This window comes from Burkholderiales bacterium (genome assembly GCA_035518095.1).
GTDB lineage: Bacteria > Pseudomonadota > Gammaproteobacteria > Burkholderiales > JAHFRG01 > JAHFRG01.
Window position 1 is genome coordinate 1 of sequence record DATIXX010000006.1, and the last position, 57,671, is coordinate 57,671.

Genomic DNA, 57,671 nt, shown 5'->3' on the forward strand with positions numbered 1-57,671 from the left:
TTGGAGGCGGGGGTCGGAATCGAACCGGCGTCCACGGCTTTGCAGGCCGCTGCATGACCACTCTGCCACCCCGCCGCATTTAAGCACCGCTAAAAATTGAACAGGGAAAACGAAGCGATGACAATTCTTTTCGTTTTCCCTGAATTTGGAGCGGGAAACGAGGCTCGAACTCGCGACCCCAACCTTGGCAAGGTTGTGCTCTACCACTGAGCTATTCCCGCGAAAAAACCGATTGTGCATTATATGAGGCTGATCTTTATTGTCAAGGTTGATCACACGCGTGTCGAGAATTGCGGTACGGCCTTTTTTAAATAATAGACCATCGACCACAATGTCAATATTGCCGCAATGTAAATGCACCAAGTGCCGATCAATTGGGCGTCGATGACGCCCAGCAAAGTGCCATGATAAAGGAGCAGCAGAATTGCCGCCATCTGCGAAATTGTCTTGATTTTGCCAAGAAACGAAACCGCCACGCTCTTAGCGGCGCCGATCTTTGCCATCCATTCGCGCAGCGCGGACACTGCGATTTCGCGGCCGATGATGATAAACGCGATAAGCATATTCACGCGGCTGCTGCCGTCCTGATTGTCTTTCAGCCAAACCAGGATAATCAAGGCGGCCACTACCATCAGCTTGTCGGCGACCGGGTCAAGAAATGCGCCAAAGGCAGAAGTTTGGTTAAGTGTGCGCGCCAGATACCCATCGAGCCAGTCGGTGATTGCCGCCACAGCGAAAATCGATGTCGCCAACAGGTTTTTATGATGCATGCTCAAGGCTGTATCGGAAACATAGAAGATTCCGACAAACAGCGGAATCAGGAGAATCCGCAGCCAGGTAAGAAGGTTAGGTATGTTTAACCGCATATTGATGTACCAAAATACCTGTGTCTAATGTAACTCCCGGTATATTTTTTCCGCCAGCCTGCGGCTAATGCCATCAACGAGCGTCAGATCATCTACACTTGCGGCAAGCACCCCTCTCAGCCCGCCAAAGCGTGCCAACAGTCTCTGCCTGCGCTTAGCCCCCACTTCACTTATTTGCTCGAGAGACGATGTCATGCGCGTTTTTTGGCGTTTGGCACGATGGCCCTGAATCGCGAAGCGGTGCGCTTCATCGCGGATCTGCTGAATCAAATGCAATGCGGAACTGTCGCTCGCTAGTCGTAGCGGTTTTTCTTTCCCGGGGAAAAACAGTTGCTCCATACCCGGCTTGCGATCTTCGCCCTTTGCGACGCCGATCAAATAGATGTCATTCAATCCCAACTCAGCCAGAATATCGTGCGCTGCATTTATTTGCCCTTTGCCGCCGTCAACCAGAATCAGATCCGGAACCTTGCCTTCGCCTGCCGCAATTTTCCGGTAGCGCCGGGTCAACACCTCGCGAATCGCCCCGACATCGTCACCCGGTGTGATTCCCTCGACATTATAGCGGCGGTATTCGCCGCTTTGCATGGATAGATTATCAAATACCACGCATGATCCGATCGTGGCTTCGCCCATGGTATGGCTGATGTCGAAACACTCGATGCGCTGCAGGCCTGCGGGCAATCCCAGAACCTGAAGCAGGCTGTGCAGCCGCGCGTCTTGGGTCGCTTGGCTACCGGCCTTTTGCTGGATGGCCAAAGCCGCATTTTGTATCGCCATGTTGAGCCATACCCGCCGTTCTCCAACGGTACGCGAAACGATTTGCACTTTATGGCCGGCATGCTGGCTCAATGCCGCTTGCAGCGCGTCCGCAGTCACCGGTTGGTTGACTATAACGGTTTGAGGTGCCGCGCGACCTAGATAATGCTGCATCAAAAACGCCTCCAGCGCCGCCGCAGGCTCATAACCTTCCGCGTTTTGCGGAAAGAAACTCTTGTCACCCAGATGCATGCCGCTTCGCACCATCACCACGTTGACACACACCAATCCGGAGTCTGCGATGCATGCTACGATGTCAGCGTCGACCTGATTATGGCTGCTCACAAACTGTCTTTCCTGGATCTTACGCAACGACTGCACTTGGTCACGGTACAGAGCTGCCAGTTCGTAATTTCGCTCATCGGCCGCATGCTGCATCTTTTGCGTGAGTATTTGCAAAACCCGCTGTTGCTTGCCTTGCAAAAACAAAATCGCATTATCCACGTCGGCGCGGTAACTCGCCTCATCAATCAAATTTACGCAAGGGCCGGTGCAACGCTTGATTTGGTACAGCAGGCATGGACGCGAGCGATTATCAAATGCGCTGTCCTCGCACGTGCGGAGCCGAAATACCTTCTGCAGCAGCTGAATGCTCTCTCGCACTGCGCCGGCATTCGGGTAAGGGCCAAAATATCGGTTTTTCTTTTCGAGCGCCCCGCGATGAAATCCGAGACGCGGAAAACGATGCTCGCTGACTTCGATGTAGGGATATGACTTATCGTCTCTGAACAGAATGTTATATTGAGGCGTCAGGCTTTTTATTAAATTGTTTTCGAGCAACAGCGCCTCGGCTTCGGAGCGGGTTACCGTGGTTTGCACCTGTGCCACCTGCGACATCATTAACCGGGTGCGCGGGGATGCCTGGGCTTTCTGAAAGTACGAGGAGACCCGCTTTTTAAGATCCAGCGCCTTGCCGACATAGATTACCTTGCCGGCCGCATTAATCATGCGGTATACACCGGGCAGGTGTGGCAGACCGGAAACCGTTTCCTTGTCGCTGATCATGCGCTCAAAAATTGGAGATCAGCCTCACTTGTCCAGCAGCTTGCACGCAATCGCCCGGGTTTGCTCTTGCAATTCATCAAAAATGACGTGGGTGTAGGATTCCGGTTTATTTGCTATGCGCGCCAAGGACTCCGTGCCGGACGCAAGTTGGCGACAAATGCGGGCAAATACCGTTTCGAACATACGCGAGTTCAGGCGTTTGGTTTGAACATTATACCGGCTGCAGTGATAGCTATCGTACAAGGTCATTCCGTTAGGGAGCGTGTGTGTGGCGCCGTGCGCAAATGCAAACTCCTTAGCTTTGAGATCTAACGCCATGAGTACCGCGCGGTGCGCAATGGTACCTAAGGCCAGGATCACTGAGCCTTTATTCATTGCTTTAAGTTCGTACGCCAAGTACTTATTACAACTACGTATTTCTTTTGTGTTTGGCTCGTTCTTTGGGGGCAAGCACTTGACAGCATTGGTTATCCGACAACCAATCAGCCGAAGTCCGTCTTTTGCATCAGTCGCCGTTGGTTTGTTAGCAAAACCAAAACGGTGCAGGGTCTGGAACAGCAAAATTCCGGCGTAATCACCGGTAAACGGCCGACCTGTGCGGTTTGCGCCGTTCATCCCGGGCGCCAATCCCACAATCAGCAGCATCGCACCGGCGTCACCAAATGGCGGCACAGGCCTAGCGAAGAAACCCGGGTGTTCGCGCTTGACGTGGTCAAGATGGCGCGCAAGCCGCGGGCAGTCTCTGCATTGCGCGCGAAAAGCTGCAGCAGATAGTTTCTTTGTTTTATTCACTCTATAGTAGAATTACGAATTTTCACGAAAAGGCAGCATTGGATTTATGTCCAAAGTTCTTGCAACCGAAATCAGGGCCGGCAATCTTATCGAGTTCGAGAAACGCGTGTGGCGCGTGCTTAAATGCTACCACGTTCATGTGGGCGGCCGCGGTGGGGCCTTCATGCAGGTGGAAATGAAGGACGTGGAAAGCGGCACTAAACTTAATCAGCGTTTTCGGACGGAGGAGAAAGTAGAGCGCGCTTATGTCGACAGCCGGGAAATGGAATATCTGTATAACGATGGCGGCAACCTGGTGTTCATGGACAAGGAAAATTACGAACAACTCAGTTTGTCTGCGGATTTTCTCGAGGGGCAAGTCGGGTACCTGCTGCCCAATACCGACGTCCAGATGAATTTTCACAATGGGCGCGTGATTGGGCTGCAACTACCGCCCAGTGTCGTGCTTACCGTTACTGAAACCGAGCCAAACCTAAAAGGCGCAACCGCGACCAGCTCTTATAAACCCGCCAAAACTGAAACCGGATTGACCGTAATGGTGCCGCCGTTCGTTTTGGAGGGCGAAAAGATCAAGATCAATACCGATTCGGGCCAATATATCGAAAGAGTATAGGCGCTCAGGCACTACCCCCGATTATTTTGGATAGATGCGGATTGAGCCCGCGTATCGGGGTTGTCGCCGGACTTCCGGCTGCAGCGTCACATGGTCAATATCGAATTTCCGGTGCAGCATTATCTGCGTCGCTTCGAGTATTGTCGGCCAAGCATCCAGAGCACGCACCTCCAAATGCGCAGACAGCGCAATCCTGCCTGACGTCAAGGTCCAGATATGCAGGTCGTGTACCGAGCGTACTCCGTCAATATGCGCCATCTCTTGCCCTACCGATTCTATTTGCAAATTTCGCGGCACACCTTCCATCAGTACGTGCAGCGCTTCGCGCAACACACGGAATGTGGAGTATAAGATGAGTGCCGCCACCGCCAAGGAAAGTATCGGGTCTGCCGGTAACCAGCCGGTATAATAAATTACTGCTCCGGAAATCAGGGCGGCCACGGACCCAAACAAATCGCCCACCACATGCAGTTGCGCAGCGCGGGAATTAAGCGTCTGCTCGCCACGGCTCAATAACAGCACGACGAATATATTGATAATGATTCCGGCAGCAGCGATCACCATGACCGCAGCGCCGGCAACGGGCTGCGGTTGGCGCAATCTTGAAACCGCTTCGACCGCAATGAACAAAATCACCAGCAGCATGATCAGGCTGTTTACGAGGGCGCCCATAATTTCGGCACGCAATAAGCCATAGGTATGACGGCGGGTCGGCGGATGTTTCGCTATCCAGCCGGCTAATACAGTCAGGCCAAGCGCTACACTGTCGGAAAACATGTGCCCGGCATCGCTTAGCAACGCCAGCGAACCCGACCACCAGCCTCCCGCCGCCTCTGCAACTGCAAAGCTAATGGTAATCAGCAGCGCCCAACGTATGCTCTGATTCGCGCCTCGCGAATGAAAATCATGGAGATTCATCACTGCCTATATTTCCACTGTTGCTTAATGCCAGATCGCCGCTGCGTAAGCCGACGCTCGCAACCTGGTGCACAGCTTTCGCGTAATAAGCATCTTCGCGCAACTGCAACAGCGACGCAGCGTGCGGCCTGCCGTGCAGCTGCGCCAGCCGGGCCATACTTATTGGCGGCATTTCGAACCGCAACTCGTCAAGCAGCTCATCTACGGCTGCAGAACCGTTGCTGCAGACCAGCACCATATCGCAACCGGCGTTGATCGCGGCATGGGCGCGGTGCACAATCCCACCTGCGCTGCTTGCACCTTCCATACCTAAATCATCGCTGAAAATCACGCCTTCAAACCGAAACCGGTGGCGCAGTATTTCCCTGAGCCAGATGCTGGAGAACGTTGCCGGGACCTTGTCGATTTTGGAATAAATGACATGAGCCGACATAATTGCGCTCAAGCCGTAGCCTATCATCTGAATAAAAGGGAGCAAATCGGCCGATTCCAGTTCTTGCAGACTGCGCTCATCGACCGGAACTTCGAGATGCGAATCCGCAGTCACAAAACCGTGCCCGGGGAAATGCTTGCCTACCGCCGCCATTCCGCTTTGCTTCAGTCCTTGCATCAGGCTGCGCGCCAATTCAGTTATCGCTCGCAGGTCGCTGTGCAAAGCGCGATCGCCGATGATGCTGCTGGCGCCGTGGTCTACGTCAAGAACCGGAGTAAAGCTTAGATCCACGCCGCAAGCGCGTAATTCCGCCGCCAGAACAAATCCTGTCATTTGCGCCAGGTGTTTAGCGCGTTGCGCGTTCACATCCCATATCTTTCCCAGTTCGCGCATCGCCGGAAGCCGGGTAAAGCCGTCGCGAAAGCGTTGCACTCGGCCCCCTTCATGGTCCACCGCGATGAGCAAGTGCGGATTACGTAACGCGCGGATTTCGGTCGTAAGTTCGAGAAGCTGCGACGGTGACTGATAATTGCGACTGAACAAGATTACTCCGCCAACCGCCGGCCGCCGAAGGCGCTCCTTTTCCATCGGCGTAAGGCGCGGGCCGCCGATGTCCAGCATTACCGGCCCTAGGGGCATCACAGCGGCGGACATCATTGCCGTTCCAGTATTACCATGGCGCAGGCCAGATTATTTTCGTCACTCAGACTGACAAAATGGCGCCCGATATTGCGTTCATTCAGGTAGCGCTCGAGTGCCGGGTGGAATCGCAATTCCGGCTTGCCCAAACGGTCGTGCGCTATGGTAATGTAACTTAGAATTACCGGATATCGGAACCCGCTTCCGACGGCTTTGGCAAAAGCCTCTTTTGCAGCAAAATTGATGGCGAGGAACGCAGCACGCCGCTTGCTTGCGCTAAACTCTTGCCGTTCGATTTGGGTAAGCACCCGTTTCGCAAAGCGCTCCCCGTATTTTTCCAGGAGCCGCGCCATACGCCCTATTTCCACCAAGTCTACGCCAATTCCGTAAATCACCGTGCCGCCTTGAGCATGATGCTCTTCATTTCCCTCACCGCGGCCTGCCATCCGGTAAACAGAGCGCGAGCGACTATTGCGTGACCGATATTGAGTTCGACGATATGCGGTATCGCCGCGATTTTTTGCACATTCTGGTAATGCAATCCATGTCCGGCATTTACATTTAACCCAAGTTTATTGGCGTAAGCGACTGCGGAGCGAATGCGCTGGAGTTCTTTCTGTTGCCGGGCTTTGTTCGGGGCGTCGGCATAATGCCCGGTGTGGATTTCAATATCCGGTGCTCCTGCCGCTTTTGCAGCATCCAGTTGCCTGAACTCGGGCAGAATGAACAGCGAGACGCGCACACCCGCGTCGGCCAGCAGCGTACAGGCGCGTTGGATGCGCTTAAAATGCCTGAGCACGTCAAGACCGCCTTCGGTGGTGAGTTCTTGGCGTCGTTCCGGCACGAGACAGGCGTGCTGCGGGCGAATGCGCCGCGCAATTTGCAACATCTGTCGGGTCGCGGCCATTTCCAGGTTCATCGGAACGTGTAGCTTTTTGCGCAGCGCCTCCACGTCTTTGTCCTGAATGTGTCTGCGATCCTCGCGCAAATGCAGGGTAATGGTGTCGGCCCCCGCCTGTTCAGCAAGCAACGCCGCCTTAATCGGATCAGGATAAACGGTACCACGCGCCTGGCGCAAGGTGGCGACGTGATCAATATTAACGCCCAGCCGTATCATTGTTTTCTTGGGCAAAGTGAAATTATATCTATATCGACGTTAGCTCAGAGGCTCGAGCTGCTGCATGTCCGTCAATAGCTGCCTAGTATGCAGGATTTGGTTGCCCAGATAATGGTTAATTAGAAATCGCATTAGCGTCTTGCTCTGCTGCAAGGTCAACGGGTCGCTGTAGTCGTCGGCCGCCATGTCCAAGAATGTTTTTCCCAGGAACCGGGACTCGTCCCGGGCGGTTTCCGCCTCAACAGGCCCGCGCTCGATGACATAGCGATAGTAATGATTTGTTCTCACCGGAGCGCCGGTTTCCGCGTCATGTTTCAATATCAGCGCGTACCCCAATTCTTTAAGCAGGCACACCTCGAAGCGGCGCAAGACCGGCGACAGACTCTTTTGCGCACCGAGTGCAAGCAGTGTTTCCAGGTAATAGGTGAATAAATGCTCGTGCGGGTCCTCGCGCGCCAGCAATTTGAGCAGCAGCTCATTCACGTAAAATCCGCAAAGCAACGCCTTGCCTGCGAGCCGGACCGGTCTTCCCTGCCATTCCGCGCGGCGCAACGTGCGCAATTCGGATCTGCCGGACCAAGACAGCAATAACGGTTGAAATGCCAGCAATACTCCCCTCACCGCAGACTTGGGCCGTCGCGCACCGCGCGCCATTAGCGCAATTCTGCCGAAATTCTGCGTAAAAACTTCCACCACCAGGCTGCTCTCGCGGAAAGGGTAGCTGTGCAGGACAAAAGCAGACTGTGAATCCTGTACTCCCTTTTCATCAATTCTCAGAGGCGTTGCCGGTCGTTTATCATTCATAGCCCAAAGCTTTCAGCATCCGTATATTGTCTGCCCAGCCCTTTCTTACCCTCACCCAAACCTCCAGAAATACTTTGCCTCCGAATAATTTTTCCATGTCTACGCGAGCCTGCGTTGCGATCGTTTTCAGCTTCCCCCCTTTGGCCCCGATGATAATCGCCTTCTGGCTGGACTTGTCTACGATGATTGAAGCCTGAATGCGACGCAGATCAGGTTCTAATACAAAATCATCCACCATTACCGTAACTGCATACGGCACTTCTTCACCTAACGACCGGAAGATCTTCTCTCTTATAAGTTCTGCAGCCATGAAGCGTTCGCTACAGTCGGTGATTTCATCAGCCGAATAGACCGGTGGGTTTTCCGGGAGAAACTCGCGCAGCGTCTGCAGTAACTCGTTCAGTTGCAGGTTTTTCTTCGCACTTACAGGCACAATTGCAGCGAAACGGTGTTCCTTGGACACTTTTTCGATAAACGGCAATAATTTCTTTTTATCGGTAAGCTTGTCGATTTTATTGATTACCAGCAATATCGGGCAGCCGGACATCAAATCCAAAGTCTGGCGCTCCGGACCGTTAAACTGCAAGGCATCAACAACAAGCAGTACAGCATCCACGCCCTGAATGGTCTGCGCTACACAACGGTTCAGCGCCCGATTGAGAGCGTTGTTGTGTTGCAGTTGAAAGCCGGGGGTATCGACAAATATATACTGAGTTTCGTCTTGGGTAAGGATGCCGGTTATTCGGTAACGCGTCGTTTGTGGTCTGCGCGACGTAATGCTGATTCGTTGCCCTACCAGGCGGTTAAGCAACGTTGATTTACCGACATTGGGACGCCCGACAATGGCAATCATGCCGGTTCGAAAGGAAGTGCTTGCCATGCTATGCGGCGGCGGCGAGCCGATATGCCTGCCGGGCGGCATCCTGTTCAGCGCTTCGACGGCTGGTTCCCGATCCGAAAGCCCGGATTTTTAATTCCGGTATGAAGCATTCGACTCGGAAAGACTGCTGATGCGCCTCGCCTTGCGTAGAGATTACACTGTATTGTGGCAGCGCAAGCTTTCTGCCCTGCAGTAATTCCTGCAGCATGGTTTTGGCATCCTTAGTCGGGTCATTCGGGTCGATTTCCTGCAGAAGCGGGCCGTACAATGCGTAGATAACCTCCTGCGCGCGTTCAAACCCGCCATCGAGGAACACTGCGGCAATCAACGCTTCCAAAGCGTCGGCAAGGATCGACGGGCGGCGGAAACCGTTGCTCTTGAGCTCGCCCTCGCCCAACAGCAATTGTTCTCCGAGTTTCAGGCGCTGCGCCAGTTCAAACAAAGTCTGCTGGTTGACCAGATTGGCGCGCAACCTGGAGAGTTCGCCTTCGTTCAGATTGGGGAAACGCTGGAACAACGCGTATGCGATGATGCAGTTGAGAATGCTGTCCCCGAGATATTCCAATCGTTCGTTATGCGGAACGCCATAACTGCGGTGAGTTAAAGCCTGACGCAAGAGCTCCGGCTTGCCGAATGCATAGCCGAGCAGGTAAGAAACGCTTTGGCTATCCATTTACTTTTAGCCAATTATTTCCGTTTTGCGCTGGATGCCTGAAAGTCCATGCACGCGGAGAGGTTGCCAATAATTGGCACTTTTACCGGGTAATTTGCATCAAGCACCACCTCGTCGCCTTGCTTGACGATATCCAGATCCTGGCCGCTAACCGTCGTAATATTATCAATGAGCGCGTGCTTGTCGAATGCACCGCGAATTTCGCTCGGTGTGGCTGTGTCCAAGTCCAGATCTCTAGCTACGCCGTCTATGGCTTTTTGCACATAGAAGTATTCAAGATAAGGAGGCAGCAGCTTGAACACGAGTAATGCTGCGAAAACTAAAACAACCGCCAATACCAGAAAGCCTAGAAAGGTTAAGCCGCGCTCCGGTTTCATATCACCTCCTTATCTGATAGTTTTGCCGACGCGTTTCAGGTTATCAAAATTCCACCAGATCATGAACGCCTTGCCGATAATGTTCTGCTGCGGAACGAACCCCCAATAACGACTGTCGCTGCTGCTATCGCGATTGTCACCCAGCATGAAGTAATGCTCGCTTGGAACGGTACAGCTGAATCCTTCTTCATTGTAGACGCAATTCTGCCGGAACGGGAATTGCCTCACTCCTCCAAGCTGGATCGGCGGCACGCCGGGCTGAATTAGGATTGCGTGCATATGACCGCCGAGATTCTCGGTCAAGCGTTCGGCCTCGACAAAATTTAAACCCGATTCGACGTAATCGTACTCGCCGTCAGGCAGCGTTTTCACTTCCGTTCCGTTAATCCACAATCTTTTATCGCGGTAAACGACCTTGTCGCCGGGCACTCCAACCACGCGCTTGATGTAATCCAAAGAGGGATTTTCCGGGTAACGAAACACCATTACCTCACCACGTTGAGGCTGGTTGATATTCATGATCTTGACGTTGATGATCGGCAGGCGCAACCCGTAGGTATATTTGTTGACCAGGATAAAATCTCCAACCAGCAATGTGGGGATCATTGACCCGGATGGAATCTTGAAAGGCTCCACCACGAATGAACGCAACAGGAACACCACCAATATCACCGGGAAAAAACTTTTGGGATATTCCACCCACCACGGCTCAGGGGCTTTAGGGGCGCGTCTCGCCTTAAGCCAAAAATAGTCGATCAGCCCGATAGCGCCGGTAATCACCAGGAGGACGAACATGAAAAGCGCAAAATTCATTACTTCTCCACTCCCAAAATCGCCAGAAAAGCGGCTTGGGGAATCTCAACGTTGCCAACCCGTTTCATGCGCTTCTTGCCCGCTTTCTGCTTTTCCAGCAATTTTCTCTTGCGCGTGACGTCTCCCCCATAGCATTTCGCCAGCACATTCTTGCGCAATGCCTTGACGGTTTCGCGGGCGATGATGTGCGAGCCGATAGCGGCTTGCACTGCGACATCGAACATCTGTCGCGGGATAAGTTCACGCATCTTTGCCGTCAGTTCGCGGCCCCGATATTGACTGGCCGAGCGGTGCACTATCAGCGACAACGCATCAACCCGGTCACCGTTAATTAAAATGTCCAGCTTGACCAGATCCGCATTGCGGAATTCCTTAAACTCGTAATCAAGCGAAGCGTAGCCGTGGCTTACCGATTTTAGCCTGTCAAAGAAATCCAGAACCACCTCATTGAGCGGCAACTCATAAGTCAGCATCACCTGACGGCCCATGTACTGCATGTTTTTTTGTACCCCGCGCTTTTCGACGCACAAGCTGATTACCGGGCCGACATAATCCTGCGGCACGAAAATGGTGGCGCTAATAATGGGCTCGCGTATTTCATCGATTTTTACCGGGTCGGGCATTTTGGAAGGATTTTCGATTTCCATGACCTCGCCGTTGCCCAACAGCACTTGATATACCACTGTAGGTGCAGTAGTTATCAACTCCATTCCGTACTCTCGCTCCAGTCTTTCCTGCACGATCTCCAGGTGCAGCAAACCTAGAAAGCCGCAGCGGAATCCGAACCCCAAGGCTTGGGAGGTCTCGGGTTCGTAGTGGAGCGAAGCATCGTTGAGCTGCAGCTTTTCCAGCGCGTCGCGCAGCGCATCATACTCGTTTGAATCCACCGGGAACAGACCCGCAAAAACCTGCGGCTTTATTTCTTTAAATCCGGGCAACGCCTGCTGCGCCGGATTGCCGGCAAGCGTAATCGTATCGCCGACCTTTGCAACTTTGAGTTCCTTGATACCGGCGATGACAAATCCAACTTCTCCGGCCGATAGTGAATCCTTAAGCCTCGCTTTCGGGGTAAACACGCCTACCTGCTCACACAAGTGGCACACTTGCGTGGACATCAGCAAGATTCTGTCCTTTGGCTTGAGCACCCCGTCCACGACGCGCACCAAAATCGCTACCCCGACATAATTGTCGAACCAGGAATCTATGATCAGCGCCTTGAGCGGTAAGTTTGCATTGCCTTTGGGGGGCGGTATGCGGCGGATCACCGCTTCCAGGACATCTTCAACGCCTTGACCGGTCTTGGCGCTCACTTGAACCGCGTCCTTCGCAGAAATGCCGATGACGTCCTCAATCTCCTCGATGACGCGGGCCGGTTCGGCGGATGGCAGATCGATCTTGTTCAAAACCGGCACAACTTCCACCCCCTGCTCTATCGCTTTATAGCAATTTGCCACGGTTTGGGCTTCGACCCCTTGCGAGGCATCCACAACCAGCAACGCTCCTTCGCACGCGGCAAGGGAGCGTGAAACCTCGTACGAAAAATCCACATGGCCCGGGGTATCGATTAAGTTTAAGAGATAATTTTGGCCGTCGCGCGCGCGATAATTGAGCGCTGCGGTTTGCGCCTTGATAGTTATTCCACGCTCGCGCTCCAACTCCATTGAGTCCAGCACCTGTGGGCCCATTTCTCGTTCCGTCAAACCTCCACATAAGTGGATGAAGCGGTCGGCAAGAGTGGATTTACCATGATCAATGTGAGCAATAATGGAAAAATTGCGAATGTGATTCATGAATCAAAAAAAGGCACTGAAGTGCCCTTTGCCGTAGGCGGATTGAAATCCAGAATATTTCGAGGATGCTGTGTGAGCATCAAAGCTGAGGCTCACCCTTGGCGACTAACATGTCGTTAGCCGGCAGTATCGTCCGCTCGTCGTGTGCAAATAATATATGGCCGCTTTCAATTCTCATTGGTACGCAGCGGAATGTACAAGGCGTTGTCGCCTCGTCGCACCAGCAATGCAATAGCACGCCCTTTCCCCAGCTTATTGAGCAGTTGGGTGAACTGCTCGACCGACTTAACGTCTTGGTTATTTACAGCCAGAATTATATCGCCGCGTCGTATTCCGGCACGCGCAGCGGCACCCTGTACATCCTCAACCAGTATTCCGCCGCGTATTCCTAACGCGGTACGCTGGTCAGCGGTTAAATCGCTCAAAGCCATTCCCAGATGACTTTCCGGTGCCTTGCCGCGTTTGCCCGGGTGCTGTGCCACATTTTCTTCAGGCGGGAGTTCGCCAACCGTCAATGTTACATCCTTGGTCGCTCCCTTGCGCCATATTTCCACCGTTACTTTGGATCCCGGTTTCGTCGAACCAACGATTCGCGGTAGATCAGCCGAACTTTCGACTGTCTTGTTATCGAATTTGAGTATCACGTCGCTGGGCTCGAGTCCCGCCTTGTCGGCTGGGCCTCCTTTTTCTACGGAGTTTATAAGCGCGCCCACCGGCTTGCTCAATCCGAAGGATTCCGCGAGTTCCTTAGTAACTTCCTGAATCACCACACCGATACGGCCGCGACTGACCTTGCCGGTGGTACGCAATTGCTCGGTAACTTCCATCGCAACATCGATCGGTATGGCAAAAGACAAACCCATAAAGCCGCCGGTGCGGCTATAAATTTGCGAGTTGATGCCTACGACTTCGCCTTTCATATTAAACAACGGCCCGCCGGAGTTTCCGGGGTTGATCGCGACGTCGGTCTGGATGAACGGAACGAAGCGCTCCTGGGGCAGGGAACGGCCTTTGGCGCTTACTATACCTGCGGTGACGCTGTTCTCGAAGCCGAATGGCGAGCCGATAGCGACCACCCATTCCCCAACTTTAAGCGCCGCCGGGTTGCCCATGGTAACTTTCGGCAATCCGGTCGCGTCGATTTTGAGTAACGCGACATCAGTACGGGCGTCACTGCCGATGACTTTGGCTTTGAATTCCCGTTTGTCGGTCAATTTAACTGTCACCTCATCCGCATCGGCCACCACGTGCGCGTTGGTAAGGATATAACCGTCCGAACTGATGATAAAGCCGGAGCCGAGGGATTTTGATTCAAACTCGTGCGGTATCGGAGGACCAAATCGCTTGAAAAACTCATAGAACGGATCATTTTCGGAAAAAGGCGGCATACCCTGCTCGGCCTGCACGGTTTGGGTGGTACTGACATTGACAACGGACGGCCCTTGCTTCTCCGCCAATTCGGTGAAGTCGGGCAATTCCTTGGCTAAAACAGGCGCGACAAGCCAAATAGAAAAGGCAAACGCTAACAGCAGTTTCTGCATTGATTGACGTCCTTCCTCATGAAACGATACCTCGACACAACAAGGGGAGAATTATAGAGTAATTCTAGAAAAGAAAAACAGCTATGTATTTTTTGGACTTTTATTTACCGGTGAAGTATACGGAATTTCCCAATTCCATAACCGTCATCATCGGGACCTCACCCAGCACCGTTACTTGGTAATTTTCATCCACGGGTGTGGTATAGATATTTAGCGCACCGCGTTTGGCCACGCCTTTCATCGGCTTGACTCCTGAAGCAAGCGGCTCAATGAATATCGACACCGCCGCGAGTCCGTCAGAGTAAACGATGTGTGAAATGGGCGCGGGTTTACCGCTTATCACACGCTTGGTTTCCAGGATTTTCTTGAATCCCGCGAGCGGGCTTCTGACAGCCCAGCCGGTTTCAGTGGAGGCCGGCTCAGACTGTCCGGAGAGATCATAATGCCATCCCGCGCTCTTGACCGGATATTGCGGTTTAAGCATTTCCGGATCGATCGGCCCGCCTATTTGCAGCTGGGTAAATTCCATCTGTTCCACAACTTCGTTTTTTTCGTCCAGCATACTGGCTTTAAGCAAAAGCCCTGAATTGCTTTCGGCCCAAAGACGATGTCCGTAACGCAAACCATCCTTAGGTTCGAGCCGCAATGTCTGGCAATCGAAACCAGCGATGCGCTCATGGTCACCCATCTTGATAAGATAACTTTCACTTAGGTTGTTGAGCTCCTCCGGAAGCAACGCAGGAAAGGGTTTCCTTTGAATTCGCTTTTCGACTTTTACGGTCTTGGTGCTGGGAAGAAAACACTGCACTTCGTCATTATTGCGAACAATCTCACGCGGCACACCGTTTAGGATTTCAAGTTTCTCGTGCTCGCCGGTACTGTCCACCGCGTGCACAATCTGAGATGTTTCCACGTGGCTGCCATATTGATAAATGAAAGTGCCGCTGTAATTAAGCTCGTGTGCGGCGGTCGCGATTTTTTGCAACCAGGTGATTCCGTCGCTAGGCGGCGCCGGAGTTTCTGCCAACAGGATCGCTGGCCAGGCGAACAACAAGCCAACCAGCCAGATTTTCATCGATTCGCTTCCTCACCGCCGTCCGAGACTGTGCGTATGTAAGGCGCTACGCCCTGCATAGTTGTACTGGGCGAAAATTCCTGGTGGGCAAGCAAATATTCTCTGGTTGTGCTGTTGAAGGGATATCTGGGAAGGCTGGCGAGCATGGCTGCATTGGATTGCACGGTGGCTGCTATCTTATCTTCTTTGACTTTGTCGGCATTGCCTTGCAGTACAACCCAAGCCACCGCGGCTACTGCGGCCAACGACGCGGCGGCGGACAACGCGGCGATTTTAGTTCTTGTCCGCATCGGCCTTCGAGGAGCGAGGATGGCCGGTTCCAGGGCCAATTTGTCCCTAAAGCCTTCACTGAGATTGAGTGTGATAATGCCGGTCTGTCTCATCACATCACCAATTAGGTGGTAATCAAGCCAGGCGTCGCGCATTTCTTTGTTCCGTTTCAGTTCGGCGAGTACAGCCTTTGCGGCGTCCGGTTCCAGTTCGCCATCCATAAAAGCCGATAAATCGTATTTCATAATCACCACCTCTTGTCTTTACTGGTGCCAAGCATTGGTCGAAGTTTCTCGGCTATCGCTTCGCGCGCCCGGAAAATCCTTGAACGTACTGTGCCGATTGGGCAACCCATTATTGTTGCAATGTCCTCGTAGCTCAATCCTTCAATTTCACGCAGCGTAATCGCCGTTCTCAGCTCGCCAGGTAGATTCTGCAGTGTCTGATTCACTGTTTTGGCTATCTGCTTGCTCATCAATTCATTCTCGGGCGTGTTCACATCCTTCAGTTGCTCCCCATCTTCAAACATCTCAGCCTCCGCCACGTCAAACTCCGTGGTGGTGGGCGCTCGGCGTCCCATTGCCACCAAGTAGTTCTTGGCTGTATTAATGCCGATCCGATACAGCCAGGTATAAAACGCACTCTCGCCCCGGAACGAGGGCAAAGCCCGGTACGCCTTTATAAACGCTTCTTGCGTGACGTCCTCTATTTCTGTTGCATCACGTATGAAGCGGGACAACAGCCTACCGAGTTTGCGCTGGTATTTGATTACCAGCAGCTCGAAGGCGTGCTTGTCCCCGTGTTGTGCGCGTTCAACCAGCTGCTGGTCGATTTCACGATCACCCATGTGCAGCGATTCATTCCCTGGATACTGCTCGTTATAATTGCAGAGCTTCAGCCAGTCAGCAATTCCCGGACAGCGGGCTAGTATACCCTAGTTCAGCTGTCTCTCAAGAATGCGCGCACCAACACATAGCACTCCAGACAGCACCAGTTTTTAATAGTTCATTCGGGATTGACGTTATTTCGGCTCCGGTATGGCTGCGCCTACAATGTACCTCTGTTACTATGATCCCGAGCCCAGAGAAACGAGGAGCGAAATTGCAGCGCTTTGACGTAGTCATTATCGGTAGCGGGCTTGCCGGTCTCACGGCGGCGCTCAATCTTGCGGACCGCAAAAAAATCGGGCTGGTCACCAAAAAAGACCTCATCGCCGGGGCGAGCGATTGGGCGCAGGGCGGAATTGCCGCGGTCTTGGGGAACGATGACTCGGTTGAAGAGCATATACAGGACACCTTGACTGCGGGCGCTGGACTTTGCGATGAGGCAATGACCCGCTACGTCGTTGAGCGGGGCCGTAATAGCGTGCAATGGCTTATCGAACAGGGAGTGCAGTTTACACCCGACAAAAAAAGCAACAGCGGCTATCACCTTACCCGGGAAGGCGGCCACAGTCACCGTAGGGTAATTCATGCTGCTGACGCTACCGGACACGCGGTGCAAACGACTCTCGAAGCAAAAATAAAGGCCCATCCCAACATCAGTGTGTTTGAGCACCATATCGCTGTGGACGTCATTTACGGCAGAAAAATCGGCCTTCCGGACGATCGGTGTTATGGTATCTATGTTCTGGACCGCCGCGCCGATAAGGTTAAAACCATCGCCGCAGATCATACCGTGCTGGCGACCGGGGGAGCGGGCAAAGTTTACCTTTACACGACCAACCCGGATACTTCTAGCGGAGACGGCATCGCCATGGGCTGGCGTGCGGGCTGCCGGATTGCCAACATGGAATTCATTCAGTTCCACCCGACCTGTCTTTACCATCCGCATGCCAAGTCATTTCTTATTTCCGAGGCAGTGCGCGGTGAAGGCGGAGTTTTACGCCTGCCTGACGGCACTCGCTTCATGCCCGCACATGATCGGCGCGCAGAGCTTGCGCCACGGGACATCGTAGCGCGCGCAATAGACTTCGAAATGAAAAAACGCGGGTTAGATTGCGTCTACCTCGATATTTCACACAAGCCTGCAAGTTTTATCCTCGAACATTTCCCGACTATTCACGCGCGTTGCAAGGAGCTAGGCATTGATATGACCCGCGAACCCATTCCGGTCGTGCCCGCTGCCCATTATATGTGCGGCGGAGTCGTTGCTGACCGCCACGGACGCACCGATTTGCCCGGTCTGTATGCGGTTGGAGAGACCGCTTATACCGGGTTGCACGGCGCCAATCGCCTCGCTAGCAATTCACTTCTGGAATGTCTGGTGTTAGGTCAAGCCGTGGCGCAGGATATCCTGAGTCAAGCCGGGAAACCGCGCGTCAGCCTGCCTGAATGGGACGAAAGCCGGGTGACCGACGCCGACGAGGTAATTGTGATTTCCCATAACTGGGAGGAGCTTCGTCGATTTATGTGGGACTATGTGGGCATAGTGCGCACCACTAAACGGCTGGAACGGGCGCAACACCGCATCCGGTTGTTGCATGAAGAAATCAACGAATATTATGCCAATTTCCGGGTGAGCGGCGATTTGCTGGAACTGCGCAACCTGGTGATGACCGCTGACCTCATCGTTCAAAGTGCCTTGTTGCGTCATGAAAGCCGCGGTCTGCATTTCAGCCGCGATTACCCAGATCTCCTCGCTGAAGCGCGCAATACCGTGCTGCAGCAAAAGATCGAGGCCATCAGCCCGGCGTGAAGAGCTATCTAGGTGCAAGCAACTTTGTCTTGAGTTTCCAGCGCAGCAAAACACGGAGTTTGCGGAAGTCTTCGCCATCTACCGCGTCTGGAAGAATCACCACATGCCGCGCCAGGCGCTTTTCTTTAACTTTAACATTCAATACCGTAAGCGAAGCAGACACATAACTTGTAGGCAGCACCATGCAATCCAAGTGCTCTCCCCTGCGCGTTTGCGCGACGCCTCTGCCGTCTTCCTTGATTTCAAGCGCGATGATTGAATTGGCTCCGGCCAGCCACGCGGTGCGTCTGAAATAAAACACAAAACTCATGAAAAACAATGGGATGGTTACGAAGTTCAACGATGTCGGCACAGGCAGGGCGAGAACCGACCCGATTGCAAGCGCATGGACTAATGCAAGCAGCAAAGCCAAACTTAAAGAAGGTTTAAAGCGTATGTATAGCATTTAGTTTTGTCGTAGCCTCTCCTGCATCGGGCACCCGCTACACCATCAATCTTTTCCTCAAATTGTAATAAGCGCGCAAATCGTATATTTTACTTTTTGCATGTTTTCGACCGGAACAACGATGCAAAATAAGCGCACGGCTTTTTTCATTTCCGACCGCACCGGCATTACTGTGGAGATGCTCGGGCACAGTCTGCTCACGCAGTTTGATGGCGTCGAGTTTAAACAAGTCACCATACCTTTCGTGGATACGGTGGAAAAAGCCGCAGAGGTCGCGAACCAGATCAATCAGGTTGCCCTCGCCGAAGGCAGTTGCCCGTTGGTCTTCAGCACACTGGTCAACCCTGAAATCAGCGCCATGGTCGCGGCCGCAAACGCGCTGTTCATGGACTTTTTCCAGGTATTTACCGACCCCTTGGAAAGCGAACTCGGCGTCAAATCCTCGCACGTGATTGGCCGTTCGCATAGTTTCAGCAACAGCTACGGGTACCAGGCACGGATCGAAGCCGTTAACTATGCCCTGCGACACGACGACGGTGTGTCGACGCGCGATTTAAACCAGGCGGACGTGATTTTGATAGGTGTTTCGCGCTGTGGAAAGACTCCCACGTGCCTGTACCTGGCCTTGTTGTTCGGCGTTCGTGCTGCCAATTATCCGTTATTGCCGGAGGATTTCAGTTCGATGACACTGCCGCCTCAACTTAAGCCGTTGCGCAATAAACTATACGGACTGTCCATTAATCCGGACCGTCTTCAGCACATTCGCAATGAACGTAAACCGGGCAGCCGCTATGCAACACTCGCCAACTGTCAGTTTGAAGTCAGGGAAGCAGAAGCGCTAATGCATCAGGAAGGAATTAACTATATCGATACCACCACCAAATCCATCGAAGAAATTGCCACAACAATTTTGCACAAGGCAAATCTGGAACGGCACATCTACTAGTTTCGGTCAGCGTTAGTTTTTTCCTGCCTGATTTTTTCAAACAGGCAAATCGCCGCGGCCGCTGCGGTGTTTAACGATTCCATTTTTCCCGGCATCGGTATCATGACGCGCTCGTCGGCAGATTTCAGCAATGACGGCGACACCCCCGCTCCCTCATTACCGAAGATAAAAGCAACTGGCCCGCAGCAGTCCGTTTCATACAATGTTTTTTTTGCATCCGGATCGGTGGCAATGATTTTTCCGTTGAAATGCCTTACCACCGCCGAAAGATCGCTGTTTTCGAAAATCGGCAACTTAAAGTGAGCGCCCATTGCCGCGCGCAGCGTTTTTGGCGACCAGGCAAACGCACAGTCTTTCGAAAGAAAGGCGCAATCTGCGCCGGCCGCCGCCGCCGAGCGCAGTATCGAGCCCAAGTTCCCGGTGTCCTGGATGTCTTCCAGTAGCACGCCGAACTGGGATTTTTCCGGCTGCATTTTTGATGCCGGAATATTGGCGATGGCGAGTATTCCGGCTGGGGAGGAAACTGGGGAAAGTTCATTGAACAGGGAATCGGGCAGCTGAAGCGAATTGAGAACGGGCAAGCGTTGCAGCAAACCCTGTATTTCATTGCGCTGCATGCCGCTTGCGCTAACGGCTACCATTTCAGGCGCGCCAAACATGGAACAATAAGCCGAAACCAGATGGACACCATCGAGAACAGCTTTACCGGTCTTTTTTCTCGCCCTTGACGAATGCGCGAGCCTCAGAAGCGACCTGAAAAGCGCATTTTTGCGCGACGAAATATGTTTCACGGGCCGGTTATTATCTAGGCCTCGATAGCGCAGGTACGAAAGCCGCTAAACACGTCGCGCCGATCGGGAGTGTAGAAATTGCGCCAGCTGTTGCGCAGCAGCCTCGCCCGTGTCGCGAAACACCCTCCGCGCAACACTTTATGATTGCCAAACCATGGCAACGAATACTCCGCGTATGGGTCCGCTACGAACCCCGGATAGGGAAGGAACCAGTCCGCGGTCCATTCCCAGACATTACCCAACATCTGCCTAACGCCCCATGCGCTGTCGCCTTCAGGCATCGCGCCGACGGGGACGCTGCCCGCGATAACGCCATCCAAATTGGCGTGCTTCGTCGTAGGTGGTTCGGATCCCCAGGGATAGCGCCGCTTGACCTCTATCTTGCCTGGCACCGTTGCAGCCGCCATTTCCCATTCCGCCTCGCTGGGTAGGCGCCGCCCGGCCCAGCGGCAATACGCCTCCGCCTCAAACCAGTTGACGTGAATCACAGCGCTACTACCTGGCAACGGCACCCGTTCGTTGAACTGCCGCAACAACCAGTTACCTTCTTCCTTTACCCAGTACGGGGGCGCCTCGGCACGTGCGCTTTGCCTCCACTGCCAGCCTAGTTCGGACCAGAGTTCGCGGCGCCTGTAGCCTTTGTCCTCAATAAACTCGAGGAATTCGCCGTTGCTGACTGCAGTACGCGATATGCGGAACGGTTCAATCTCAATTTCATGCGCCCATTTTTCGTTATCGAATACAAATCCATCCTGCCGCGTAGCGCCCAGCATCATGGGTCCTCCGCAAACAGCTACATCTTTAGCATCAGCGTCTAATAAATTGACTGAACTCCCGAGACCGGCGAACCCGGGCCTGGCATATCCTAGAGTTTGCCGGGTGTAGAAGAGCGCTTCGCCGTGCATGTCCTCATGGTATAGCGCGAGCCGCGCGAAATAGTCGAGCTCGTCTTCTCCGCACTCGGATTTTTCCAGAACGCGCTGCAATACTTCTTCCAAATATGCCAGCGTGTGATCCGGGTTGGGCAGCGGAAGATCCCATCGGATGTCGTGCGCGACCGCGCCCGAATCGTAAAGCCGATCCGCATCCGGCATGATGGACGGTGCCAATGCGGCCGAGCCCCTGTAACGCAGGCACCAGCGTTCCTGGAACCAGCCGATGTGTCCCAGCTCCCACAATGGAGGGTTGACAATGGCCAGCCTGGGCCCGAACCACTGCACGCCTTGGAGATCACTGATCAAAGCCAAGGTACGCGTTCTAGCGTCTAGCAGTTGCTTGCCGAGACCCGTCTCACGAAGACATAATGGCGCGTTCATTTAATCCGGGCATTGTGAAAACAATCCCGGTTATTATCGCAAGTTCACTCGCTGATGAACATCGTCATCGTTACGCCTGCGGCGGCGCCCACTCTGAGCGGGAACCTTAATACGGCGCAGAGATGGGCTCGTTTGCTGAAGCATATCGGCCATCAGGTCGAGATTGAATCCGAATGGGATGGCGCTCCTGCAGACTTGATGATCGCTCTGCACGCAGGCAAGAGCTACGGCTCAATCCAGCGCTTTGCCACCCTGGTACCGCGGCGGCCTTTGATTGTCTGTCTCACCGGCACTGATTTGTACCGCGATTTAAGGACCGATTCATCGGCGCAGAATTCGCTGGAGTTGGCAACACGTCTGGTCGTGCTGCAGGAAATGGCGTTAAAGGAACTGCCGGCCGACATGCGGCACAAAACGCATGTCATTTATCAGTCGGCAAAACCAATTCCACCCGTGGCGCCGTTAAAAAGCCAATTTGAAATTTCCGTAATTGGCCATTTGCGCGAGGAGAAGGATCCCTTCCGTTGCGCAATGGCATTGCGCTATTTGCCCCCTACCTCCCGCATTCGGGTTTGCCATATGGGCCGGGCAATGAGTGCTGAAATGAATGATCAGGCTCGCCAGTGGATGGCGCGCGAACCACGTTACCGCTGGACAGGCGAAATCCAGCATCGCGAGGTGCGCAGGCGGCTTGCGCGCAGTCGCGCCATGGTCATAAGTTCGCTTATGGAGGGCGGCGCCAATGTCATTTCAGAAGCGCTGGTAACAAACGTGCCGGTGATCGCATCGCGAGTTCCGGGCAACATCGGCATGCTGGGTGAAAAATATAACGGATACTTTACGGCCGGGGATGAGCGTGAGCTTGCTGCGCTTTTGCTATGGCTGGAAAGCAATCACGACTTTCGGACTGCGCTCAAAAACCAGTGCCGGAAGCGCGTGCCGCTCGTTCTAGAAAAATGCGAGTCGAAAGGTCTCGAAGCGTTGCTTGCAGATATCAAGCGGCAACGGCCGGGCCAAGCGTAGCGACCGCGATATTAATCAGGCCCAAGATCAAATTGGCGGCAACCAGTAGGCGAATCTGGTTCAGCGCCGCGCCTGCCGTGGCCCAATCCTGGTCTGCTATTGAACGCCGCAGCCGTCGGAACGGCGCGAAATACACGTGTACGAAAATTAGTATCATGAGAAATCCAGTGAGCATCATCGCGTAGGCGTAGCCTGGCACGCTTACGTTGCCCAGTTGCCGCATCATGTATAAACCGCTGCCGAGTATAGACGCAACTGCCAGCCACACCCAGGAAAAGAAGCGCCTCAGTACCGCCAACCAAAGTTTGAGCCTTTGGGGCGGCTCGAGCTCCTGCGCAGCGGCGGGCCGCAGCGCTAAGTAGGCGAAAAACATTCCGCCCACCCAAATCACAATCCCGAAAACATGTAAAAGTTTGGCAACGCCCATGTGTTACCTGCACGCTTTGAGAAATAGCTTTACCGGCGCAAAACTGCGGCGGTGTATTTGACATGCACCGTATATTTGCAACGCGGCAAGATGCTGCAGAGTCGGGTAACCTTTGTGCCGGTCGAAACCATATTGCGGAAAATGCCAGTGTAGCGCAAGCATTTCCGCATCGCGCGCTGTTTTGGCCAGAATCGAAGCCGCCATGATCTCCGGAATTTTACAGTCTCCCTTGACGACGGCACGTGTCGGGTAACCGAGCGTTGGACAGTGCAGCCCGTCCACCAACACGACTGCGGGTTGCAGCGCAAGACTCTCCACGGCGCGCTTCATTGCGAGTAGGCTCGCCTGGAGAATGTTTATCCGGTCGATCTCGTCCACGCTCGCCGAGGCGACTGCCCAGGCCAGCGCGCAGGATTTGATTTCCGAGGCGAGTTGTTCGCGTCGCACCGCGCTCAATTGCTTGGAATCGGCCAGGCCGAATATTTTGTTACCGGGGTTGAGCATAACGCAGGCGGCGTATACGGGACCAGCAAGCGGTCCCCGTCCGGCCTCATCCACCCCGCAAATCGGCCGTCGAATCACAAATTACCCCTTGCTTTTCCAGATACGGCATTATGGCTTGCGCTAAACGCAGCGCAGTGTCCTGTTTAAGCTTGGCATGAATTGCTGTGAATTTCCGGCGCAACCGATCGATTATCGTCTGGTCCGCGATCAGATTGAGGAGCGCTTGTGCCAGATTAGCAGGGGTTGCGTCGTCTTGCAGAATTTCAGGAACGATAAATTCGCCGGCCAGGATATTTGGCAGACCGACATAGGGCAAGTAATATCTGTTCTTGACTATGCGAAAGCTAAGGTCATTGGCCTTGTAGGTGATGACCATTGGACACTTGAGAAGTAACGCTTCAAGGGTCGCTGTTCCCGAAGCAATTAGCGCAACGTCGGCTACTTTTAGCGCGCTGTGCGTGTGCCCAAATAATACGGTAAGCGGTAAATCCTGCGCATTGTTCCGGTATAAGGCGATCTGAAACTGGTCGCGCGTTTCACGGCTATCCAGGGGCACCAGAAAATGCGCGCCGGCCTGCTCTTGCAATACACGCTTCGCGGTTTCAATAAAAGTATCCGCCATGTAATGTAACTCGTTTACCCGGCTGCCCGGTAATAGGGCGAAGACTTTCGCGTTCGCCGGCACTCGCATTTGCTCGCGAGCCGCAACACGATCGGGCACGTCAGGCAGCATTTCAGCAAGCGGATGACCGACATAAGTCACAGGTATTCCCGCTTTTTCGTAAATCGGAGCCTCAAACGGAAATAGCGTGAGCATATGCGATACTGCGCGCTTGATCTTATGAATGCGTTCGCCGCGCCATGCCCAGACAGAAGGGCTCACATAATGAATTGTGGGCACCCCGCGCTGTTTCAGTCTCTTCTCAAGGCCGAGGTTGAAATCTGGCGAGTCTATCCCGATCAAAATCTGCGGCCGGTGCAGCAGTAGGTAATTGCGCAATTTACGGCGGATCCAAATGATTTGCGGCAAGCGCGTTAAAATTTCGACATAACCATGGACGGCTAGTTTATCTATTGGAACCAGCGAATTTATTCCTGCCGCCAGCATCTTGGGTCCGCCGATGCCGATGAACTGCGCTTGAGGAAGAAAAGTTCTTAAGGCGCGGATAAGATGCCCGCCAAGCTGATCGCCGGATGCTTCAGTCGCAACTATGCCGATAACAATGCGCGGTTGATGCGCGGGATTCATGAAATATTAGCGAATTAGCCCGCGTTGGCTGTTCTCAAGAAATTCGACCAATACACGAAGTTCCGGGCATTGCTCTACTTCCGCTGCTATTGCCTGTCTGGCTTCGTCCAACGCAAGCCCGGATTTGTACAGTGTCTTGTAAGCGCGCTTGATGCCAGATATTGCTTCTGCTCCGAACCCGCGCCGTTTCAGTCCCTCAGAATTGATTCCATGGGGCCGGGCTGTGTTTCCCGACGCCGTAACGTACGGGGGAACGTCTTGTCTCACAATGCTGCCGGCTCCCAACATGCTGTGAGCTCCGATATGGCAGTATTGATGAATGCCCACAAACCCGCCGAGTACCGCGTAGTCGCCTACGTGAATGTGTCCCGCAAGATGCACGTTATTGGCGAAGATAGTATGGCTGCCGATCTGACAATCGTGCGCCAAGTGCACGTAAGCCATAACCCAATTACCGTCGCCGACCCGCGTGATACCGACGTCCTGCACCGTGCCACGGTTAAACGTGCAGAACTCGCGAATGGTGTTGCCATTGCCGATTTCCAGCCAGGTTGCTTCCCCGCCATATTTCTTGTCTTGAGGCGCATCTCCAAGTGAGACAAACTGGTAGATCCGGTTATTGGATCCGATGCGTGACGGACCTAAAATCACCGCGTGCGGGCCAACCCAAGTGCCGGCGCCGATTTCAACTTTATCGCCGATGATGCTATACGCTCCCACCTCGACATCCGGCGCGAGTTTGGCTCCCGGGTGTATGATCGCAGTCGGGTGAATCATTTCGCCCGCACGGCACAAATCAACTCCGCTTCCGCGACGACGTCGTCATCGACCTTGGCCAGGGCGGTAAATTTCCAGAAACCCTTGATATGCCGGGTTAGTGTAGCGTGAAGCAGCAGTTGATCACCCACTAGCACCGGCTTCTTGAACCTCGCGTTGTCAATGCCAACAAAATAGTAAACCGAATCCTCATTGACCTTGAAATTGTCCGTTTTGAAGGAGAGGATGGCGGAGACCTGCGCCAGAGCCTCGAGAATCATGACGCCCGGCATGATCGGCTGCTGGGGGAAGTGACCGACAAAATAGGGTTCATTAATGGTGACGTTTTTGATGGCTACGATGCTCTTCCCGGGCTCAATGGAAAGAACCCGATCCACCAGCAGAAATGGGTAGCGGTGTGGCAGGTACTGCATGATTTCGCCGACATCCATGCCGCTCACTTTGTTTTCCTTTTCGACTTTTTGCTCTGTTGTTCGAGATTGCGGACTTTTTGCGCTAATTCGTGCAGGTGGCGCAGCTGTACAGCGTTTTTTAGCCATACATTGTGCGGCTCGAACGGATAAGCCGAGGTATAGGTGCCGGCTTTGGTTATGGTTTTTCCGACCCCGGTAGCCCCCGAAATCGTCACATTATCGGCGATCTGCAAATGCCCGCTTATCATCGCTGCGCCGCCAATTCTACAGTAGCGCCCGATTTTTGTACTGCCCGCAATGCCAACGCAGCCTGCGATGGCGGTATGCGCGCCGATGCGCACGTTGTGACCGACCTGTATGAGGTTATCGAGTTTTACTCCGTCTTCAATCACCGTGTCCCCCATCGCACCCCGGTCCACGGTCGTATTTGCGCCAATTTCCACGTCATTGCCGATGATCACTCTGCCAATCTGGGGAATCTTAAGCCAATGTCCCCCATCCATGGCTATGCCAAAGCCGTCGGAGCCGATAACGACGCCGGATTGAAGCGTGACCTTGTCTCCGATCACGCAGCGGGGGTAAATCACCACGCGGGGGTGAAGAAAACACGCCTCTCCGATCGCCACACCTTCCCCCAAACAACAACCAGAGCCTACGACCGTGCGCTCCCCGATCACTACTTGTTCTCCGATAAACACATGGGCGCCTATGGTTGCCGAGGCGGGAATCTGCGCGCTGGTCGCAATCACCGCGCTGGGATGGGCGCCGGGCGGCGGTAATGCTACCGGATTAAGGAAAGCCGAAACTCTTGCGAAATAAACATAAGGATCGTTGCAGACGATACGCGGCAGTGCGGTCAAATCGCGGGATTCCCGCCCGAGAATCACCGCACCCGCCTTGGTTGTTTCTAATTGACTGCGATATTTAGGTTGCGAGAGGAACGAAAGATGCCAAGGCTGCGCGAGATCCAGCGGGGCAACTTGCGTGATCGATATATTTCTATCGCCGATGAGTTCACCGCCGAAGCGCTCGACAATGCTGCCTAAGCTGTGGCTGGTTTCCGTGTGAGACATCAATCAACGTTGCAGCTTATTTAGCGGGCGGTTCGGACAGCGCCTTGATTACCTTGTCGGTTATGTCGATTCGCGGGCTGATGTACACCGCATCCTGTAAAATTAGGTCGAATTTTTCTGTTGTGGCAATATCCTGAACGACCTTGTTGGCGCGTTCGAATACGGAAGCCAACTCTTCGTTTCTGCGCAAGTTCGCGTCTTCCCTATACTCACGCTGCATGCGCTGATAATCGAGGTTCATCCGCGCGAGATCTTGCTCCTTGGCGCGCCGCTCGGAATCGCTCATGCTCGGGTTTTCCTTATCCAGGGTCGCTTGCAGGTCCTTGATCTGCTGACCGGCCTTTTGCAGCGCCTGTTCCCGCACCGCAAACTCCTTTTCAAGTTTCTTTTGGGCCTTGATTGCCGGGACGGCTTCGCGCAATACCCGCTCAAGATTCACTACGCCGATCTTGATCTGATCGCCCGCTTCAACATTGAAGGCAAGTAAGGCCAACGCGCCAGCCAAAACGAATTTTAAAGTTTTCAACTTCAATCTCCTTACAATCGGGCCTAGAACGAGGTTCCAAATGTGAACTGGAAGCGCTGTATTTTATCACTATTGAACTTCCGTAGCGGCTGCGCGACGCTGACTTTGAGCGGTCCAAATGGCGAGGTCCAAGAAACGTCCAGCCCAGCTGAGACGCGCAGGGTGCTGAAATTCCACGTATCGGCCACGGTGCCGGTGTCCACAAAGGTACCCAGTCTCAGGGCTTTTATGTCGCTGAAACCCGGCATGGGGAACAAAACTTCACTGGTTCCCACTATCTGCCGAGTACCGCCTACGGCATTGCCGTAAATGTCTACCGGACCAATAGAGTTGGTACTAAATCCCCGCACCGAAGTGCTGCCCCCAGCAAAGAAATTCTTGTAAAAAGGCAACGACTGTCCGCCGTAACCATCGCCCATACCGAGTTGTCCGTTAAGAAACAGCGTAAAGGTCTTGCTGAGCGGATAATAATATTGCTGCTGATAGGAAATCTTGTAATACTTTAGCTGCTCCGCCGGCAAGCCTATTTCTGCGCCAAACCTGAGCAATAAACCACTGGTGGTGTAAATCAAGCTATCGCGACCGTCATGCGAAAAACCAACACTCAATGGCATTGTTGTTGTAACGCTACCAAATTCATCGACAAATTGAATATATTCCGGCGGACTGGTTGCGAAGACCTCGGTACTGGTTTCCTCGATCCCGAGTCCGTAATTGATGGTGTCATATTCGGTCACGGGTACGCCAAAACGAACCGCTCCGCCAATTGTTGATGTGTCATATGGCGCGGAGCTAGTTGACTCCGTGTTAGTGGTGCGCTTGTACATATCGACTCCAAAGCTCACCCCGTTTATGGTGAAATAAGGGTCGGTCCAGGACAGCGAGTACACTCTGTTCACGCTGCCGCTGTTGACCGCCAGATTAACCATGTTGCCGGAGCCAAATATGTTGTTTTGCGATACCGATGCGGAGAGGATGATACCTTCAGAGTCGGAATATCCCACACCGAGTAATACGTTGCCTGTGGCCTTTTCGGTGACGCTGAAATTCACGTCAACCTGGTCGGTGGTGCCGGGCACAGCCGGTGTTTCGACATTCACGTCGGAAAAGTAACCCAGCTTGTCGATGCGCTGCTTGGAACGAGTGATCAGATCGGCGTTATACCAAGCGCCTTCCAGTTGCCTGATCTCGCGGCGTATCACTTCATCACGGGTGCGCGTGTTGCCGATAATATTGACCCGGCGCACGTAAACCCTGCGTCCCGGGTCGATAAAGAAGGTAAAGGCAACTTGTCGTTTTGCCTTATTGACTTCGGGCACCGCATTTACGTTGGCAAACGCGTAGCCGTAATTGCCCAGTTTGTCGGCAATGGCTTTGCTGGATTCGGTTAGTTTTTCCCGCGAAAACACGTCGCCGGGTTCAAGTTTAATGAGTTTACGCATCTCGGCTTCCGGCAGCAGCAGCTCGCCGGCAAGCTTGATACTCGATACTGTGTATCTGGGACCTTCCGTGATGGTGATTGTGATGTAAATATCCGCCTTGTTCGGCGTGATCGACACCTGCGTGGAATCTATGTTGAACTCAATGTATCCACGATTGAGATAGTAGGAACGCAAGGTTTCGAGGTCACCGGCAAGCTTCTGCTTGGAGTACTGATCGTTTTTAGTGAAAAAAGTAAGCAATCCCGGGGTCGTCAACGTGAATAGATCCAGGAGTTCCTTCTGCGGAAATGCATGGTTACCCACGATATTGATTTGCCGGATCTTGGCGACCTCGCCTTCGGATATGTCGAACGTAATTGCGACCCGGTTGCGTTCCAAAGGAGTAACGGTGGTGGTGACGGTTGCGGCATACCTGCCGCGGGCGATGTACTGTCGCTTAAGCTCCTGCTCGGCTCTATCTAGAAGCGCCTTGTCAAAAATCCTCGATTCCGCCAGGCCGACCTGCCTCAGGCTTTTTTTCAAGTCATCGCTGCTTATATCCTTGGCGCCATTTATATTTATTTGTGCAATGGCCGGACGCTCTTGCACAATGACAATCAGCACATCGTTTTGCACTTCCAACCTTACGTCCTTGAAGAATCCGGTCGCGAATAGCGCCTTAATGGCTGCCGCGGCCTTGTCATCATTCATGAAGTCACCCACCTTTACGGGCAGGTAGCTAAAAACCGTTCCGGCTTCAGTGCGTTGTATTCCTTCTACCCTGATATCTTTGATTACGAAAGGCTCGAACGCCTGCGCAGTTGCGGTACATAAGCACAGCAACAAGATTACCAGACAAAATTTTTTCATTGTCTTTTATTAGCCGGTAATCAGGCGACTTATATCATTGTAAAGCGCGAAAGCCATCAATACGGACAATAACGCGATACCGACATGCTGGCCAATTTGTTGGGCTTTTTCCGAAACCGGCCTTCCCTTGACGATTTCCACAACGTAATACATCAAGTGTCCTCCATCGAGCAGCGGCACCGGCAGCAAATTGAGCACTCCCAGGCTGATACTGATTAACGCAAGGAAACTCAAATATGCCTCCCAACCGAGTTGAGCTGATTGCCCCGCATAATCAGCGATCGTGATGGGCCCACTTACATTTCTCCATGAAATCTCTCCCACCAGCATTTTGCCCAGCATTTTCAGGCTAAACACGGACGTTTCCCAGGTTTTTTCCACTGATTTCGACAATGCCCGCCCGAAGGAATAGCGCTCCTCGGCAAGAAGTCTTTGTAGAGCCGCCGGGTCGATTTTTGGTGCTGCGCCAATTCTTCCAATTTTTTCGCCGTTATCCGCGACCGAATCGGTTGTAAGCGAAATGGCCAGTCGCGCGTCGCCGCGCTTGATCTCAAACTCGAGGTCTTGCGAAGGATGACTTCGCACGATCCGCACTACGTCGTCCCAAAGGGTTACTCTCTGGCCGTTAATTGCAAGGATCTGGTCCCCGGGCTTAAGACCGCCGCGCGCGCCCGGCCCGCCTGCGACCAGCTGCCCAATAGTCGGTTCCACCCGAGGTTGGTATCGTGTCAAGCCCAGTATTTTCATAAAATCGGCATCGAGGTCCGAACCCGTCAATCCGCTTAAATCCAGTTTGTGCCACGTAATCTCGCCTCGCGGATTACTCACCTCGACGTTCACCAAAGATCTCTGCACCGCCTGCTGCAACAGTGCCCAGCGTACATCCTGCCAGGTAACCATGGCCTCGCCGTTGATCCTGAGAATGGTTTCTTCCTCCTTGAAGCCCGCAAGCGCCGCAGGAGTCGCTGCCGGCGCCGGTCCGATGATCGGTTTCAGACCGGGCACGCCATGGATGAATAGAGCCCAATACAACAGTATCGCCAGCAGAAAATTTGCCATCGGGCCTGCCAACACGACCGCGAAGCGTCTGTAAACCGGCTGCCGGTTGAACGCGCGAGCTAAATCACTTGGCGCCACCTCGCCCTCATTCTCGTCAACCATTTTGACGTAGCCGCCGAACGGAAATGCCGCCAGCACCCATTCAGTGCCTTCTTTCACAAAACGCCGCTTCCATAACGGGGTGCCGAATCCTATTGAGAAGCGCAATACCTTCACACCGCACAAGCGCGCCAGCCAGTAATGCCCCAATTCGTGAAACACGATGAGCAAACCAAGGGCAAGGGCAAATGCGGCTAGTGTATAAAGCAGGTTCATAACAAGGCTGAGTTTAGTGCATACAAAAACATAAATGGGGTTAGCGCGCCGTCCCGGCTGCAAACTGGGGCAGCGATGCTGCGAGCCACTCCTCGGCGCAAGCGCGCGCCGTACGGTCTGCGTCCAGGACATCTTCAAGGCAGCCGACGGATTTCACGCTCATCTTGTCCAGAACCGCCTCAATTAACAGGGGTATGTATTTGTACGGCATGCGTTCGGCGAGAAAATTCGCTACTGCAACTTCGTTTGCCGCGTTTAATATGGCAGGCGCCGCCTCTCCGCGCTGCAAAGCCTGGTAAGCAAGTCGCAGGCATGGGAAACGGTTTAAGTCCGGTGCATGGAAATTGAGCGTGCCTACTTTAAACAAATCCAGTGGCTGCACTCCGGCCTCAATACGCGCCGGATACGCCAGAGCGCATGCAATCGGTGTGCGCATGTCCGGATTTCCGAGTTGCGCGATTACCGAACCGTCCACGTACTCGACCAAAGAGTGAATCACGCTCTGCGGGTGTATCACGACTTGAATTTGCTTCTCTTGCGCATTGAACAGCCAGTGCGCCTCGATGACTTCCAGGCCCTTATTCATCATCGTAGCTGAATCGACGGAAATTTTACGCCCCATAACCCAGTTGGGATGTGCGCAGGCTTGATCTGGGGTAATGTGCTCCAGTTCGCTAATAGGAGTGGAGGAAAAAGGTCCGCCCGATGCGGTGAGCAGAATGCGCTTGACTCCAACTGCCCCAAGATCGCCGGTGAAACTAGGTGGCAACGCCTGGAAAATGGCATTGTGTTCACTGTCCACCGGCAACAAGGTTGCGTGGTTCCGTCGCACTGTTTCCATGAAAAGGCTTCCAGACATCACCAATGCCTCCTTGTTGGCAAGCATTACGCGTTTACCCGCTTTGGCGGCGGCAAGCGTAGGGCGCAAGCCGGCCGCACCCACGATGGCCGCCATTACCGCGTCGACTTCCGGTAACCCCGCGACTCGTTCGAGTGCTGCTGCACCCTGTAGCACCTGGGTGGTAAGACCCGCTTTTTTTACCAAGATCTGCAGCTTCTCGGCGCCGCTCTCATCGCGCAGCACCGCATAATCCGGAGCAAAGCGGCGGCATTGTTCGAAGAGGCTTTCGACTTTATTCCCAGCAGTGAGCGCCACGACCTTGAAACGGTCAAGGTGGCGCGCGATTACATCGAGCGTGTTTACACCGATACTGCCGGTGGAACCGAGTACCGTTATGTTTTGCATGTCGCGTTTTCAAGCTCGGTAAAATATAAAAAACGCCAACACGGGCAAACTTGAAATCAAGCCATCTATCCGGTCCAGGATGCCGCCGTGGCCCGGCAAGATCGATCCACTGTCTTTGACTCCGGCGTGTCGCTTGAGCAAAGATTCAAACAGATCCCCTATGATACTCAAACCAGTGATGATCCAGTGCGCTATCAGCAGCAAATAAGCCGGCACCACCCTGCCGAACGCATTGACGCCGTGATTGCCGCTGAGCGCGACAACGGCGATAGCGTACGCGCTGACTGCAATAAATGCCCCGTATATGCCTTCCAAAGTCTTGCCCGGGCTAATAGTGGGGGCAAGTTTGTGCTTGCCGAACTTTTTGCCGCAGAAGTATGCCGCAGTATCCGCCACCCAGACTACCGACAGCATCCACAAGATCAACGATGCTGCGATTTCTCGAAGTTGCACCAGTGCGAGCCACGCCGTAACCAGCACCAATAAGCCGATCAATGCGAGCCACGCTTTGCTCGGATGCCATCGGTAAACCAGCCATAGCGGCGCCGCCAACACCCAAAATGCCAATGACAAAGCATAAATAGCAATGCTCAAATCGCTGACAGGGGCATTCTGCAGAAGCCTCAGTGCCGGGATCAGCACCGAGCAAGCAGCAACGACCGCAATGACAAATAACAGCTGGGCAGACTTTGACATCTGCGCCAGCCGCGCCCATTCCCGTGCAGCAAATACTGTGATCAATAAAGCCAGCAGCGCCCAGCCTTGAAGCGGCAGATAAAACAGCGCGGCGAGGAATGGCGGCAGCAGAAGAATTACTGTGATGACCCGGGTCTTAAGCATTCTGCTTGGCGCGCCGCAGCAGGTTAGCGTGGTCCACCGCATCAGCTTTTGCTGCAGGTGACCGTGCTTTTTCAAGCTGCTCGCTAGTGCGGCCAAAGCGTCTTTCACGTTGCTGATAGGAGACTATGGCAAGATCCAAAGATTGCGAATCGAAGTCAGGCCATAGCGTCTCGGTAAAATACATTTCGGTATAAGCCATCTGCCACAGCAGGAAATTGCTGATGCGCTGCTCTCCGCCGGTACGAATGAAAAGGTCTGGCTCAGGGGCGTAATGCATCGCCAGATATGGCGCAATATGGTTTTCATCGAACCCTTTGGCTCGCTCCGGATGTTCCGCAAGCATGCGCTGTACCGCCTGCATAATATCCCAGCGCCCGCCGTAGTTTGCGGCGACGGTCAACGTCAGCATGGTATTGTTGGCGGTCAGACGTTCCGCTTCGCGGATCAGATTGCTCAGCCGCGCCTCGAAACGGCTAATGTCACCCACCACCTTAAAGCGCATATTGTTTTCGTGCAGCTTGATGACTTCCTGCTCCAACGCAAGTATGAACAATTGCATCAACAGCGAGACTTCTTCCTTTGGGCGGCGCCAGTTTTCGCTGCTGAATGCGAACAACGTGAGAAACTCCACTCCCTTATTAGCGCAGGCCTTGACCACTTCTCTCACCGCCTCGACTCCGCGCTGGTGGCCCGCCATACGGGGCAGAAAGCGCCGCTTGGCCCACCTACCATTTCCATCCATAATTATGGCGATATGGCGTGGAATTTTTCCTACCTTCGGGATCTCTTTGGTTGAGTTGGAAAATACGTTCACCGGGCTACACCGCGATCAAATCGGCTTCCTTGCCTTGCAAGGCCTTATCTATTTCAGAAATAAAACGGTCGGTAAGTTTTTGTATTTCGTCCTGCGACCGGCGCTCCTGATCTTCCGAAATGATTTTTTGCTTGAGAAGATCCTTCATTGCAGTGTTGGCGTCACGCCGGATATTGCGCACTGCTACGCGCGCATTCTCCGCCTCGTGCCTTACTACTTTTATCAGATCCCTGCGGCGTTCTTCTGTCAGCGGCGGCATCGGCACGCGTATTACATCACCCGCAGTCGCCGGATTAAGTCCGAGATCGGATTCACGAATCGCTTTTTCAATGATGCTCACCATTTTCTTTTCCCAGGGGTGAACGCTGACGGTGCGCGCGTCGAGCAGAGTCACGTTGGCCACCTGGTTCACCGGCATCTGCGTCCCGTAATAATCGACCATTACGTGGTCCAGGATTCCGGCATGCGCCCGCCCGGTCCGCACCTTACTGAGATCGCTCCTAAGCGTTTCCAGCGTCTTCTGCATTTTCTGCTCCGCGGATTTTTTTACATCTGCCGTCATGCTCGATCCTTTTGTTGCTGGGATTATAGCCCACCTTGATGATCAAGAGTGAACTAGCGTCCCTTCGTCTTCACCCAGCACTACGCGTTTTAGAGCATAGGGTTTTAATATGCTGAATACGTTGACCGGGAGTTTTTGATCGCGGCACAAGGTCAACGCCGTAGCATCCATTACTTTTAGGTTTTTAACGATGGCTTCGTCAAACGAGAGTTTCTGGTAACGCATGGCATCAGAGTGAGTTTTCGGGTCTTCAGTGTAAACGCCGTCCACTTTAGTCGCTTTCAACACGATGTCTACATTCATTTCCATACCTCTTAATGCCGCCGCAGTGTCCGTGGTAAAAAATGGATTACCGGTTCCTGCGGCGAATATCACCACTTTTCCCTCTTCCAAATAACGCATGGCTTTTCCGCGAATATAAGGTTCGACCACCTGCTCAATGTTGAGTGCCGATTGCACACGGCTGTTGACTCCCGCTTGGCGCATCACATCCTGCAATGCCAGGGCGTTTATGACAGTGGCAAGCATGCCCATGTAATCCGCCGTAGCGCGGTCCATGCCGGATGCGCCGGGAGCCACACCGCGAAAGATATTACCGCCACCAATCACTACCGCGACCTGCACCCGGAGGTTAAGTACTTCGTTAATTTCCGAGACGATGCGCTCCAGCGTGGCGCGATTGATTCCGTACCGATCCTCCCCCATTAGCGCCTCGCCGCTGAGTTTCAGCAGGATGCGCCGGTATGCCGGGGCGGCTGCGATCATGCACGTCCAACTTGCGCCATAACTTCGGCTACAAAATCAGTGGCTTTCTTTTTCATTCCTTCGCCTACTACGTAAAGATAAAATGCGTTTACTCTGGCGCCCCTTGCGGCGAGCAGTTTTTGCACGCTCTGCTCGGGATCTTTGACAAAAGGCTGGCCAAGCAACGTGACTTCAGCCAAGTATTTGGCAATTTTCCCTTCCACCATTTTCTCGATTATGTTTGCGGGTTTCCCCGATTCGCCAGCCTGTGCCATATAGATTTCGCGCTCTCTGGCCACCATCTCGGCCGGTACCTGCTGTTTGGACACGCAAAGCGGCTTGTTCGCCGCAATATGCATCGCTAAGTCCTTGCCCAGAACCGCGTCCCCTCCCTCGTAGTCCACAAGCACACCGATCTTGTTCCCATGCAAGTAGGACGCCAGGTGACCGGCGGTCTGCATCCGAGCATAGCGTCGCACATTGATGTTTTCACCCAGTTTCATAACCAGTGCCTTGCGTGCGCCTTCCACAGTTTCATTCGAGCTAAATTTAGTTTCAGCAAGCACCTCATTGTTCGCCGGGTTGGTTTGTGCAATGCATTGCGCCAGGGCCGTGACAAAATCCTTAAAATGCGCGTCTTTCGCCACGAAATCCGTCTCGCAGTTTACTTCAACCAGCGCGCCGATTTTGCCCGCCGGATCTACGAAGGCGCCGACTGCACCTTCTGCCGCAAGGCGCCCGGCCACCTTGCTTGCTTTTGCCCCGCTCCGTATGCGCAGCAAATCCTCCGCAGCCCGGATATCGCCGTTGGCGTCGGTAAGCGCCTTTTTACACTCCATCATTCCGAGCCCTGTCATTTCGCGTAACTCTTTCACCATGTTTGCGGTGATTTGTGCCATGCTTTGCTCCGTGGTTAGGTTTTAAAAAAAAAGGGCTTGCGCCCTTTTTTTGGTCTACTCAATAGGGCGCTCTTCCCCGGGTTCGAGTTCCACGAATTCATCGCTGACAATTTCACGGATGATTTGACTGCGTCCCTCTAGAATGGCATCGGCCGCCCCGCGAGCGTAAAGGCGTATAGCGCGACTCGAATCATCATTACCGGGTATCACGTAAGCAATATTCTCCGGGTTGTGGTTGGTATCTACAACGCCAACCACCGGAATTCCGAGCTTGTTTGCTTCGGCCACCGCGCCTTTCTGGTAACCGATGTCTATCACGAACAACGCATCAGGAAGGCTATTCATGTCCTTGATGCCGCCAAGGCTGCGTTCGAGCTTTGCCATTTCACGCTGGTAGCCGAGGGCTTCCTTTTTAGGCATTTTCTCAAAGGCGCCCTCCTGCAGCATGTTTTGCATATCCTTAAGGCGCTTGATGGACTGCTTTACGGTTTTGAAATTCGTCAACATGCCGCCCAGCCAACGGTAATCTACAAAAGGCGCACCACAGCGCAACGCTTCTTCCTTGATGATTTCCCGTGCTTGGCGCTTGGTGCCAACAAACAGTGTCGTTCCCTTATTGGCTGCGAGATCCCGCAAAAACTTTAGCGCTTCGTGATACAGGGCCAGCGATTTTTCCAGATTGATGATATGAATTTTATTACGATGACCGAAGATATAAGGGGCCATCTTGGGATTCCAATACCGGGTTTGATGCCCGAAATGAACACCCGCTTCCAGCATTTGTCGCATTGTGACCGACATGAAAACGTTCTCCTGTAAGGGTTAGGGAGCCGGCGATTTCAATCTCATGGGCGGCTCCGGGCCTCCACCCGCTTAAACATCTTTACTCGCGAACGAGCACCCTATACTTTGCGGGTGTGGGAATTTTTAGCATTGCTGGCGAAAACACTTCTCTACCAGGCAATCTAATTTTTCATTATAACATTTCTCGAAAATAACCCTCAACCGCAATGGCATGCCGGTCGATTGCGGCGCGAGGAATTCGCCGGCGTGGAGCTTAAATTGCCTTATCGTGCGCGTTCCACTATTCTTAAACTTTTTCGGCAGACGGCACTCATGGCGATCAGTATCAAATCCCAAGACGAAGTCGAGAAGATGCGTGTTGCGGGACGCCTCGCCGGCGAGGTCCTAGATTACATCACTCCGTTCGTTAAGCCGGGAATTACCACTGGCGAACTGGACCAACTGTGCCACGATTATATGGTCAGTGTTCAACACACCGTACCCGCTCCGTTGAACTACGCGCCGCCCGGTTACGCGCCATATCCGTGCTCCATCTGTACCTCGGTAAACCACGTAGTCTGCCATGGTGTTCCGGGCGACAAAAAACTGAAACCTGGAGATATTCTTAATATTGATATCACTGTTATCAAAGACGGCTATCACGGGGATACCAGTCGCATGTTCTGCGTGGGCGAGCCTTCGATCCAGGCCAAAAGACTTTGCGACGTCACGTATCAGTGCATGTGGTTGGGAATTGAAACTGTCAAACCCGGCGCGCAGTTGGGGGACGTCGGCTACGCCATCCAATTTCACGCAGAGAGCTTTGGCTACAGCGTCGTGCGCGAATTCTGCGGACACGGCATAGGCCGGAACTTTCACGAAGAACCGCAGGTTCTGCACTACGGCAGACCGGGAACGGGTCTGACGCTGGTGCCCGGCATGACCTTCACAATCGAGCCGATGATCAATGCCGGAAAACCCGACATCCGCCAGCTTAAAGACGGATGGACAATTGTTACCAAGGATCACAGTCTCTCTGCGCAATGGGAACACACGGTATTGGTGACTGAAACCGGCTATGAGGTGCTAACCTTATCGGAGGGCGCGCCCGCAACTCCGGCGCATTAATTGCGCATGCTTTCCTCGACCTCACTCTCCGCACGTGTGCAAACCGAAATCACGCTTACCCAGTGGAAACAGCTGCTTCAGGAACGCCGTTCGGCTTTGCAAAGCGAGTATCAGAAACGTCCCTCTCCACAGCGCCTGCTTGATTCCCACCGCCGGCTGATTGACGAAATCCTGCAAAATATCTGCCGGGTCTTGGATTTGCCTAAGACCCTTTCGTTGCTTGCAGTGGGCGGTTACGGGCGCAGGCAGCTTTTCCCTTATTCGGATATCGATCTTTTGGTTCTGCTCAGCAAAGATGCGGATCTTATCCTGCGCGAGCAATTGGAGAGATTCATCAGTCTGCTTTGGGATATTGGCTTGGAAGTAGGCCACAGCGTGCGCACCATCGAAGAATGCCAGGAGCAAGCGCGCAAAGACGTTACCGTGCAGACCACGTTGATGGAAGCGCGGTTGCTTTTCGGCAGTCCCAGTTTATTCGAGAAGTTTTCCCGGGCAATGCTAGCAACAATGGACAGATTTGCTTTTTTCCAGGCCAAACAACTGGAACAAGACCAGCGCCACGCGCGCTTTTACGATACAGCAAACAACTTGGAACCCAACTTGAAAGAAAGCCCGGGCGGATTGCGCGATTTGCAGAACATTTTATGGATCAGCCAAGCTTGCGGTCTGGGCACCTCCTGGCAAGCTCTGGCCAAACACGCGCTGGTTACCCGACACGAAGCGCGCCAGATCAAAAGTCACGAATTGTTCCTGCAAGACTTGCGGATCCGGCTGCATTATATTGCCGGCCGCAGGGAAGACCGTCTGCTGTTCGACCATCAGGGTACGCTGGCCCAGCAACTTGGATTGAGGGACACGGGAAACCACCGCGCCAGCGAAATTCTGATGCAACGTTACTATCGCACCGCCAAGTCGGTCAATCAGCTTAATACCATTTTGCTGCAAAATCTGCGCGCTCGACTTGCGCCCGCTGTTTCCGTCTCTGCGTTGCCGCTGAACGAGCGCTTCCAGCAGCGCGGCGAATTGTTGGAAGCTCGTGCCGAAGATCTATTCGAGCGGCAGCCGTCGGCGATCCTAGAAAGTTTCGTGCTGCTGCAGGAACACCCGGAATTAAAGGACATGAGCGCCGCCACCCTGCGGGCACTGTGGCGCGCCAGAACAAAAGTTAATCAGGCTTTTCGTCGTGATCCGAGAAACCGCGCGCTTTTCATGAGTATATTGCGCCAACCATCCGGCATTACCCGCGAACTGCGCAGGATGAACCGTTACGGGATACTCGGGCGTTACCTCCCGGCATTTGGCCGAGTCGTAGGCCAAATGCAGCACGATTTATACCATGTGTACACTGTGGATGAACATATTTTGAAGGTGGTGCGCAATCTGCGGCGCTTCACTATGGCCGAATTCGCACATGAATATCCTTTGTGCAGCCGCCTGATGAGTGAATTCCCGAGGCAGGAAGTGCTGATTCTCGCAGGCTTGTTTCACGATATTGCCAAGGGCCGCGGTGGTGACCATTCGCATCTCGGCAGTGTTGACGCGAAGCTTTTTTGCAAGCAGCACGGATTAACGGCTGAAGACGGCGATCTGGTGGCATGGTTGGTGGAAAATCACCTGGTCATGTCGTCCACGGCGCAAAAAAAAGATTTGTCGGACCCCGAAGTGGTTTCCGCGTTTGCCTCACACGTCGCAAGCGAGCGCCGACTTACTGCGCTGTATTTGCTCACGGTGGCAGACATACGCGGCACCAGTCCCCACGTATGGAACGCCTGGAAAGCCAAACTCTTGGAAGACCTGTACTGGGCCGCGCGCCGGCAGATGAGCGGAGACATCGCTACGCACGACGTACATTTACAGTCGCGCCAGACTAAAGCGCTCGAAATCATCCGCCTTTATGCGCTGGGCGAACATGCGCATGAAGCGTTGTGGTCGGAGCTCGATACCGCTTATTTCTTGCACCACGACGCCCAGGAAATCGCCTGGCATACCCGGCAACTCTGGGCCAAGGTGCGCACGCCGGCACCGGTTGTTAAAGCCAGGCTCTCGGCCATCGGCGAAGGCTTGCAGGTATTGATTTATACGCCCGATCAGAAAGGATTATTCGCTCGTATTTGCGGTTTTTTCGAGCGCATCAATTACAATATTGTGGAAGCTAAAATCCATACTACGCGGCACAACTATGCGCTCGATAGCTTTTTGGTGCTCGATCCGGCGAATAAAACCGGTCATTACCGTGACCTGATTGGATTCGTTGAGAACGAGCTCGCGCGCCGCATCGCGATACAGGCCCCGCTGGAGCCACCGCTCAAAGGCCGCTTGAGCAGGCACGTGAAGCATTTTCCGATTGCCCCAGAGGTCAGCATCAGGCAGGACGAAAGAGGCGCCTACTATGTGATGTCGGTCACGGCGGGGGACCGTCCGGGCCTGCTGTACAGCATCGCTCTCGTTCTCGTAAATTACAGCGTCGTCGTTCACAGTGCGAAAATCAATACGCTGGGCGAGCGCGCCGAGGACGTATTTCTAATCAGTGGAGACGTGCTCGCGGATCCCAAAGCCGTTGTGCGCCTGGAAGGTGAGATGCTGGATGCACTCGCCGCCTAGAAAGTCGCTACTCGTCCTGATCAAGCTGGCCGGGAAATAGCACTTCGTTGTAACCAAAGTTGCGCATGTCGCGAATACGCATCGGATACAGTATTCCCTGGACGTGATCGCATTCATGCTGTACCACCCGCGCATGAAATCCATTTACGGTGCGCTCGATGGTCTTGCCATACTGATCGCAGCCTTGATAGCGCAAGCGCTTGTAACGTGGCACCAGGCCGCGCATGCCGGGGATGCTGAGGCAGCCTTCCCATTCCTCTTCCATTTCCTGGCCTAATGGCTCGATCTTGGGGTTGACGAGTACGGTATACGGCACTTCCTCGGCGTCCGGATACCTCGGGTTGCGCGTTACCCCGAAGATCACAACCTGCAGGCCAATACCGATCTGCGGCGCGGCAAGTCCGGCGCCGTTCAGGGCGTCCATGGTATGCCGCATGTCCTGAATTAATTCCTGCAATTGCGGCGTGTCAAACGCCGTAACCGGTTTCGAAACTTCAAACAGGCGCGGGTCGCCCATTTTCAATACTGTTTTAACCGCCATCGTGCTCAATCAATTTCTCAAGTATGATTTTTACCCGATCCAACGATTCCTGCATGGTAGCTTCCAGGTTTTCGAATTGGATCTCGCGCTCGCTTGTACCCTTCCCTGCCGCATAATTCGCCACCACTGCGACCGTGGCATAGCACATCTCCAGTTCCTTGGCAAGCGCCGCCTCCGGCATGCCGGTCATGCCCACCATGTCCGCGCCGTCCCTTTCAAGACGGCTGATTTCAGCCGCGCTTTCCAGACGCGGGCCCTGAGTAGCACCGTACACGCCGCCCCTTACAGTTTTTTGTTTGGCGGCTTCTGCCGCCGTTATTATTAGTTGGCGCAGCTTTTCGCAATAAGGCCACGTGAAATCAATGTGTGTGACCGGTTTTTCAGTGCTGTCAAAGAAAGTCGATTGGCGTCCATGCGTGTAATCAATGATCTGGTCAGGTATCGCAATAGTGCCCGGCGTCAAATCTGGGCGTATACCGCCGACCGAAGCTACCGACACCACGTGAGTAACGTGTTGCGTATGCAGCGCCCAGATATTAGCGCGGTAATTTACCTGATGCGGCGGTATGGTATGGCCATAACCGTGGCGCGCGAGGAAAATTACGTCATACCCTTTGATCTGGCCAAAGGTCAATGCGCCCGAGGCTTCACCGTAAGGCGTGCGAATTATCCTTTGATGGGACATTTCCAGATTGGCGAGCTTGGTGAGGCCGGTACCGCCGATTATCGCGAGCATACGGAGCAAATCCCAGAGGTTTTTCGGAAACGATTTATTTTAGCGCATAGATCGCGGGCAAATTGCGCCAAGCCCCGTAAACGTCCATGCCGTAACCAAAAACATACCGATTAGGCACGGTCACTCCGACGAAATCCGCGTGAATCGGTTTGGGTTTCCCGGTATCTTTATCGGCAAGCACCGCGCTAAAAAACGACTTTGCGCCGGCATTCAAAATTCTGTCGCGAATTGCGGCAAGCGTTTGTCCTTCATCGAGAATATCATCTAGCACCAGTATTGTCCTTCCCTTCACGTTCTCCCGCGGCGCGACCTTCCAGTTAATGTTTCCACCGCGGGTATTGTCGTCGTAACGCGATACGTGAACGTAGTCGAAATCCATCGGAAAATTGAGCAGCGGTAGCAGATGCCCGGTGAATACCACTGATCCTCCCATCACGCTCAATACCAAGGGTTGTTTCTTGGAGAGTTTTGCCGAAATCTCGAGCGCTACGCGCTTTACCGCATTAGACACGACAACGGCGGAACACACCTGTTCCGCCGCATCGAGAATATGCTGGGCTTTTCGGTATGTAAGCTTCACGCAAGATACAGCACTAGATAAGCCCGCAAATTATACCCGGCCCGATTTGGGCACGCGACAACCCAGCGAAGTAAGATATGAACTGAACTCCTCTCCGACCTCAGGATGTTTTACGGCAAACGCCATGGTGGCCATAAGATAGCCCAGCTTAGAACCGCAATCATAGCGTGTGCCGTCGAATTCGTAGGCAAATACTTTTTCCTCCTTGAGCAGCGAGGCAATACCGTCGGTAAGTTGAATTTCTCCGCCTGTGCCGGGTTTTACTTTGCGCAGATGGTGAAATATTCGCGGGGTCAAGATGTAACGCCCCACCACGCCAAGATTCGACGGCGCTTTGCCGGGTTTGGGTTTTTCCACTACGCCGGTAATGAGATGAAGCTTTGCTGCCACTAACGACTTGCTCTTAATAATCCCGTAACGCGAGGTGTCCTCACGTGCCACTTTCTGTACGCCCAATATTGAACGCCGGTGGACATGGTAAATTTTGGCCATCTGCTGAATTGCCGACGGATTGGCGTCAATCAGGTCGTCCGCAAGGATAACCGCGAATGGCTCGTCACCAATAACATTCGCCGCGCACAGCACGGCATGCCCCAGACCGAGCGCCCTGGGTTGACGCACATAGGTGCAGCTCGCGTGCCTCGGTATGATATTCCTCACGGATTTGAGCAGCTCCTGCTTGCCTTTGGCCTGCAACTTCGCTTCGATTTCATCAGCCTCGTCAAAATGGTCCTCGATAGCGCGCTTCCCACGGCCGGTAATGAACACGAGTTCGGTTATGCCTGCCTGCACCGCTTCCTCAACGGCGTATTGAATTAAGGGCCGGTCGACAATGGGAAGCATTTCTTTCGGGCTCGCCTTGGTCGCAGGTAAAAAACGGGTGCCCATTCCGGCCACCGGAAATACCGCCTTGCGGATTTGACTCAGGATTTTTTTTCTGGATCCCAAGTTAGTTTCCGAGAAGCTTCAACAAGCCTGCTTCGTCAATTATTTTCACATTCAGTTGCCGCGCTTTGTCAAGCTTACTGCCGGGATCCACCCCCGCAACAACATAATCGGTCCGTCCCGACACACTGCCGGTTACTTTGCCTCCGCGCATTTCGATTTTGTATTTTGCGTCCTCGCGAGTTAGATGTGGAAGCGTGCCGGTCAATACAAAAATCTTGCCGCTGATCGCGCCTTTCTGCGCAAGCTGCACGCTTTTGCCTTCATCCCACCTTACCCCTCTATCACGCAGCTGTTCAATTACTTCGCGATTATGCGGCTCGGCGAAGAACCGCACAATGCTTTGCGCCACAACCGGACCGACATCGGGAACCTGCCGCAGCCTGTCCTCGTTGGCCTGCATCAACTTGTCAAAGCTGCCGAAATGCAGCGCTAGGTCTTTGGCAGTCGCTTCCCCGACATTGCGAATGCCTAAGGCGTAGATAAAACGCGGTAAAGTCGTGTGTTTACTTTTCTCGATTGCTGCAGTCACATTGGCCGCTGATTTTTTAGCCATTCGTTCCAGGCCGGCTAACGTGGTCTCGTCCAATGTGTAAAGATCGGCGGGAGTCCGGGTGATTGCATTGTCGACCAGTTGGTCCACCAGTTTTTCCCCGAGCCCTTCAATATCCATGGCGCGCCTTGAAGCAAAGTGCAACAAAGCCTGTTTACGCTGGGCACTACAAAACAGTCCAGCAATGCAACGCGCCGCCGCTTCGTCTTCAAATCGCACTACTCTGGAGCCGCACACCGGGCATTTTTCCGGCATTACGAATCGGCGCGCCGTTTTTGGCCGCTTCTCGCTGACGACGGCAACGATCTCGGGTATCACATCACCTGCGCGCCTGATAATTACGGTATCGCCGATTCGGATTCCCTTGCGCCTGATTTCGTCTTCGTTGTGCAATGTCGCATGAGACACGGTGACGCCGCCCACGAATACCGGCTTCAACAACGCAACCGGGGTGAGCACGCCGGTGCGACCTACCGAGACTTCTATATCCAATACTTCGGTAAGCTCTTCATGCGCGGGAAACTTGTGTGCCAGAGCAAAACGCGGCGCACGCGCGACAAATCCTAATTTGTTTTGCAATGCGATATCGTTAACTTTGTAGACCACTCCGTCGATCTCATAAGGCAACTTGTCGCGCATCGCGCCAACTCGCCGGTAATACTCAATCAGTCCCGTTTCCCCATGCACCACTTGGCGCTCTGGAGCAACGGGTACATTTAATGCAGCAAGGTAGTCTAGCAGCTCATCGTGTTTGTCTTGGGGCAGGCCTCCGCCTTCCACCGCTCCTATGCCGTAAGCAAAAAAACTAAGTTTACGATCCGCAGTGATGTGTGAATCGAGCTGACGCAAGGACCCTGCTGCAGCATTTCGCGGGTTTGCAAACTCTTTTTCGTTTTTTTCGCGCTGCTGCATGTTGAGCTTTTCAAAATCCTTTTTCAGCATCATTACCTCACCGCGCACTTCCAAAAGCGCCGGCGGTTTATGAGCTGCCAGCCGCAATGGGATAACTCTTACCGTGCGCACATTCGCAGTTACATCCTCGCCGACATAGCCGTCGCCGCGCGTGGCACCACTTTTCAGTTCTCCTCTCTGATAAGTGAGGCTGACGGCCAAACCATCAAATTTCGGCTCGACAGCGTATTCGATATCTTGCATGTCCAGCGCCTCGCGCACCCTGCGGTCAAAAGCGACAACGTCATCTTCATTGAACGCATTATTGAGAGACAGCATCGGAATGCGATGGACCACTTGGGCGAACTCCTTCAGTGGTGCAGCGCCCACCCGCTGCGTCGGAGATTCGGGGCTTACAAGTTGCGGATACCGTGCTTCCAGTTCGACCAATTCGGCAAACATTTTGTCATACTCGCTGTCGGGAACAGTCGGTGCCGCGAGCGCATAATAGCTGTAGTTGTGGCGTCCGATGCTTTCTCGCAGGCGGCGCACCCGCTCGATCACTCGCTCAGGTATTTTCATTCACGAGAACAGCCTTAAGGCGCGGGGGCTGCCGGCGCTGATATTGCGCTGATCCATTGCCGTGTAAACGGCGCTTAATTGTTGACGAATTCTTTCTATGCCGGAGTCGTTCAGGGGAATGCGATTATCGTCCACCAGAACCCCGTCCAACGACGCGGCAAATTGCCTGGCGCACGTTAGCATTTTGTCAAATACGCGCATACCATTGGCCACGCGCGGTACATCCAGCAAAAACGTCACCCCGCGTACTGATATGTTTTTGATTTGCTCGGAAGTGAATGAAACAGGTTCATGACAGCTCAAGGTAAACAAGCTTTCACCGTGTTCGTCCAGATAATGGAAAGTCGCGTCCTCCTGAAGTCTAAATCCGGCAGCCTCACTCAGGGCGCGCAGCTTGGTCCCGTGGAACGTCTGCCCGTCCTGAGCAACAACGTTCAGACCAATGGATATGTCCACCTCTGCGCAGAATTTATCGAGGTCCACGGCGTTACTCAGGGCGGCCCTGCGCTCGGCAAACTGCACCGCGGCACCGGTATTCTCCGCGAAACCTTGCAGCATGTCGCAAAACAACGCAAGCTGCGACTCATTCACGAAACCGGAGCGATCCGCGAGCTGCAGCCCCACTCTGATGCGGATATATCTGGCATCGGCGGTCTCCTCAAGCCTTTCCCAGGTTGAAGTTTTTTCGCGGAAGCCCAGACAGGTTATCCGCCGTCCAAACTCCAAAAGATATTTTAAAAACGTTTTCACAACCTCCGGCGGAAACGAGTCGGCGCGGCTGATTTCTGCAATAAACATTATCTCCGGATCCAGTACCGCGGGCGCTTTGTCAGCCAAGGGCGCGCGTTGCTCAGGCACGGTGTCCTTCGCTTCGATGACGGGTTCCCGCAACTGCGGCTCGACTCTGCCATCATCCACGCCGGCGATACCCTGCGGCGACAGCAAAACGTCCTGCATATCGTTCTCGAAAGCCGATTCGGATTTGCGCCGGTATTTTCGTTCCTGGAACCGATTGAAGAAGTAAGTGGCCGCAACGATCAATATGCCGATTATCAACAGGCTTAGCTGCAGGTCACTCATAACCTGAACCTCAGGCGACTGCCTCGTCCCGCAGTTTCATGGCTTGTTCAATATCCACTGCGACGACCCGTGACACGCCCAACTCCTGCATGGTAATGCCAATCAGCTGATGGGCAATTTCCATGGTAATTTTATTATGGCTAATAAATATGAACTGAGTCTGCTCAGACATCTTTCGCAGCAGCTTGCAAAAACTCTCGGTGTTAGAGTCGTCGAGCGGCGCATCAACCTCGTCCAGCATGCAAAACGGGGCCGGGTTAAGCTGAAACAGCGAAAATATCAAAGCTAAAGCAGCAAGTGCTTTTTCCCCACCCGACAGTAAATGAATCGTGGAATTCTTCTTTCCCGGCGGCTGGGCTATTACTTGCACTCCGCTATCGAGTACTTCTTCGCCGCTTAGAACCAGCCGTGCGTTTCCGCCGCCAAATAGCATCGGAAACATTTCCTCCAGATGCCGGTTGATGGCGTCGAACGTTTCTAACAGCCGAGCTCGGGTTTCGCGGTCTATGCGGCGAATCGCATCTTCCAGCGTCCCAACCGCGTCCTCAAGGTCCTTGGCCTGGCTGTCGATATAAGCTTTGCGCTCGGTGGCGCTTTGTAGTTCCTCAAGTGCGGCCAGATTGACTGCGCCCAAAGCAGTAATTTCCTGCTCAAGGCGCGCAATTTCTGCTTGCAGCAAACCGGCTCGTGTACCTTTCTGCATCAGAGCACTTAATTCGTCCTCGTTGGCGCCTCGAAGCTGCTCGTTGTATTGCTCCTCATTGAGGCGGGCTTCCTGCTCCTTGAGGCGCAGGTCATTAATCCGGCCGCGTAACGGCTCAAGCCTGGCCCCCGCTGCAAGGCGTTCTTCGTCGCTTCGCTGCAAATCAGCGGTTGCTGCCTCAACTGCGTCTCGTGCTGCAGTTAACGCCTGCTCCTTGCCTTCCCTTGCGTGTAGCACGTCCTGAAGCTCTTCCCGCACCGGATTCTCATCAAAGCGACGGATCTCAGACTGAACGTCTTGCAAATTCGCCTGCAACCCGCCTTCTTGTTCATCTATTGCTTTAATTGAATTGTATATCTCATTCATTTTAAACGTCAATGTATTTTTATTGAATTGGGCTTCTTGGGCCGCTCGCTGGGCAATTTCAAATTTTGCACGTTGGTCGTTCAGATTGCGTTCCGCGTCCAAACGCTGCTGATCGGCTGCTAGCAGTTGCGCTTCAAGATCCGCAATTCGTTTACCATACAGGCCAAGGTTATTTTCGGCATTTTGCCGCTGGTGGGTTTCACTTTCTTGTTGTTCTCGGATTTCCTCAAGTTCACGGGCAATCTGTTCGCCGCGGTGCCGGACTTGCTCCGAACTTTGCGTCAGCTTCAGCGTTTCAAGCTGGATTTCGTGTTGTTCTCTCTGAATTGCCTCCACCGTACTGGTCAACGAGGCTATTTCAGCTTGCATTTCCCCCAATTTCTGATGCGCCAAATTAAGCTCGGCGTTGCTCTTCTCCAATGCGACACGGCGGTGTCTAATTTCGTCTTCAAGCTGTTCGATTTCTCGGCCACGGGCCAGCACGCCGTGCCCGTCTGAGTCTGGCGCATGAAACGATACGCTAAAGCGAGTAAATACATGGCCGTTACGGCTCACCAACATTGCGCCCTGCGGTAACCGCTCACGTAATGTCAGCGGCCGGCTTTCCACAACGTAAACATGGCGCAGCCAGTCTTCAAGCAGCGCTTGTATGCGGCTGTCGTTGCAGCTTACCAGGCTCGATAACGGCCGCAAGTCCGCCAGGGCTCTGTCTTGCTCGGAAGCCGTTCTTTCTTGGAGCGTGAATACCGTAAGCTTTACCGGGGGCGCGTCTTCAATCAAATAATGCAAATTGATTTCAGGCCCCACCGCCACCGCGTTAAGGCGCTCGCGCAATACACTTTCCAGCGCAGTTTCCCAACCGACTTCAATGTGAATTTCCTGCCACAGCCTCGGGCAATCTTCAAGATTGTGTTTGGCAAACCAGGGTCGCAGTTTGCCGTCATCTAGGACGCCGTCCTGCAACTTCTTGAGTGTATCCAACCTCGCAATTATTGCAGCAAGAGCCTGCTCCTGCGTTTGCAGTTCGGTCCTGCGGGCATCCCTTAGTTGCTCCAATCCAGGCAGTTGATGCTGCCGGGAGTCAAGCTTTTGCCGGTTTTCGGCCAAGACAGACGCTTTGAGCGCGAGTTGATTCTGCAGGCTTTGCAATTCGGCACTCTCAGGTTCCGGCAAGCCATTCCGCTCGCTCGCCAGCCTCTCATGACGTACCTGCAATTGTTCAAGCATCTTCCGTGCATGCTCACGATGTGTGTCCTGTATTTGAGCCGCTTGCCGCACTTGAGTAAGCTCCCGCTGCAATTCGCCCGTGCGGTCCTGGCGAGTGCGGAAATCCTGCTCAGCGGCGGGCAGCGATTCAGCTTGTATTGCCGCATTACGCTGCGTTTCCTCGATTTGCCGCTGCGCCGCGGCGAGTTCACCGCGTAATTGAGTCAGGGTTTGCTGAGCGTTGTCGCTGCGTTTCCCAAGTTGAAGCTGCTGATCGCGTAGCGAAGAGCACTGGGATTCCAAGCGCTGCCGGTTCTCGCGGATATTCTGTAGATGCTGCTCAATGCGTGCCACTTCGGCATTAGCCGAGTAGAATTCTCCCTGCGCCTGATGCAACGCATCTCCCGCGCTGTAATGGCGCGCTCGCAACCGCTCTACCGCGTTCTCCGCCTCCCTTAATCTTGCGGTTTCCGCTTCCAGTTCATTGGTAATCTTTTGAATTTCTTTCTCAACCCGTTTCCGATTTGCCGCGGCATCCTGTTTCTTTAGCAGCCAATGCAGATTCTGGGTCGTCTGCAGCTTAATTTGTAGATCGCGATGCTGTGAAGCTACGCGTGCTTGCTCTTCTAGGTGCTGCAGATGTTTTTCCAGTTCCTGTCGAATGTCAGCAACTCTTAATAAATTTTCCCGCGTGTCCTTAAGCCGCAATTCCGTTTCATGCCGCCTTTCCCGGTATTTCGATACCCCGGCGGCTTCCTCCAGAAACACCCGCAGCTCCTCAGGCCGCGCCTCAATCACCTTGGAAATTATTCCCTGTTCGATGATCGCATAAGCGCTGGGGCCGAGGCCGGTACCGAGAAATATATCCGTTACGTCGCGTCGTCGTACGTGGGTGTTATTGATGTAATAAGTCGATTCGCCGTTGCGCTGCAAGATGCGTTTAATGGAGATCTCGGCATAACTTGACCACTGTCCAGCGGCTTTTCCGAGGCTGTTATCGAAAATTAATTCCACACTTGCTCGCCCTACCGGCGCGCGCTCGCCCGAGCCGTTAAAAATCACATCCTGCATGGTCTCGCCGCGCAAATGCTTGGCCTGCGATTCCCCCAGTACCCAGCGAACTGCATCGATGATGTTGGATTTGCCGCAACCGTTTGGGCCGACGATGCCCACCAGCTGTCCCGGAATGGGAACGTGAGTCGGGTCTACAAAAGATTTAAACCCGGCGAGCTTGATGTGTGTGAGGCGCAATTTTAGCCGTAATTTATTGTAATCGGGCCAATGGTTATATTTCGAAGCGCGAGTGTGGCTACATTTTAACCGATTTAATAAGGGTCTGGTTAGGTTCTCGCCGGTTCGCACAACTGCTAAAATGCGTTTAGCCGCTGCGAACCTCGATTAGGCTTTAAATGACGTTGGCAGCAGGAGCGGTCTGTTTGAGAATGCGTCTAGTGGCCTGCGCACTTTTTCCATTTACGCTGGACGAATCCGAGTTCGGGATGCATCGCGGAGGCCTGCTTGCTGTTTCGGGTTGCCGAGGGATGGGTCGCCGCCCGCTTGCACCCACGCAGTCCAACGTACCTCGGAACGCGTGCGATCGCGTGCGCAGCGCTACAGTTGAGTCAAATTGCCGAGAATCTAGATGCTGCCGCGCAAGCCGCAAGGCCGGCGTGGCGACGGAACGAAAGTTAGCCGAATCTGCTGACCATTAAATGCCCTTCAAGCCCAGCAAAACGTTCGAAACCTTCGCCAACCCCACGCCGCGGCGGGATTATCTGATTCGCATGGAAATTCCCGAATTTACCTGCCTTTGCCCACGAACTGGGCAGCCCGATTTCGCGACTCTGATTCTCGAATATATTCCGGACAAGAAATGCGTGGAGCTGAAAAGCCTCAAGCTCTACATCTGGTCGTACCGTAACGAAGGCGCATTCCACGAAGCTGTCACCAACCGCATTCTCGATGATTTGGCAAAGGCGGTGAAGCCGCGCTTCATGCGCTTGACTTCACGATTTTATGTGCGTGGCGGAATACTCACGACTGTAGTTGCGGAACATCGCAAATCAGGTTGGAAACCGACGCTGCGGGTGGATACGCAATTATTCGAGAGCCTGTCCAGCAGCGGTTGACGGCCTGTCTTTTGAGGGTGTTCTGGGCCCGATTGACCCGGCAACGGGCCTGCGGCGGGTGCTGATGAATGCACCGGCGCTTCAATGGGCGTCATGGTTTCGCCCGTAATCCAATATGCCGCGCCGTTCTCGCTTGCGCAAGCGCGGGAATATTAATGGTGCGGTTACCGCTGTTACCACTTGAAGCATATTGTCTTCGCAGATTCACCAAAATACGCTACTCGCCCCGAGGTATTACCTCGCTGCGCCATTAAGCGCAATGGGTCGACGATCCAAAAAAAATAGGTGCCTAAAACCGCGGCCGCTCCCGATACGCTGGATTCGTGTTGTGAACAGATACAGGACCTTTATAATGCGTCGTTTCTATGGGAATGTTTGTCCGTCGCCCGGTTGAATGTTTTGCTGCTCGCCATGAACCCTAACCTCAATCGCTTGCAGCCCTACCCCTTTCAAAAGCTGGCGCAATTGCTGGAAGGTATCACACCCAGATCAGATCTGCCCCCGATCAATTTGTCTATAGGCGAGCCGAAACATGCAACACCGGAATTCATACAGGAAACTTTGACGAAGAATCTTAACGGCCTCGCGAATTACCCGGTAACCCGAGGTAGTTTGGGCCTGCGGCAAGCTATAGCTGCGTGGCTCTTGCGCCGTTTTCACCTTCAAAAAATCGACGCGGATAGCGAAGTCTTGCCCGTAAACGGCAGCCGCGAAGCCCTGTTTGCAATAGCCCAAACGGTCATCAATGCATCGTTGCCCAAGTCTGTGTTGGTGTGTCCCAACCCGTTTTACCAGATATACGAGGGAGCGGCTTTGCTCGCGGGCGCAGAGCCCCAATTCCTGAACCTCATGCCACAGAAGAATTTCAGACTTGATTTCGACCAGCTTGATGAAGCTGTTTGGCGGCGATCGCAGCTGGTTTACATTTGCACCCCGGGTAACCCGTGCGGCAATGTCATGACGATGAACGAGTGGGAAGAATTGTTCCGGCGGGCTGATCACTATGGCTTTGTCGTTGCATCAGACGAATGCTACTCGGAGCTTTATTTTGACGAGCACAAGCCTTGCATTGGTAGCCTGGAAGCGGCGCAACGGCTCGGCCGGAGCGGATATTCCCGCCTTATCGTGTTCAACAGTCTGTCGAAACGATCCAATGTGCCGGGCATGCGCTCCGGGTGTGTCGCTGGCGACGCTGCGATTATCGAAAAATTCCTCCTTTACCGTACTTACCACGGCTGTGCCATGAGCCCGCCGGTACAAGCTGCCAGCATTGCCGCGTGGAACGACGAAACGCACGTGGTTGAAAATCGCCGCATGTACCGCGAGAAATTCACTAAAGTCGCGCCAATTCTGCTGCAGTTCATGCCAAATCTTGAAATTCCACAAGGCGGGTTTTACTTCTGGGCGAGGACACCCATTCCCGACGTTGAATTCGCGTGGCTGTTGTACCGCGATTATAATGTCACGGTCCTTCCCGGGAGTTATTTGGCGCGTGCAGCACACGGCATCAACCCCGGTCTTAATTATGTGCGCATCGCGCTGGTTGCGCCGCTCGCTGAGTGTATCGAGGCAGCACAGCGTATCGCCGATTTTATTGAGCAACTTTAAAACATGAAACAGTTGCAAACGATCATCAACGAAGCATTCGAGCGCCGTGCTGAAATAACTCCAGCCAATGCCGAGGCAAAGCTCAAAAAAGCCGTCACGCGGGTTCTTGAACTGCTTGACGCAGGCAAACTCCGGGTGGCCGAAAAAATCAACAGCCATTGGGTGACTCATCAGTGGCTTAAGAAAGCCGTGCTGTTGTCGTTTCGCGTTCGTGATAATTCGCTACTCAAAGGCGGCTTTACCAATTATTACGACAAAGTTGGTATGAAGTTTGCAAGCTATGGGGTTCAGGCGTTTAGCAAAGGCGGATTTCGCGTGGTACCCCCCGCTAGCGCTCGCGCAGGCGCTTATATCGCCAAAAACGTCGTCCTCATGCCCTCCTACGTCAATATCGGGGCTTACGTGGACGAGGGTACGATGGTCGATACTTGGGTCACAGTGGGCTCCTGCGCGCAAATTGGCAAAAACGTACATCTTTCGGGAGGTGTGGGAATTGGCGGTGTGCTGGAGCCGGTGCAGGCAAATCCGACCATCATCGAGGACAATGTGTTTATCGGCGCGCGCTCAGAAATAGTCGAAGGCGTCCTGGTAGAGGAAGGCGCGGTAATTTCCATGGGAGTTTTTATCGGGCAAAGCACTAAAATCTACAACCGCATGACCGGCCACATCAGCTATGGACGCGTTCCTGCGGGTTCGGTGGTTGTTTCCGGCAGCCTGCCTTCGGCCGATGGTAAGTACGGTCTGAACTGTGCGATCATCGTCAAGCAAGTGGATACGAAAACGCGTTCCAAGATTGGCATTAACGAACTTTTGCGGGAGAATTAAGCTTGGATGGCCAGCTATAGTTTGACTTGATTACCAAAAACGATAAAATCAAGGTGTGAAAACGCGAATTGTCGTTTCGAGCAGCTTTCGCCAAAACAACAAGACACTTGATGAACGCGGAGGTAAGAGGTAAAAGTACACCTAAGTAATTTGTGGGGAGAGTGAAGTGAAATTTCTGGATGAGTTAAAAAAAGAAGCGGAGACGCTTAAGGAAAAAGAGGCATTTGATACCCAAGCCAAGCTGAACACGCTCGGCCAGAATTTCATGCAGTTGCAGGCCAAGCTGCGCGTGATTTATTCCTATCTCGACGAGCTCGTTAAACAACTTAATATTGTCAAGCCGACGGTGTTGCGCTCGTATTATATCGAGGGCGTCGGAAATTTTGCGAACCTCAATCAGCAGGATTACTCTCTTAACAAGACCCACAAGAGTATTGACAACAAAGATTTCATCGACGAAATTACCCTGCGCTTCCGGTGCGGTCCGAGCGGGGCGTTAACTGCCGAAAAGGAATCGCCGTCCACAATTCAAGGATTGAAGGAATATCTGTGGAACTACAATATAAAATTTCAAACCCAGGAAATCAAGAACGATCGCGGTTACGTGCAACGGGTCGTCTTTAAAATTCCCGGCGAAGTGGGTGTCAAAATACTCATATGGGGCGATTTCGAAAAATCACAGATAAAAATTCACACTAAAAACATGGAACGGTTGACGGAGCGAGATTATATCTATGAAATTGACGAAGTAAACGACACGCTGCTTGACGAATTTTCCAAGTATTTAGTAAATAAACCGAATAACTTCCGGTTGGTTGGCAAACACCAAATCAACCCATCGCGTACGGCGTCATCCAGGCCCAATATTCTGGATACACAGTACCCGCAGGTAGAAGAGGACAAGAAAAAAGGCATGCTTGGATCGATCAAGTCCTTGTTTGGCGAGCGACGCTGATCCATGCAACTTAACCAGCTTTTCAAGCTGATGGCCGAGAAACAGGCGTCAGACGCGTTTTTTTCCAAAGCAGCACCCATTCACGTCAAGATAAACGGCAGCACGGTACCGCTTAATTCGCCGCCCCTGGATTCGGGAATTATCAAAAAGCTTGCTTACGAGATGATGTCCGAGGCGCAAATCCACGAGTTCGAATCCAGCATGGAAATGAACTTTGCCCATTTTGTTCCGGGTCTAGGAAATTTCCGCGTAAACCTGTTCCGGCAGCGTGGCGAGACCGCAATGGTAATCCGCTACATCACAGAAAACATCCCGCCTATCGACGAACTGGGATTACCCGTGTTTCTCAAAGATTTGGTCATGGAAAAACGCGGCTTCGTGCTTGTCGTCGGTGCCACCGGCTCCGGGAAGTCCTCGACCCTGGCCGCGATGCTCGATTATCGCAATAGTAAAAGGGCGGGCCACATACTGACGGTGGAAGACCCGATTGAATATGTCTTCAAACATAAAAAATCCCTCGTCAACCAGCGCGAAATCGGCACCGACACCAAGTCGTTTTCGAATGCTCTGGTTAACGCCATGCGTGAAGCGCCGGATGTCTTGATGATCGGCGAGATCCGCGATACGGAAACGCTGCAGCAAGCACTGATCTATGCACAAACCGGGCATCTGTGCTTATCCACGCTGCACGCCAACACCACTTATCACGCTTTGAACCGGATCGTCAATTTTTTCCCGCACGAAGCCCGTGCCAATCTGCTTCTCGATCTTTCTATAAGCTTGCGTTGCGTGCTTTCTCAGCGCTTGGTCAAAAGCCTGAGCGGGCGGCTGCTTCCGGCGGTCGAAGTTCTACTGAATACGTCGCGCGTCGGAGAGCTAATTAGGAAAGGCGATTTTGAGCAAATCAGCCAGGCAATGGAGCAAAGCATCTATCCTGGTTCGCAAAGCTTCGAGCAGGCATTATTCGGGCTCTTCAAGTCCGGTAAAATCAGCAAGGACGAGGCTCTACATAATTGCGATTCGGCCACCAACATGCTGTGGATGATCAATAACGCGTCTCAGGTCAAGGAACAGCCGGCTTTAAACCTGTCCGATGCGATGCTGGCAGAAACCAGTCAGCCGGAAAACGAAGATTTTACCTTGAGCATGGATATGCTTAATAAGCTGAAAACCTGATTGGTCTTTTCTGCTTCTTGCAGCGCAAATGTACGCGCCGCCCAGCCAGTTTATCTTTTTGCAAATAAATACCTTTTTTCCGATGATTGAGTTCCGGTTTATCTTTTCACTTTGGCCGGGTCCCGGCTTTCCAAAAATAGAATGCACACGATGAGCAAAACGCTGGAACTTGCCAAGGAGCTGATCGCCTGCCGCTCACTTACCCCGGATGATGCAGGGTGCCAGGACATTCTGCTAGATCGACTGAAACAAGCCGGCTTTCACTTGGAGAGAATTCGCGGCAACGGTGTAGAAAATTTCTGGGCGCGCCGCGGAGATTCCAAACCGTTAGTTTGTTTCGCCGGGCATACTGACGTGGTTGCAACCGGACCCCTGGAACAATGGGAGAGTAATCCCTTTACCCCAACAACGCGTGACGGCATGCTGTTCGGACGCGGCGCTGCGGACATGAAAACGTCGCTTGCGGCGTTTGTCACGGCCATAGAACGCTTCGCTCAGGAGTACCCAACGCATAACGGCTCGATTGCCATGCTGGTGACGTCTGACGAAGAAGGCGCTGCGATTAACGGCACTGCCAAGGTGGTGGGAGTGCTAAAAGAACGCAGGGAACTGCTGGATTATTGCGTTGTGGGCGAGCCCACATCGGCCAAAAGACTCGGCGACACGATTAAGAACGGGCGCCGCGGTTCACTTTCAGGAAGGCTGACCATAAAAGGCATTCAAGGCCATATCGCGTTTCCGCATGCAGCAAAGAATCCGATTCATCTGGCCGCACCTGCAATTTCTGAATTAGCCCAAACCCACTGGGATGGGGGTAACGAAAACTTCCCACCGACGAGCTGGCAGATCTCGAATATTCACGCTGGCACCGGTGCGCTCAACGTGATTCCGGGAACAGTCGAAATCCTGTTCAATTTCCGTTTTTCCACGGCCAGCAGCATCGAATCCCTTAAATCAAAAACGCACGCCGTACTCGACCGGAATGGTCTGGACTATGATCTGGAATGGACGCTTTCCGGAACTCCTTATTACACACCCAAAGGGTCGCTGGTCGAAGCAGTGGGACGTGCCGTGAAAGCAGTGATGGGCATTACTCCTCAGCTTTGCACCTCGGGCGGCACTTCTGACGGTCGCTTTATCACGCAGATCTGCGGACAGGTCGTCGAATTGGGTCCACTGAACACCACGATACACAAACTAAACGAATGCATAGCCATCGCCGACATTGAACCCCTGAGTGAGATATACAAGCAGATTTTGATAAATTTGCTGGTGGATTCTTGAGCACAGCCCGATTGCGCACGGTACGCGACGTGGTGCGCTTTGCGGTTAACCGGTTCAATCGGGAAGGTTTAAGTTTTGGACATGGTACGCACAACGCCCGCGATGAGGCGGCGTACCTCGTTCTGCACGCTCTGCGATTGCCGGTCGACCGTCTGGAACCGATTCTGGACAGGTCCCTCACCCGCAAGCAACTTGCAGCGGCGCTCAGGGTCCTGCGGCAACGTGTGGAAAGAAAAATTCCTGCCGCATATATTACACATGAAGCCTGGCTGGGAGAATTCCGGTTTTATGTAGACCAGCGCGTGATTGTGCCGCGTTCGTTCATCGCCGAGCTTCTGCGGACCAAGCTTAAACCGTGGGTAAGATCCGCGCGTGCCGTAACTACGGCGCTTGACTTATGCACGGGCTCCGGCTGCCTCGCGATTCTAATGGCACATGTTTTTCCCAACGCGGCGATTGACGCATGTGATATTTCCCGCGCTGCATTAGCTGTCGCAAGGCGCAACGTATCTGATTATGGCCTTGGGGATCGGATAAATTTGGTACGTTCGAATCTCTTCGAGTCGTTGCGGAAGCGCCGTTATCACCTGATTGTCGCCAATCCGCCTTATGTCAAT

General features: G+C 53.4%; 55 protein-coding genes, 2 tRNA genes and 1 pseudogene (1 of these 58 running past the window's edge). 13 read left to right on the forward strand and 45 right to left on the reverse strand.

Annotation, left to right across the window (positions count from 1 at the left end; all coding sequences use genetic code 11):
• Position 1: 1 nt before the first annotated feature.
• From VLV32_01330 to VLV32_01350, 5 genes are all read right to left on the reverse strand, one after another.
• Positions 2-75: transfer RNA gene (locus VLV32_01330), tRNA-Cys, on the reverse strand.
• 71 nt (positions 76-146) lie between these two features.
• Positions 147-221: transfer RNA gene (locus tag VLV32_01335), tRNA-Gly, on the reverse strand.
• 51 nt (positions 222-272) lie between these two features.
• On the reverse strand, positions 273-866 hold the full coding sequence (pgsA, locus tag VLV32_01340) for a CDP-diacylglycerol--glycerol-3-phosphate 3-phosphatidyltransferase (protein ID HUL40540.1): 594 nt from the start codon (positions 864-866) through the stop codon (positions 273-275).
• A gap of 24 nt (positions 867-890) precedes the next feature.
• Entirely contained in the window at positions 891-2,690 is a 1,800-nt protein-coding gene (gene uvrC / locus VLV32_01345) for an excinuclease ABC subunit UvrC (protein HUL40541.1), read from the reverse strand.
• A gap of 24 nt (positions 2,691-2,714) precedes the next feature.
• Positions 2,715-3,482 carry a uracil-DNA glycosylase family protein gene (locus tag VLV32_01350; GenBank protein ID HUL40542.1) on the reverse strand — a complete coding sequence of 256 codons (768 nt, stop codon included), beginning with the start codon at positions 3,480-3,482 and terminating at the stop codon, positions 2,715-2,717.
• Between the two features lie 46 nt (positions 3,483-3,528).
• Between VLV32_01350 and efp the strand changes: the two genes are divergently transcribed.
• On the forward strand, positions 3,529-4,095 hold the full coding sequence (gene efp / locus VLV32_01355) for an elongation factor P (protein ID HUL40543.1): 567 nt from the start codon (positions 3,529-3,531) through the stop codon (positions 4,093-4,095).
• 21 nt (positions 4,096-4,116) lie between these two features.
• Here efp and VLV32_01360 read toward each other — a convergent pair whose 3' ends face one another.
• The 14 genes and pseudogenes from VLV32_01360 to rpoE all read right to left on the reverse strand — a co-directional run bounded on the left by VLV32_01360 (position 4,117) and on the right by rpoE (position 16,272).
• Positions 4,117-5,013 (reverse strand): cation diffusion facilitator family transporter, encoded by an 897-nt coding sequence (locus VLV32_01360; protein HUL40544.1) that lies wholly within the window; start codon positions 5,011-5,013, stop codon positions 4,117-4,119.
• Positions 5,000-6,103: a beta-N-acetylhexosaminidase gene (gene nagZ, locus VLV32_01365; GenBank protein HUL40545.1), complete on the reverse strand. Its 1,104-nt coding sequence runs from the start codon at positions 6,101-6,103 to the stop codon at positions 5,000-5,002. The genes VLV32_01360 and nagZ overlap by 14 nt, the downstream gene beginning before the upstream one ends.
• Positions 6,100-6,480 carry a holo-ACP synthase gene (acpS, locus tag VLV32_01370; GenBank protein ID HUL40546.1) on the reverse strand — a complete coding sequence of 127 codons (381 nt, stop codon included), beginning with the start codon at positions 6,478-6,480 and terminating at the stop codon, positions 6,100-6,102. The genes nagZ and acpS overlap by 4 nt, the downstream gene beginning before the upstream one ends.
• Positions 6,477-7,202, reverse strand: a complete 726-nt coding sequence (gene pdxJ, locus VLV32_01375) for a pyridoxine 5'-phosphate synthase (protein ID HUL40547.1) — start codon at positions 7,200-7,202, stop codon at positions 6,477-6,479. The genes acpS and pdxJ overlap by 4 nt, the downstream gene beginning before the upstream one ends.
• Before the next feature lie 39 nt (positions 7,203-7,241).
• Complete coding sequence (gene recO / locus VLV32_01380; GenBank protein ID HUL40548.1) at positions 7,242-8,006, reverse strand: DNA repair protein RecO; 765 nt, start codon at positions 8,004-8,006, stop codon at positions 7,242-7,244.
• A complete protein-coding gene (era, locus tag VLV32_01385) occupies positions 7,999-8,886 on the reverse strand; it encodes a GTPase Era (protein ID HUL40549.1) in 888 nt (295 codons plus the stop codon). Before era ends, recO begins: the two co-directional genes overlap by 8 nt.
• A 31-nt stretch (positions 8,887-8,917) precedes the next feature.
• A pseudogene (rnc, locus tag VLV32_01390) lies at positions 8,918-9,559 on the reverse strand (ribonuclease III).
• Positions 9,560-9,573: 14 nt separating this feature from the next.
• A complete protein-coding gene (locus VLV32_01395) occupies positions 9,574-9,936 on the reverse strand; it encodes a DUF4845 domain-containing protein (GenBank protein ID HUL40550.1) in 363 nt (120 codons plus the stop codon).
• Between the two features lie 9 nt (positions 9,937-9,945).
• Positions 9,946-10,749, reverse strand: coding sequence for a signal peptidase I (lepB, locus tag VLV32_01400; protein ID HUL40551.1), 804 nt, complete (start codon positions 10,747-10,749; stop codon positions 9,946-9,948).
• Entirely contained in the window at positions 10,749-12,539 is a 1,791-nt protein-coding gene (lepA, locus tag VLV32_01405) for a translation elongation factor 4 (GenBank protein HUL40552.1), read from the reverse strand. The genes lepB and lepA overlap by 1 nt, the downstream gene beginning before the upstream one ends.
• Before the next feature lie 167 nt (positions 12,540-12,706).
• The gene (locus tag VLV32_01410) at positions 12,707-14,080 is read right to left on the reverse strand and encodes a DegQ family serine endoprotease (protein HUL40553.1); all 1,374 of its coding nucleotides are present in this window, start codon (positions 14,078-14,080) and stop codon (positions 12,707-12,709) included.
• A gap of 100 nt (positions 14,081-14,180) precedes the next feature.
• Positions 14,181-15,155 (reverse strand): MucB/RseB C-terminal domain-containing protein, encoded by a 975-nt coding sequence (locus VLV32_01415; GenBank protein ID HUL40554.1) that lies wholly within the window; start codon positions 15,153-15,155, stop codon positions 14,181-14,183.
• Entirely contained in the window at positions 15,152-15,670 is a 519-nt protein-coding gene (locus VLV32_01420) for a sigma-E factor negative regulatory protein (protein ID HUL40555.1), read from the reverse strand. The genes VLV32_01415 and VLV32_01420 overlap by 4 nt, the downstream gene beginning before the upstream one ends.
• 2 nt (positions 15,671-15,672) lie before the next feature.
• On the reverse strand, positions 15,673-16,272 hold the full coding sequence (gene rpoE / locus VLV32_01425; GenBank protein ID HUL40556.1) for an RNA polymerase sigma factor RpoE: 600 nt from the start codon (positions 16,270-16,272) through the stop codon (positions 15,673-15,675).
• A gap of 254 nt (positions 16,273-16,526) precedes the next feature.
• On the opposite strand from rpoE, the gene nadB reads away from it, so the two are divergent.
• Positions 16,527-18,122: an L-aspartate oxidase gene (gene nadB / locus VLV32_01430; GenBank protein HUL40557.1), complete on the forward strand. Its 1,596-nt coding sequence runs from the start codon at positions 16,527-16,529 to the stop codon at positions 18,120-18,122.
• Between the two features lie 4 nt (positions 18,123-18,126).
• On the opposite strand, the gene VLV32_01435 is transcribed toward nadB, so the two are convergent.
• A complete protein-coding gene (locus VLV32_01435; protein HUL40558.1) occupies positions 18,127-18,567 on the reverse strand; it encodes a protein YgfX in 441 nt (146 codons plus the stop codon).
• Between the two features lie 121 nt (positions 18,568-18,688).
• On the opposite strand from VLV32_01435, the gene VLV32_01440 reads away from it, so the two are divergent.
• The gene (locus tag VLV32_01440) at positions 18,689-19,513 is read left to right on the forward strand and encodes a pyruvate, water dikinase regulatory protein (GenBank protein ID HUL40559.1); all 825 of its coding nucleotides are present in this window, start codon (positions 18,689-18,691) and stop codon (positions 19,511-19,513) included.
• Here the strand turns inward: VLV32_01440 and VLV32_01445 are convergent.
• Together VLV32_01445 and senA are read right to left on the reverse strand one after the other, a co-directional pair.
• On the reverse strand, positions 19,510-20,154 hold the full coding sequence (locus tag VLV32_01445) for an RNA methyltransferase (GenBank protein HUL40560.1): 645 nt from the start codon (positions 20,152-20,154) through the stop codon (positions 19,510-19,512). The genes VLV32_01440 and VLV32_01445 overlap by 4 nt on opposite strands.
• A 164-nt stretch (positions 20,155-20,318) precedes the next feature.
• A complete protein-coding gene (gene senA / locus VLV32_01450; GenBank protein ID HUL40561.1) occupies positions 20,319-21,620 on the reverse strand; it encodes a selenoneine synthase SenA in 1,302 nt (433 codons plus the stop codon).
• Positions 21,621-21,674: 54 nt separating this feature from the next.
• On the opposite strand from senA, the gene senB reads away from it, so the two are divergent.
• Positions 21,675-22,643, forward strand: coding sequence for a selenoneine biosynthesis selenosugar synthase SenB (gene senB / locus VLV32_01455; protein ID HUL40562.1), 969 nt, complete (start codon positions 21,675-21,677; stop codon positions 22,641-22,643).
• Here the strand turns inward: senB and VLV32_01460 are convergent.
• Genes VLV32_01460 through rpsB form a run of 16 tightly spaced genes read right to left on the reverse strand, consistent with a single transcriptional unit; the run spans position 22,615 to position 37,183 of the window.
• Positions 22,615-23,070, reverse strand: a complete 456-nt coding sequence (locus VLV32_01460; protein ID HUL40563.1) for a CopD family protein — start codon at positions 23,068-23,070, stop codon at positions 22,615-22,617. The genes senB and VLV32_01460 overlap by 29 nt on opposite strands.
• A 3-nt stretch (positions 23,071-23,073) precedes the next feature.
• Complete coding sequence (rnhB, locus tag VLV32_01465; GenBank protein ID HUL40564.1) at positions 23,074-23,652, reverse strand: ribonuclease HII; 579 nt, start codon at positions 23,650-23,652, stop codon at positions 23,074-23,076.
• Positions 23,621-24,823, reverse strand: a complete 1,203-nt coding sequence (gene lpxB / locus VLV32_01470; GenBank protein HUL40565.1) for a lipid-A-disaccharide synthase — start codon at positions 24,821-24,823, stop codon at positions 23,621-23,623. The genes rnhB and lpxB overlap by 32 nt, the downstream gene beginning before the upstream one ends.
• Before the next feature lie 6 nt (positions 24,824-24,829).
• A complete protein-coding gene (lpxA, locus tag VLV32_01475) occupies positions 24,830-25,600 on the reverse strand; it encodes an acyl-ACP--UDP-N-acetylglucosamine O-acyltransferase (protein ID HUL40566.1) in 771 nt (256 codons plus the stop codon).
• Entirely contained in the window at positions 25,597-26,031 is a 435-nt protein-coding gene (gene fabZ, locus VLV32_01480; GenBank protein HUL40567.1) for a 3-hydroxyacyl-ACP dehydratase FabZ, read from the reverse strand. Before fabZ ends, lpxA begins: the two co-directional genes overlap by 4 nt.
• A gap of 5 nt (positions 26,032-26,036) precedes the next feature.
• On the reverse strand, positions 26,037-27,086 hold the full coding sequence (gene lpxD, locus VLV32_01485) for a UDP-3-O-(3-hydroxymyristoyl)glucosamine N-acyltransferase (GenBank protein ID HUL40568.1): 1,050 nt from the start codon (positions 27,084-27,086) through the stop codon (positions 26,037-26,039).
• A gap of 16 nt (positions 27,087-27,102) precedes the next feature.
• Positions 27,103-27,612 carry an OmpH family outer membrane protein gene (locus tag VLV32_01490; GenBank protein HUL40569.1) on the reverse strand — a complete coding sequence of 170 codons (510 nt, stop codon included), beginning with the start codon at positions 27,610-27,612 and terminating at the stop codon, positions 27,103-27,105.
• A 23-nt stretch (positions 27,613-27,635) separates the two neighbouring features.
• Positions 27,636-29,903 carry an outer membrane protein assembly factor BamA gene (gene bamA / locus VLV32_01495; GenBank protein HUL40570.1) on the reverse strand — a complete coding sequence of 756 codons (2,268 nt, stop codon included), beginning with the start codon at positions 29,901-29,903 and terminating at the stop codon, positions 27,636-27,638.
• Between the two features lie 9 nt (positions 29,904-29,912).
• Positions 29,913-31,277 (reverse strand): RIP metalloprotease RseP, encoded by a 1,365-nt coding sequence (gene rseP / locus VLV32_01500; GenBank protein HUL40571.1) that lies wholly within the window; start codon positions 31,275-31,277, stop codon positions 29,913-29,915.
• Between the two features lie 40 nt (positions 31,278-31,317).
• The gene (ispC, locus tag VLV32_01505; protein HUL40572.1) at positions 31,318-32,523 is read right to left on the reverse strand and encodes a 1-deoxy-D-xylulose-5-phosphate reductoisomerase; all 1,206 of its coding nucleotides are present in this window, start codon (positions 32,521-32,523) and stop codon (positions 31,318-31,320) included.
• 9 nt (positions 32,524-32,532) lie between these two features.
• The gene (locus tag VLV32_01510; protein ID HUL40573.1) at positions 32,533-33,363 is read right to left on the reverse strand and encodes a phosphatidate cytidylyltransferase; all 831 of its coding nucleotides are present in this window, start codon (positions 33,361-33,363) and stop codon (positions 32,533-32,535) included.
• A complete protein-coding gene (locus tag VLV32_01515; protein ID HUL40574.1) occupies positions 33,356-34,177 on the reverse strand; it encodes an isoprenyl transferase in 822 nt (273 codons plus the stop codon). The genes VLV32_01510 and VLV32_01515 overlap by 8 nt, the downstream gene beginning before the upstream one ends.
• Positions 34,178-34,181: 4 nt before the next feature.
• On the reverse strand, positions 34,182-34,739 hold the full coding sequence (frr, locus tag VLV32_01520; GenBank protein HUL40575.1) for a ribosome recycling factor: 558 nt from the start codon (positions 34,737-34,739) through the stop codon (positions 34,182-34,184).
• A 42-nt stretch (positions 34,740-34,781) separates the two neighbouring features.
• On the reverse strand, positions 34,782-35,504 hold the full coding sequence (pyrH, locus tag VLV32_01525) for a UMP kinase (GenBank protein ID HUL40576.1): 723 nt from the start codon (positions 35,502-35,504) through the stop codon (positions 34,782-34,784).
• The gene (gene tsf / locus VLV32_01530) at positions 35,501-36,382 is read right to left on the reverse strand and encodes a translation elongation factor Ts (protein ID HUL40577.1); all 882 of its coding nucleotides are present in this window, start codon (positions 36,380-36,382) and stop codon (positions 35,501-35,503) included. Before tsf ends, pyrH begins: the two co-directional genes overlap by 4 nt.
• A 54-nt stretch (positions 36,383-36,436) precedes the next feature.
• Positions 36,437-37,183, reverse strand: a complete 747-nt coding sequence (rpsB, locus tag VLV32_01535; GenBank protein ID HUL40578.1) for a 30S ribosomal protein S2 — start codon at positions 37,181-37,183, stop codon at positions 36,437-36,439.
• A 315-nt stretch (positions 37,184-37,498) separates the two neighbouring features.
• Here rpsB and map point away from each other — a divergent pair, with 315 nt between their 5' ends.
• Together map and VLV32_01545 are read left to right on the forward strand one after the other, a co-directional pair.
• On the forward strand, positions 37,499-38,293 hold the full coding sequence (gene map, locus VLV32_01540) for a type I methionyl aminopeptidase (GenBank protein HUL40579.1): 795 nt from the start codon (positions 37,499-37,501) through the stop codon (positions 38,291-38,293).
• Positions 38,294-38,299: 6 nt separating this feature from the next.
• Positions 38,300-40,894, forward strand: coding sequence for a [protein-PII] uridylyltransferase (locus VLV32_01545; GenBank protein HUL40580.1), 2,595 nt, complete (start codon positions 38,300-38,302; stop codon positions 40,892-40,894).
• 7 nt (positions 40,895-40,901) lie between these two features.
• Here VLV32_01545 and def read toward each other — a convergent pair whose 3' ends face one another.
• Genes def through smc form a run of 7 tightly spaced genes read right to left on the reverse strand, consistent with a single transcriptional unit; the run spans position 40,902 to position 50,328 of the window.
• Positions 40,902-41,435, reverse strand: coding sequence for a peptide deformylase (def, locus tag VLV32_01550; GenBank protein HUL40581.1), 534 nt, complete (start codon positions 41,433-41,435; stop codon positions 40,902-40,904).
• Complete coding sequence (locus VLV32_01555) at positions 41,425-42,171, reverse strand: S-methyl-5'-thioinosine phosphorylase (protein HUL40582.1); 747 nt, start codon at positions 42,169-42,171, stop codon at positions 41,425-41,427. The genes def and VLV32_01555 overlap by 11 nt, the downstream gene beginning before the upstream one ends.
• Before the next feature lie 34 nt (positions 42,172-42,205).
• On the reverse strand, positions 42,206-42,751 hold the full coding sequence (locus VLV32_01560; GenBank protein ID HUL40583.1) for a hypoxanthine-guanine phosphoribosyltransferase: 546 nt from the start codon (positions 42,749-42,751) through the stop codon (positions 42,206-42,208).
• Between the two features lie 30 nt (positions 42,752-42,781).
• Positions 42,782-43,681, reverse strand: a complete 900-nt coding sequence (gene galU, locus VLV32_01565; protein ID HUL40584.1) for a UTP--glucose-1-phosphate uridylyltransferase GalU — start codon at positions 43,679-43,681, stop codon at positions 42,782-42,784.
• A gap of 19 nt (positions 43,682-43,700) precedes the next feature.
• A complete protein-coding gene (gene ligA, locus VLV32_01570; protein ID HUL40585.1) occupies positions 43,701-45,722 on the reverse strand; it encodes an NAD-dependent DNA ligase LigA in 2,022 nt (673 codons plus the stop codon).
• Positions 45,723-46,802 carry a cell division protein ZipA C-terminal FtsZ-binding domain-containing protein gene (locus VLV32_01575; GenBank protein ID HUL40586.1) on the reverse strand — a complete coding sequence of 360 codons (1,080 nt, stop codon included), beginning with the start codon at positions 46,800-46,802 and terminating at the stop codon, positions 45,723-45,725.
• A gap of 10 nt (positions 46,803-46,812) precedes the next feature.
• The gene (gene smc, locus VLV32_01580) at positions 46,813-50,328 is read right to left on the reverse strand and encodes a chromosome segregation protein SMC (protein HUL40587.1); all 3,516 of its coding nucleotides are present in this window, start codon (positions 50,326-50,328) and stop codon (positions 46,813-46,815) included.
• Between the two features lie 461 nt (positions 50,329-50,789).
• On the opposite strand from smc, the gene queF reads away from it, so the two are divergent.
• The 7 genes from queF to prmB all read left to right on the forward strand — a co-directional run.
• Positions 50,790-51,206 carry a preQ(1) synthase gene (queF, locus tag VLV32_01585; protein HUL40588.1) on the forward strand — a complete coding sequence of 139 codons (417 nt, stop codon included), beginning with the start codon at positions 50,790-50,792 and terminating at the stop codon, positions 51,204-51,206.
• Between the two features lie 411 nt (positions 51,207-51,617).
• Positions 51,618-52,814, forward strand: a complete 1,197-nt coding sequence (dapC, locus tag VLV32_01590; protein ID HUL40589.1) for a succinyldiaminopimelate transaminase — start codon at positions 51,618-51,620, stop codon at positions 52,812-52,814.
• 3 nt (positions 52,815-52,817) lie between these two features.
• Positions 52,818-53,639 carry a 2,3,4,5-tetrahydropyridine-2,6-dicarboxylate N-succinyltransferase gene (dapD, locus tag VLV32_01595; GenBank protein ID HUL40590.1) on the forward strand — a complete coding sequence of 274 codons (822 nt, stop codon included), beginning with the start codon at positions 52,818-52,820 and terminating at the stop codon, positions 53,637-53,639.
• A gap of 166 nt (positions 53,640-53,805) precedes the next feature.
• The gene (locus VLV32_01600; protein ID HUL40591.1) at positions 53,806-54,594 is read left to right on the forward strand and encodes a hypothetical protein; all 789 of its coding nucleotides are present in this window, start codon (positions 53,806-53,808) and stop codon (positions 54,592-54,594) included.
• A 3-nt stretch (positions 54,595-54,597) separates the two neighbouring features.
• The gene (locus VLV32_01605; protein HUL40592.1) at positions 54,598-55,770 is read left to right on the forward strand and encodes a PilT/PilU family type 4a pilus ATPase; all 1,173 of its coding nucleotides are present in this window, start codon (positions 54,598-54,600) and stop codon (positions 55,768-55,770) included.
• 150 nt (positions 55,771-55,920) lie between these two features.
• Complete coding sequence (gene dapE, locus VLV32_01610; GenBank protein HUL40593.1) at positions 55,921-57,054, forward strand: succinyl-diaminopimelate desuccinylase; 1,134 nt, start codon at positions 55,921-55,923, stop codon at positions 57,052-57,054.
• Positions 57,051-57,671, forward strand: partial view of a 50S ribosomal protein L3 N(5)-glutamine methyltransferase gene (prmB, locus tag VLV32_01615; GenBank protein HUL40594.1) — the 5' portion only. It continues 297 nt past the right edge of the window; 621 of the gene's 918 nt are visible here — the first part of the coding sequence; the start codon lies at positions 57,051-57,053; its stop codon lies beyond the right edge, outside the window. Before dapE ends, prmB begins: the two co-directional genes overlap by 4 nt.

Coding starts and splice junctions, on each gene's coding strand:
- pgsA (HUL40540.1), bottom strand. CDS start 866: ATGCGGTTAAACATACCTAACCTTCTTACCTGGCTGCGGATTCTCCTG.
- uvrC (HUL40541.1), bottom strand. CDS start 2,690: ATGATCAGCGACAAGGAAACGGTTTCCGGTCTGCCACACCTGCCCGGT.
- efp (HUL40543.1), top strand. CDS start 3,529: ATGTCCAAAGTTCTTGCAACCGAAATCAGGGCCGGCAATCTTATCGAG.
- VLV32_01360 (HUL40544.1), bottom strand. CDS start 5,013: ATGAATCTCCATGATTTTCATTCGCGAGGCGCGAATCAGAGCATACGT.
- nagZ (HUL40545.1), bottom strand. CDS start 6,103: ATGATGTCCGCCGCTGTGATGCCCCTAGGGCCGGTAATGCTGGACATC.
- pdxJ (HUL40547.1), bottom strand. CDS start 7,202: ATGATACGGCTGGGCGTTAATATTGATCACGTCGCCACCTTGCGCCAG.
- recO (HUL40548.1), bottom strand. CDS start 8,006: ATGAATGATAAACGACCGGCAACGCCTCTGAGAATTGATGAAAAGGGA.
- era (HUL40549.1), bottom strand. CDS start 8,886: ATGGCAAGCACTTCCTTTCGAACCGGCATGATTGCCATTGTCGGGCGT.
- VLV32_01395 (HUL40550.1), bottom strand. CDS start 9,936: ATGAAACCGGAGCGCGGCTTAACCTTTCTAGGCTTTCTGGTATTGGCG.
- lepB (HUL40551.1), bottom strand. CDS start 10,749: ATGAATTTTGCGCTTTTCATGTTCGTCCTCCTGGTGATTACCGGCGCT.
- lepA (HUL40552.1), bottom strand. CDS start 12,539: ATGAATCACATTCGCAATTTTTCCATTATTGCTCACATTGATCATGGT.
- VLV32_01410 (HUL40553.1), bottom strand. CDS start 14,080: ATGCAGAAACTGCTGTTAGCGTTTGCCTTTTCTATTTGGCTTGTCGCG.
- VLV32_01415 (HUL40554.1), bottom strand. CDS start 15,155: ATGAAAATCTGGCTGGTTGGCTTGTTGTTCGCCTGGCCAGCGATCCTG.
- VLV32_01420 (HUL40555.1), bottom strand. CDS start 15,670: ATGAAATACGATTTATCGGCTTTTATGGATGGCGAACTGGAACCGGAC.
- rpoE (HUL40556.1), bottom strand. CDS start 16,272: ATGGGTGATCGTGAAATCGACCAGCAGCTGGTTGAACGCGCACAACAC.
- VLV32_01435 (HUL40558.1), bottom strand. CDS start 18,567: ATGCTATACATACGCTTTAAACCTTCTTTAAGTTTGGCTTTGCTGCTT.
- VLV32_01440 (HUL40559.1), top strand. CDS start 18,689: ATGCAAAATAAGCGCACGGCTTTTTTCATTTCCGACCGCACCGGCATT.
- VLV32_01445 (HUL40560.1), bottom strand. CDS start 20,154: ATGGTAGCCGTTAGCGCAAGCGGCATGCAGCGCAATGAAATACAGGGT.
- senA (HUL40561.1), bottom strand. CDS start 21,620: ATGAACGCGCCATTATGTCTTCGTGAGACGGGTCTCGGCAAGCAACTG.
- senB (HUL40562.1), top strand. CDS start 21,675: ATGAACATCGTCATCGTTACGCCTGCGGCGGCGCCCACTCTGAGCGGG.
- VLV32_01460 (HUL40563.1), bottom strand. CDS start 23,070: ATGGGCGTTGCCAAACTTTTACATGTTTTCGGGATTGTGATTTGGGTG.
- lpxB (HUL40565.1), bottom strand. CDS start 24,823: ATGAATCCCGCGCATCAACCGCGCATTGTTATCGGCATAGTTGCGACT.
- lpxA (HUL40566.1), bottom strand. CDS start 25,600: ATGATTCACCCGACTGCGATCATACACCCGGGAGCCAAACTCGCGCCG.
- fabZ (HUL40567.1), bottom strand. CDS start 26,031: ATGGATGTCGGCGAAATCATGCAGTACCTGCCACACCGCTACCCATTT.
- lpxD (HUL40568.1), bottom strand. CDS start 27,086: ATGTCTCACACGGAAACCAGCCACAGCTTAGGCAGCATTGTCGAGCGC.
- bamA (HUL40570.1), bottom strand. CDS start 29,903: ATGAAAAAATTTTGTCTGGTAATCTTGTTGCTGTGCTTATGTACCGCA.
- rseP (HUL40571.1), bottom strand. CDS start 31,277: ATGAACCTGCTTTATACACTAGCCGCATTTGCCCTTGCCCTTGGTTTG.
- ispC (HUL40572.1), bottom strand. CDS start 32,523: ATGCAAAACATAACGGTACTCGGTTCCACCGGCAGTATCGGTGTAAAC.
- VLV32_01510 (HUL40573.1), bottom strand. CDS start 33,363: ATGCTTAAGACCCGGGTCATCACAGTAATTCTTCTGCTGCCGCCATTC.
- frr (HUL40575.1), bottom strand. CDS start 34,739: ATGACGGCAGATGTAAAAAAATCCGCGGAGCAGAAAATGCAGAAGACG.
- pyrH (HUL40576.1), bottom strand. CDS start 35,504: ATGATCGCAGCCGCCCCGGCATACCGGCGCATCCTGCTGAAACTCAGC.
- tsf (HUL40577.1), bottom strand. CDS start 36,382: ATGGCACAAATCACCGCAAACATGGTGAAAGAGTTACGCGAAATGACA.
- rpsB (HUL40578.1), bottom strand. CDS start 37,183: ATGTCGGTCACAATGCGACAAATGCTGGAAGCGGGTGTTCATTTCGGG.
- map (HUL40579.1), top strand. CDS start 37,499: ATGGCGATCAGTATCAAATCCCAAGACGAAGTCGAGAAGATGCGTGTT.
- VLV32_01545 (HUL40580.1), top strand. CDS start 38,300: ATGCTTTCCTCGACCTCACTCTCCGCACGTGTGCAAACCGAAATCACG.
- def (HUL40581.1), bottom strand. CDS start 41,435: ATGGCGGTTAAAACAGTATTGAAAATGGGCGACCCGCGCCTGTTTGAA.
- VLV32_01555 (HUL40582.1), bottom strand. CDS start 42,171: ATGCTCGCGATAATCGGCGGTACCGGCCTCACCAAGCTCGCCAATCTG.
- ligA (HUL40585.1), bottom strand. CDS start 45,722: ATGAAAATACCTGAGCGAGTGATCGAGCGGGTGCGCCGCCTGCGAGAA.
- VLV32_01575 (HUL40586.1), bottom strand. CDS start 46,802: ATGAGTGACCTGCAGCTAAGCCTGTTGATAATCGGCATATTGATCGTT.
- queF (HUL40588.1), top strand. CDS start 50,790: ATGCCCTTCAAGCCCAGCAAAACGTTCGAAACCTTCGCCAACCCCACG.
- dapC (HUL40589.1), top strand. CDS start 51,618: ATGAACCCTAACCTCAATCGCTTGCAGCCCTACCCCTTTCAAAAGCTG.
- dapD (HUL40590.1), top strand. CDS start 52,818: ATGAAACAGTTGCAAACGATCATCAACGAAGCATTCGAGCGCCGTGCT.
- VLV32_01605 (HUL40592.1), top strand. CDS start 54,598: ATGCAACTTAACCAGCTTTTCAAGCTGATGGCCGAGAAACAGGCGTCA.
- dapE (HUL40593.1), top strand. CDS start 55,921: ATGAGCAAAACGCTGGAACTTGCCAAGGAGCTGATCGCCTGCCGCTCA.